55 protein-coding genes and 1 riboswitch (2 of these 56 only partly in view) are annotated in these 57,671 nt (G+C 28.3%); of the genes, 50 read left to right on the top strand and 5 right to left on the bottom strand.

Translation table 11 applies throughout. The features are described from left to right. From I2E83_RS04825 to I2E83_RS04770, 12 genes are all read left to right on the top strand, one after another. Positions 1 to 153 carry the final stretch of a M23 family metallopeptidase gene (locus tag I2E83_RS04825; RefSeq protein ID WP_195428827.1) on the top strand. 1,194 nt of this gene lie to the left of the window's left edge, so 153 of the gene's 1,347 nt are visible here — the last part of the coding sequence; its start codon lies off the left edge, out of view; its stop codon occupies positions 151 to 153. Positions 154 to 671: 518 nt separating this feature from the next. Beyond that, positions 672 to 851, top strand: a complete 180-nt coding sequence (locus tag I2E83_RS04820; RefSeq protein ID WP_195262617.1) for a hypothetical protein — start codon at positions 672 to 674, stop codon at positions 849 to 851. A 77-nt stretch (positions 852 to 928) separates the two neighbouring features. Continuing rightward, positions 929 to 1,729, top strand: a complete 801-nt coding sequence (locus I2E83_RS04815) for a hypothetical protein (protein WP_195428825.1) — start codon at positions 929 to 931, stop codon at positions 1,727 to 1,729. A gap of 107 nt (positions 1,730 to 1,836) precedes the next feature. Then, complete coding sequence (gene tig, locus I2E83_RS04810) at positions 1,837 to 3,120, top strand: trigger factor (RefSeq protein ID WP_195262615.1); 1,284 nt, start codon at positions 1,837 to 1,839, stop codon at positions 3,118 to 3,120. A gap of 156 nt (positions 3,121 to 3,276) precedes the next feature. Beyond that, positions 3,277 to 3,873 (top strand): ATP-dependent Clp endopeptidase proteolytic subunit ClpP, encoded by a 597-nt coding sequence (gene clpP / locus I2E83_RS04805; protein WP_195262614.1) that lies wholly within the window; start codon positions 3,277 to 3,279, stop codon positions 3,871 to 3,873. A 35-nt stretch (positions 3,874 to 3,908) separates the two neighbouring features. After that, on the top strand, positions 3,909 to 5,204 hold the full coding sequence (gene clpX / locus I2E83_RS04800; RefSeq protein WP_195262613.1) for an ATP-dependent Clp protease ATP-binding subunit ClpX: 1,296 nt from the start codon (positions 3,909 to 3,911) through the stop codon (positions 5,202 to 5,204). A gap of 194 nt (positions 5,205 to 5,398) precedes the next feature. After that, a complete protein-coding gene (gene lonB / locus I2E83_RS04795; protein WP_195428823.1) occupies positions 5,399 to 7,087 on the top strand; it encodes an ATP-dependent protease LonB in 1,689 nt (562 codons plus the stop codon). A gap of 326 nt (positions 7,088 to 7,413) precedes the next feature. Continuing rightward, a complete protein-coding gene (lon, locus tag I2E83_RS04790; protein WP_195262611.1) occupies positions 7,414 to 9,744 on the top strand; it encodes an endopeptidase La in 2,331 nt (776 codons plus the stop codon). Beyond that, complete coding sequence (yihA, locus tag I2E83_RS04785) at positions 9,740 to 10,345, top strand: ribosome biogenesis GTP-binding protein YihA/YsxC (protein WP_195262785.1); 606 nt, start codon at positions 9,740 to 9,742, stop codon at positions 10,343 to 10,345. The genes lon and yihA overlap by 5 nt, the downstream gene beginning before the upstream one ends. A 153-nt stretch (positions 10,346 to 10,498) precedes the next feature. After that, complete coding sequence (locus I2E83_RS04780) at positions 10,499 to 10,855, top strand: hypothetical protein (protein ID WP_195262610.1); 357 nt, start codon at positions 10,499 to 10,501, stop codon at positions 10,853 to 10,855. Positions 10,856 to 10,880: 25 nt separating this feature from the next. Next, the gene (locus I2E83_RS04775; RefSeq protein WP_195262609.1) at positions 10,881 to 11,126 is read left to right on the top strand and encodes a hypothetical protein; all 246 of its coding nucleotides are present in this window, start codon (positions 10,881 to 10,883) and stop codon (positions 11,124 to 11,126) included. Positions 11,127 to 11,233: 107 nt separating this feature from the next. Next, a complete protein-coding gene (locus tag I2E83_RS04770) occupies positions 11,234 to 11,785 on the top strand; it encodes a hypothetical protein (protein ID WP_195262608.1) in 552 nt (183 codons plus the stop codon). A 164-nt stretch (positions 11,786 to 11,949) separates the two neighbouring features. Here I2E83_RS04770 and I2E83_RS04765 read toward each other — a convergent pair whose 3' ends face one another. Continuing rightward, positions 11,950 to 12,879 (bottom strand): hypothetical protein, encoded by a 930-nt coding sequence (locus I2E83_RS04765; RefSeq protein ID WP_195428821.1) that lies wholly within the window; start codon positions 12,877 to 12,879, stop codon positions 11,950 to 11,952. A 93-nt stretch (positions 12,880 to 12,972) separates the two neighbouring features. Next, positions 12,973 to 13,380: a Fur family transcriptional regulator gene (locus tag I2E83_RS04760; protein ID WP_195262606.1), complete on the bottom strand. Its 408-nt coding sequence runs from the start codon at positions 13,378 to 13,380 to the stop codon at positions 12,973 to 12,975. Positions 13,381 to 13,687: 307 nt separating this feature from the next. Here I2E83_RS04760 and I2E83_RS04755 point away from each other — a divergent pair, with 307 nt between their 5' ends. From I2E83_RS04755 to I2E83_RS04745, 3 genes are all read left to right on the top strand, one after another. Beyond that, complete coding sequence (locus I2E83_RS04755; RefSeq protein ID WP_195262605.1) at positions 13,688 to 14,020, top strand: hypothetical protein; 333 nt, start codon at positions 13,688 to 13,690, stop codon at positions 14,018 to 14,020. Positions 14,021 to 14,183: 163 nt separating this feature from the next. After that, positions 14,184 to 15,389 carry an HDOD domain-containing protein gene (locus I2E83_RS04750; RefSeq protein WP_195262604.1) on the top strand — a complete coding sequence of 402 codons (1,206 nt, stop codon included), beginning with the start codon at positions 14,184 to 14,186 and terminating at the stop codon, positions 15,387 to 15,389. A gap of 116 nt (positions 15,390 to 15,505) precedes the next feature. Next, positions 15,506 to 15,727, top strand: coding sequence for a hypothetical protein (locus I2E83_RS04745; RefSeq protein ID WP_195262603.1), 222 nt, complete (start codon positions 15,506 to 15,508; stop codon positions 15,725 to 15,727). Between the two features lie 34 nt (positions 15,728 to 15,761). On the opposite strand, the gene I2E83_RS04740 is transcribed toward I2E83_RS04745, so the two are convergent. Next, positions 15,762 to 17,228 carry a nicotinate phosphoribosyltransferase gene (locus I2E83_RS04740; RefSeq protein WP_195262602.1) on the bottom strand — a complete coding sequence of 489 codons (1,467 nt, stop codon included), beginning with the start codon at positions 17,226 to 17,228 and terminating at the stop codon, positions 15,762 to 15,764. A gap of 356 nt (positions 17,229 to 17,584) precedes the next feature. On the opposite strand from I2E83_RS04740, the gene I2E83_RS04735 reads away from it, so the two are divergent. The 8 genes from I2E83_RS04735 (at position 17,585) to I2E83_RS04700 (ending at position 27,822) form a co-directional block, all read left to right on the top strand. Beyond that, positions 17,585 to 19,576: an ATP-dependent helicase gene (locus tag I2E83_RS04735; RefSeq protein WP_195428819.1), complete on the top strand. Its 1,992-nt coding sequence runs from the start codon at positions 17,585 to 17,587 to the stop codon at positions 19,574 to 19,576. Positions 19,577 to 19,639: 63 nt separating this feature from the next. Next, positions 19,640 to 19,816 carry a hypothetical protein gene (locus I2E83_RS04730; protein ID WP_195262600.1) on the top strand — a complete coding sequence of 59 codons (177 nt, stop codon included), beginning with the start codon at positions 19,640 to 19,642 and terminating at the stop codon, positions 19,814 to 19,816. Positions 19,817 to 19,833: 17 nt separating this feature from the next. Further along, positions 19,834 to 21,858: a rod shape-determining protein gene (locus tag I2E83_RS04725; RefSeq protein WP_195428817.1), complete on the top strand. Its 2,025-nt coding sequence runs from the start codon at positions 19,834 to 19,836 to the stop codon at positions 21,856 to 21,858. Positions 21,859 to 21,895: 37 nt separating this feature from the next. Further along, positions 21,896 to 23,086: an amidohydrolase gene (locus I2E83_RS04720; RefSeq protein ID WP_195428815.1), complete on the top strand. Its 1,191-nt coding sequence runs from the start codon at positions 21,896 to 21,898 to the stop codon at positions 23,084 to 23,086. A gap of 66 nt (positions 23,087 to 23,152) precedes the next feature. Continuing rightward, positions 23,153 to 24,124, top strand: coding sequence for an RluA family pseudouridine synthase (locus I2E83_RS04715; RefSeq protein ID WP_195262597.1), 972 nt, complete (start codon positions 23,153 to 23,155; stop codon positions 24,122 to 24,124). A 13-nt stretch (positions 24,125 to 24,137) separates the two neighbouring features. Next, positions 24,138 to 25,757, top strand: coding sequence for a polysaccharide biosynthesis protein (locus I2E83_RS04710; RefSeq protein WP_195262596.1), 1,620 nt, complete (start codon positions 24,138 to 24,140; stop codon positions 25,755 to 25,757). A 434-nt stretch (positions 25,758 to 26,191) separates the two neighbouring features. After that, on the top strand, positions 26,192 to 26,752 hold the full coding sequence (locus tag I2E83_RS04705) for a sigma-70 family RNA polymerase sigma factor (protein WP_195428813.1): 561 nt from the start codon (positions 26,192 to 26,194) through the stop codon (positions 26,750 to 26,752). Further along, a complete protein-coding gene (locus tag I2E83_RS04700; RefSeq protein WP_195428810.1) occupies positions 26,749 to 27,822 on the top strand; it encodes a DUF4179 domain-containing protein in 1,074 nt (357 codons plus the stop codon). Before I2E83_RS04705 ends, I2E83_RS04700 begins: the two co-directional genes overlap by 4 nt. Positions 27,823 to 27,954: 132 nt before the next feature. Here the strand turns inward: I2E83_RS04700 and spoVB are convergent, their stop codons facing one another. Next, positions 27,955 to 29,454, bottom strand: coding sequence for a stage V sporulation protein B (spoVB, locus tag I2E83_RS04695; RefSeq protein WP_195428808.1), 1,500 nt, complete (start codon positions 29,452 to 29,454; stop codon positions 27,955 to 27,957). Positions 29,455 to 29,627: 173 nt separating this feature from the next. On the opposite strand from spoVB, the gene I2E83_RS04690 reads away from it, so the two are divergent. The 27 genes from I2E83_RS04690 to I2E83_RS04560 all read left to right on the top strand — a co-directional run bounded on the left by I2E83_RS04690 (position 29,628) and on the right by I2E83_RS04560 (position 56,689). Beyond that, complete coding sequence (locus I2E83_RS04690) at positions 29,628 to 30,914, top strand: hypothetical protein (protein WP_195428807.1); 1,287 nt, start codon at positions 29,628 to 29,630, stop codon at positions 30,912 to 30,914. Between the two features lie 151 nt (positions 30,915 to 31,065). Next, positions 31,066 to 31,563: a hypothetical protein gene (locus I2E83_RS04685; RefSeq protein WP_195262593.1), complete on the top strand. Its 498-nt coding sequence runs from the start codon at positions 31,066 to 31,068 to the stop codon at positions 31,561 to 31,563. Positions 31,564 to 31,584: 21 nt separating this feature from the next. Then, positions 31,585 to 33,261 (top strand): B12-binding domain-containing radical SAM protein, encoded by a 1,677-nt coding sequence (locus tag I2E83_RS04680; RefSeq protein ID WP_195428805.1) that lies wholly within the window; start codon positions 31,585 to 31,587, stop codon positions 33,259 to 33,261. A gap of 199 nt (positions 33,262 to 33,460) precedes the next feature. After that, complete coding sequence (locus I2E83_RS04675) at positions 33,461 to 33,787, top strand: ATPase (protein WP_195262591.1); 327 nt, start codon at positions 33,461 to 33,463, stop codon at positions 33,785 to 33,787. Next, positions 33,774 to 35,729 carry a V-type ATP synthase subunit I gene (locus I2E83_RS04670; protein WP_195262590.1) on the top strand — a complete coding sequence of 652 codons (1,956 nt, stop codon included), beginning with the start codon at positions 33,774 to 33,776 and terminating at the stop codon, positions 35,727 to 35,729. Before I2E83_RS04675 ends, I2E83_RS04670 begins: the two co-directional genes overlap by 14 nt. A 13-nt stretch (positions 35,730 to 35,742) precedes the next feature. Next, positions 35,743 to 36,228 (top strand): V-type ATP synthase subunit K, encoded by a 486-nt coding sequence (locus I2E83_RS04665; protein ID WP_142691187.1) that lies wholly within the window; start codon positions 35,743 to 35,745, stop codon positions 36,226 to 36,228. A gap of 18 nt (positions 36,229 to 36,246) precedes the next feature. Next, positions 36,247 to 36,837: a V-type ATP synthase subunit E family protein gene (locus tag I2E83_RS04660; RefSeq protein ID WP_195262589.1), complete on the top strand. Its 591-nt coding sequence runs from the start codon at positions 36,247 to 36,249 to the stop codon at positions 36,835 to 36,837. 12 nt (positions 36,838 to 36,849) lie between these two features. Then, positions 36,850 to 37,851 carry a V-type ATP synthase subunit C gene (locus tag I2E83_RS04655; RefSeq protein ID WP_195428803.1) on the top strand — a complete coding sequence of 334 codons (1,002 nt, stop codon included), beginning with the start codon at positions 36,850 to 36,852 and terminating at the stop codon, positions 37,849 to 37,851. Beyond that, positions 37,844 to 38,155, top strand: a complete 312-nt coding sequence (locus tag I2E83_RS04650) for a V-type ATP synthase subunit F (RefSeq protein WP_195262587.1) — start codon at positions 37,844 to 37,846, stop codon at positions 38,153 to 38,155. The genes I2E83_RS04655 and I2E83_RS04650 overlap by 8 nt, the downstream gene beginning before the upstream one ends. A 17-nt stretch (positions 38,156 to 38,172) precedes the next feature. Continuing rightward, positions 38,173 to 39,954 (top strand): V-type ATP synthase subunit A, encoded by a 1,782-nt coding sequence (locus I2E83_RS04645; protein ID WP_195262586.1) that lies wholly within the window; start codon positions 38,173 to 38,175, stop codon positions 39,952 to 39,954. After that, positions 39,947 to 41,329, top strand: coding sequence for a V-type ATP synthase subunit B (locus I2E83_RS04640; protein WP_195262585.1), 1,383 nt, complete (start codon positions 39,947 to 39,949; stop codon positions 41,327 to 41,329). The genes I2E83_RS04645 and I2E83_RS04640 overlap by 8 nt, the downstream gene beginning before the upstream one ends. Positions 41,330 to 41,331: 2 nt before the next feature. Then, positions 41,332 to 41,973: a V-type ATP synthase subunit D gene (locus I2E83_RS04635; RefSeq protein ID WP_008676926.1), complete on the top strand. Its 642-nt coding sequence runs from the start codon at positions 41,332 to 41,334 to the stop codon at positions 41,971 to 41,973. 197 nt (positions 41,974 to 42,170) lie between these two features. Beyond that, positions 42,171 to 43,124 carry an MraY family glycosyltransferase gene (locus tag I2E83_RS04630; protein WP_195428801.1) on the top strand — a complete coding sequence of 318 codons (954 nt, stop codon included), beginning with the start codon at positions 42,171 to 42,173 and terminating at the stop codon, positions 43,122 to 43,124. Positions 43,125 to 43,876: 752 nt separating this feature from the next. Then, positions 43,877 to 44,161: a hypothetical protein gene (locus tag I2E83_RS04625; protein ID WP_195428800.1), complete on the top strand. Its 285-nt coding sequence runs from the start codon at positions 43,877 to 43,879 to the stop codon at positions 44,159 to 44,161. A 14-nt stretch (positions 44,162 to 44,175) separates the two neighbouring features. Then, positions 44,176 to 44,535, top strand: coding sequence for a hypothetical protein (locus tag I2E83_RS04620; RefSeq protein ID WP_195428797.1), 360 nt, complete (start codon positions 44,176 to 44,178; stop codon positions 44,533 to 44,535). Positions 44,536 to 45,100: 565 nt separating this feature from the next. Further along, positions 45,101 to 45,634: a GNAT family protein gene (locus I2E83_RS04615; protein ID WP_195428795.1), complete on the top strand. Its 534-nt coding sequence runs from the start codon at positions 45,101 to 45,103 to the stop codon at positions 45,632 to 45,634. Between the two features lie 167 nt (positions 45,635 to 45,801). Further along, positions 45,802 to 45,924, top strand: a riboswitch (SAM riboswitch). Positions 45,925 to 46,038: 114 nt separating this feature from the next. After that, positions 46,039 to 46,932: a methylenetetrahydrofolate reductase [NAD(P)H] gene (gene metF, locus I2E83_RS04610; RefSeq protein WP_195428794.1), complete on the top strand. Its 894-nt coding sequence runs from the start codon at positions 46,039 to 46,041 to the stop codon at positions 46,930 to 46,932. Between the two features lie 60 nt (positions 46,933 to 46,992). Beyond that, the gene (locus tag I2E83_RS04605; RefSeq protein WP_195262578.1) at positions 46,993 to 47,451 is read left to right on the top strand and encodes an S-ribosylhomocysteine lyase; all 459 of its coding nucleotides are present in this window, start codon (positions 46,993 to 46,995) and stop codon (positions 47,449 to 47,451) included. Between the two features lie 283 nt (positions 47,452 to 47,734). After that, complete coding sequence (locus I2E83_RS04600) at positions 47,735 to 48,211, top strand: NAD(P)H-dependent oxidoreductase subunit E (protein ID WP_195262577.1); 477 nt, start codon at positions 47,735 to 47,737, stop codon at positions 48,209 to 48,211. Between the two features lies 1 nt (position 48,212). Then, a complete protein-coding gene (locus I2E83_RS04595; RefSeq protein WP_195262576.1) occupies positions 48,213 to 50,117 on the top strand; it encodes an NADH-ubiquinone oxidoreductase-F iron-sulfur binding region domain-containing protein in 1,905 nt (634 codons plus the stop codon). After that, positions 50,118 to 51,845, top strand: coding sequence for an NADH-dependent [FeFe] hydrogenase, group A6 (locus tag I2E83_RS04590; RefSeq protein ID WP_195428792.1), 1,728 nt, complete (start codon positions 50,118 to 50,120; stop codon positions 51,843 to 51,845). A gap of 268 nt (positions 51,846 to 52,113) precedes the next feature. Next, positions 52,114 to 52,665: a DUF5317 family protein gene (locus I2E83_RS04585; RefSeq protein WP_195262574.1), complete on the top strand. Its 552-nt coding sequence runs from the start codon at positions 52,114 to 52,116 to the stop codon at positions 52,663 to 52,665. 37 nt (positions 52,666 to 52,702) lie between these two features. Continuing rightward, positions 52,703 to 53,161: a hypothetical protein gene (locus I2E83_RS04580; protein ID WP_195262573.1), complete on the top strand. Its 459-nt coding sequence runs from the start codon at positions 52,703 to 52,705 to the stop codon at positions 53,159 to 53,161. Then, the gene (locus tag I2E83_RS04575; RefSeq protein WP_195262572.1) at positions 53,158 to 53,820 is read left to right on the top strand and encodes an accessory gene regulator B family protein; all 663 of its coding nucleotides are present in this window, start codon (positions 53,158 to 53,160) and stop codon (positions 53,818 to 53,820) included. Before I2E83_RS04580 ends, I2E83_RS04575 begins: the two co-directional genes overlap by 4 nt. Further along, positions 53,817 to 53,951, top strand: a complete 135-nt coding sequence (locus tag I2E83_RS04570; protein WP_195262571.1) for a cyclic lactone autoinducer peptide — start codon at positions 53,817 to 53,819, stop codon at positions 53,949 to 53,951. Before I2E83_RS04575 ends, I2E83_RS04570 begins: the two co-directional genes overlap by 4 nt. Before the next feature lie 98 nt (positions 53,952 to 54,049). Further along, a complete protein-coding gene (locus I2E83_RS04565) occupies positions 54,050 to 55,705 on the top strand; it encodes a diguanylate cyclase (RefSeq protein WP_195262784.1) in 1,656 nt (551 codons plus the stop codon). A 78-nt stretch (positions 55,706 to 55,783) separates the two neighbouring features. Further along, positions 55,784 to 56,689 carry a Gfo/Idh/MocA family oxidoreductase gene (locus I2E83_RS04560; RefSeq protein ID WP_195262570.1) on the top strand — a complete coding sequence of 302 codons (906 nt, stop codon included), beginning with the start codon at positions 55,784 to 55,786 and terminating at the stop codon, positions 56,687 to 56,689. Positions 56,690 to 56,719: 30 nt separating this feature from the next. On the opposite strand, the gene I2E83_RS04555 is transcribed toward I2E83_RS04560, so the two are convergent. Next, positions 56,720 to 57,671, bottom strand: the 3' portion of a protein-coding gene (locus I2E83_RS04555) for an AI-2E family transporter (protein WP_195262569.1). 185 nt of this gene lie beyond the right edge of the window; 952 of the gene's 1,137 nt are visible here — the last part of the coding sequence; its start codon lies off the right edge, out of view; the stop codon is at positions 56,720 to 56,722.

Here is a 57,671-nt window from a genome sequence, read left to right as displayed (position 1 = left end):
CATAATAGTGAACTTCTAGTAAGTGTTGGACAAACAGTAGCAAGAGGGCAAACCATTGCATATGTTGGATCAACAGGAATGAGTACTGGACCTCATATCCATTGGGAAATAAGAATTAATGGACAACATATAGATCCTAGTGGATATTTGTAAAAATTGGCCGAAAGGCCTTTTTATACAATGGACAATTGATAATTGACAGTTGACAATTGATGAAAAAAATTAAGCGAAGCTTAATTTAGAAGTCTTTTAATAAAAAATTCTGAAGAATGAAGAATTTTAACCTTAATTATCAATTGTGCATTATCAATTTTTAATTATAAAAAAACCTGTACAAAATTGCACAGGTTAAAGGGTTTCTATGTTCATTTAAGAAAGGGAATAAATGAACATATGTGGGGTTTTATTAAAACTGATAATAAAAAATTATTATCAGTAGTATGGGCTAATCATGTAATGAAAAAATATGTAATTTATAAAATAATTGTAAAATTTATATATTTATTATATTATATTTTGTCAAAAAATCCAATAGTTTTTAGAAAATTTATCGAAAATAAGATTTTTTCAGAAAATATTAGCATTTTATAAAATAAAAATATATAAAAATATATAAAATATATATAGAATTCGGTGAAATACGTTATATAATATAATTTGAGGTGATTTAAATGAAAAATTTTAGAAATGAAGATATATTAAAGTCAACACCTGACTATGAAGATTATACAGAAAATGAAGCTAAGCTATCAGTACAAGAAATGAGAGATCTTGGCTTATTAAAATGTGGTGGATGTTGTAGTAGTAAGGGAAGCGGTTCAGGCTGTGGTTGCAAAAGCAAAGGTAAATAATACTATATGATGTATTTTATAATAAATAAATGTAAAAGCTTTTAATATAAAATATAAATTATGGGGAGGTATTAGGTGTGAGAAAACCTAGCATATTCAGTAGAGATTATGAGAGGAAGATGAAAAAACGTAGAAGACGAATAGCAGCTATTTCGGTTATAGGGGTTTTACTTATAGGTAGTCTATTTATTAAGATAGCTATAGGTAGTATAAATACGGATACATTAAAAAATAAACTTCAAATGTGGATTGCTGAAGATAAATCTTTTGATAATACAGATAAAGATATTGATGACTTAGAAAACAATGAAAACAAAGAAGTTATTGAAGAAGCACCTAAAGAACCTGAAAGTAAAATTATGGAATTTAAAATTGATGAAAATTCTATATTAAAAGCGGAATATGAAGATATAAATGGAACGATAAAATTTAAAGGTGTAAAAGAAGTTCCAAGTAATATGTATTATACTATAAACCAAGCGAAAAATTTAATTTTAGTTATAGATGAAAATCAAAATATGAAGATTTTTAATTCAAATAAAAAAGAAGCTAATATAACAAAAGATAAATATACAGCTCCAAATGGAGAAATATTTAATAAAGATTCAGTTCTTCAAACATATAATGGATATTTGTGGAATGTGGAAGCTAAGTTTGTAACAGATACAAAGGTTGCATACATTAGCAATGTACCTTACTTTGGATATGATTTAAATAAATATATATGGGTTGTAGATCTAAATAATAATACCCATAGTACTTTATGGAATTCTAAGGGGAGGGAAATAAAATTTGGAGATTTGAAAGAAAAAGGATTAGAAGTCGTAATTGATGGCAATGTTAAATATGTAAATCAAAATAGCTATTTAGTCGATTAAGATAAAATTAAATAAACAAATATTTGAAAGTGTTTGATATAGTATGGTATAATAACCTAGTTATATCAATTATGATAGTATCTTACTATTTTAGGAGGAAGAGTACAATGGAAGCTAAAATGGAAAAAATAGAGAAAAACGTTGTTAAGTTTGAAATAAAGGTTGAGGCTGAAAAATTTCAAGAATCTATAAAAAGAGCTTATAATAAAAACGTTAAGAATTTTAATGTACCAGGATTTAGAAAAGGAAAGGTTCCTATGGCAATAGTTAAAAAATACTATGGTATAGGAGTTTTAATTGAAGATGCAGTTAATTTTGCTATAGATGCATCATATTCAAAAGCATTAGAAGAAAATAACATAATTCCTGTTGATTATCCAAAGATAGACATAGTGACAGCAGAAGAAGGAAAAGAATTTGTATATACTGCAGAAGTTACAGTTTATCCTGAAGTTGAATTAGGAGAATACAAAGGATTAAAAGTTGAAAAGCCATCTTATGAAGTTACAGAAGATGCAATAAATGAAAAATTAAAAGAAATGCAACAAAAAAATGCTAGAATCGAAACTAAGGAAGATGGAGAAGTAGCTACTGGAGATACAGCAGTTATTGATTTCAAAGGATTTATCGATGATGTAGCATTTGAAGGTGGAGAAGGTAAAGACTATTCACTTGAAATAGGATCAGGTACTTTCATAGATAATTTTGAAGATCAATTAGTTGGAGCGAAAGTTGGAGATAAAGTAGAAGTTAACGTAACTTTCCCAGAAAACTATGGAAGAGAAGAATTAAATAATAAGCAAGCTAAATTCGAAGTTTTAGTAAAAGAAATAAAGATAAAAGAATTACCAGAAATTGATGATGAATTTGCTAAAGAAGTTTCAGAATTTGATACATTAGCAGAATTAAAAGAAGATATTGCTAAGAAAATGGAAGAAGAAAACAACAATAGAGCAGAAAGAGAATATGAAGATGCAATTATAAAAGCTGTTGTTGAAAATGCTAAAATTGATGTTCCAGAAGTTATGGTTGAAAAAGAAATTGATACAATGGTAAGCAACTTAGAACAAAGACTTCAATATCAAGGCTTAAATCTAGAACAATATTTCCAATTTACTGGTACAGACGAAGCAAAAATGAGAGAATACATGAAAGAAAATGCAGAAGTCAAAGTAAAGACGGATTTAGTTTTAGAAGCTGTAGAAAAGGCTGAAAATATTGATGCAACAGAAGAAGAATTAAAAGAAAAAGCTAAGGAAGTTGCAAAAATGTACTCAGCTCAAGAAGATGAAAAAATGGTTGATTTATTAATGAATGGCCAAAGAGCAGCACTTCTTGCAGATGTTAAAGTATCAAAGACTATAAAATTCTTAGTTGAAAATAATAAATAGTATATAAATAATAATTGCCAGAATAAAATTCTGGCAATTATTTCAAATATTCATTAACAAAATAAATAAAATTTTATATAATTTAATATAATTAGTTTTTTTAGAATATGGATATATTATAAAAGAAGGTAGATAATAGAGAAGGAGGGAATAAAAATGAGTTTAGTTCCTATGGTTGTAGAGCAAACTAGTAGAGGAGAAAGATCTTATGATATCTTCTCAAGATTATTAAAAGATAGAATAATTATGTTAAGTGGAGAAATTGATGATAACATTTCTAATTTAGTGGTATCACAATTATTATTCTTAGAAAGTGAAGATCCAGATAAGGATATCCATCTTTACATAAATAGTCCAGGAGGATCAATAACCGCAGGTATGGCTATTTATGATACAATGCAATATATTAAGCCAGATGTATCTACTATATGTATAGGGATGGCAGCTTCAATGGGATCATTTTTACTTTCATCAGGAGCAAAAGGAAAAAGGTTTGTATTACCAAATAGTGAAATTATGATTCATCAACCTCTAGGTGGCTTCCAAGGTCAAGCAACTGATTTCGATATACACGCAAAGAGAATATTAAAGATTAAAGAATCATTAAATAAAATATTAAGTGAAAATACTAATCAGCCTCTAGAAAAGATAAAAGTAGATGTTGAGAGAGATTACTTTATGACAGCGGAAGAAGCTATGAATTATGGGTTAGTAGATAAGGTAATTACGAAAAATGATAAAGGTAGCAACTAAGCAAAGTTCTATCTTAATCTAAGCGAGGTGAATTTATGGCTAAGTACGATGAGAAGAAACAACTTAAGTGTTCTTTCTGTGGAAAGAATCAAGAGCAAGTTAAAAGATTAATAGCTGGACCTGGTGTATATATTTGTGATGAATGCATAGATTTATGTTCAGAAATAATAGCAGATGAATTTGAAGACAGCATTGAATTAGATACAACAAGTGTTCCAAAACCAAATGAAATAAAAAATTATTTAGATCAATATGTAATTGGTCAAGAAAAAGCTAAAAAATCATTATCTGTTGCCGTTTATAATCACTATAAGAGAATAAACTCTAACTTAATAGATGATGATATTGAATTACAAAAGAGTAATATACTTTTATTAGGACCTACAGGATCAGGTAAAACGCTTCTAGCTCAAACATTAGCAAAGTTTTTAAATGTTCCATTTGCAATTGCTGATGCAACAACATTAACAGAAGCAGGATACGTAGGAGAAGACGTTGAAAATATTCTATTAAAATTAATCCAAAATGCTGATTACGATATAGAAAGAGCAGAAAAAGGAATAATTTATATAGATGAAATAGATAAAATTGCAAGAAAATCTGAAAATCCATCTATTACTAGGGATGTTTCAGGAGAAGGAGTTCAACAAGCGTTATTAAAAATACTTGAAGGAACAACAGCTTCAGTTCCACCACAAGGTGGTAGAAAACATCCACATCAAGAATTCTTACAAATAAATACATCAAATATCTTATTTATTTGTGGAGGAGCATTTGATGGTGTAGATAAAATAATAGAAAAAAGGACTGAAAAGAGTTCTATAGGATTTGGCGCAAATATAACATCTAGACATACTAAAGATGTTGGTAAATTACTTAAAGATATAATGCCAAGTGATTTATTAAAGTTTGGACTTATACCTGAATTCGTTGGTAGATTACCAGTTGTAGTAACTCTAGAATCATTAGATAATGATGCATTAGTGAATATATTAACTCAGCCTAAAAATGCTTTAGTTAAGCAATATAGAAAGCTTTTTGAGATTGATAATGTTGAGTTAGAATTTACTGATGATGCATTAAAAGCAATAGCAAATGAAGCTATTGAAAGAAAAACTGGTGCTAGAGGTTTAAGATCTATAGTTGAGGAAATGATGACAGAAGTTATGTTTGATATTCCTTCTGACGAAACAATTTCTAAAGTTATTATAAATGAAGATTGCATAAAAGAAAAAAATAATCCAGAAATTATTAAATTAGCAGAAGGTGAGGTAAGACCTCAATTAAAGGCTAAGAAAACTAAAAAAAGAAAAGGTATAGAAACTGCATAATAAAAAGACATCTTATTGTTATATTTAACTATAAGATGTCTTTTATTTTTAAATATAACAATAAGATAGCTTCAAGAAAAATAATGGTAATTCCCCCTTTTTTTATAGAATATTAACCTCTGATTAAGTTAATAATATTGATATGACTAAAAGAAGGGAGGGAGCATTAACTTTTAAAAAGTAATGCAAAATTTATGACTGAAGTATTAGTGGTATTGCAAATAACGACTATGATAGTATTTATTTATTATATGGTAAATAATAATAAAGCCCATAGTAATAATAAAGTTGTTATTGAAAGAGAAAATGTTAAGGAAATGGATAAGTTAAACAGAATGAGGAGCATTCAATTAACCCAACCATTAACTGAAAAAAGTAGACCAACTAAATTTGAAGAAATAATAGGGCAAGAAGATGGAATAAAAGCCTTAAAAGCTGCTTTATGTGGACCTAACCCACAGCACGTTATTATATACGGGCCTCCAGGAGTAGGAAAAACCGCCGCTGCGAGGCTAGTATTAGAAGAAGCTAAGAAGAGGGAAAAATCTCCTTTTAAGAAAGATGCGAAATTTATAGAAATTGATGCAACAACAATAAGATTTGACGAGAGAGGAATAGCAGATCCTTTAATAGGTTCAGTACATGATCCGATTTATCAAGGGGCTGGCTCTCTAGGAGTTGCAGGAATACCACAACCTAAACCGGGTGCTGTCACAAAGGCACACGGAGGGATGTTATTTATGGATGAAATAGGTGAATTGCATCCTATAGAACTAAATAAGTTACTTAAAGTACTAGAAGATAGAAAAGTATTTTTGGATAGTTCATATTATAGTAGTGAAAATCCTAATATGCCAGATTATATAAAAGAAATCTTTGATAATGGATTACCAGCAGATTTTAGATTAATAGGAGCTACTACAAGAAGTCCAGAAGAAATAGTTCCAGCTATAAGATCAAGGTGTGTAGAAATATTTTTTAGATCATTACATCCTGAAGAAATTAAAACAATAGGTAAAAATGCAGCTAATAAGGTTGGGCTAGAAATAGATGATAAATGTTTAGATTTAATTTCAAAGTATTGTACTAATGGAAGAGATGTTGTAAATTTAATACAGCTTTCTTCAGGAGTAGCAATAAATGAAAATAGAAGCGATATAAATATAGATGATATACAGTGGGTCATAGAAAATGGAAATTATACTCAAATTCCTGATAAAAAAATTAAAGATAAAGCAGAAATAGGAGTAGTTAATGGATTAGCAGTGCATGGAGCTAATATAGGTATATTAATGGAAATAGAAGCAACTGCAAAGAAAGTGGCGCATAGAATAGGAAACTTAAAGGTTACAGGTATTGTTGAAGAAGAAGAAATAAGTAGTAACAATAGAAAAATTAAAAGAAAAAGTACAGCATATTCATCAATCCAAAATGTGCTTACAGTTTTAAATAATATTTTTAATTTGGAATGTGAAAATTATGATATACATATAAACATTCCAGGGGGAATGCCAGTTGATGGACCATCAGCAGGAATAACAATTGCAACTGCTATATATAGTGCTATAAATAAAGTTAAAGTAAATAATAAAGTTGCTATGACCGGAGAAATAAGTCTTTTAGGAGAAGTTAAGCCTATTGGAGGGGTAAATGCAAAAATAAATGCAGCACAAAAGGCTGGTGCAACAAAAGTCATTATACCAATTGAAAATTGGAAGGACAGTTTTAATGATATAGAAGGAATTGAAGTTGTAGCTGTTAAAAGTTTAAATGAAGTGATAAATGAAGCACTATTAAAAGATGTAATTGTTGAAGATATGGTTGTAGAAGATGTAGTTGTTAATAACAACTTAGATATATTATCAGCCAAAGGAGAGGAGTAAAAATATATATTTAATGATTCAGAAAAAATTATATTAATAAATTTATATTCATATTTTTAATGGGCTGTCGTAAGACGGCTCTTTTAATTATAAAGTGAACCAGTATAAGTAGATTTAATAGTATTACTCATTACTAATATTGTCCATTGCTAAATTTCAAGTTTATATTATAATTATAATAATAAGTATAAAATAATAATTAATATTACTTATTTTATATAGAAATTTAAGTATTATGTATTGTATAGATTAAAATAGATTGAAAAATAATAATTTTATGTGTATACTATAAAAGTTACATAATAATGTAAGGAGGATGGGAATAAATGAGTGAAAAATTAATGGCTCTACCTTTGATTCCTCTAAGGGGAATTAGTATTTTTCCTAATATGATAATACATTTTGATGTAGGAAGAGAAAAGTCTAAGGCAGCTATAGAAGCAGCGATGGAAAATCAAACAGATATATTCTTAGCAACTCAAAAGGATTATGAAATAGAGGAACCGGAAATTGGTGATATTTATAATATAGGAACTATATGTAAGGTTAAACAAATAATAAAGCTACCAAATGATGTAATAAGAGTGTTAGTTGAAGGATTAGATAGAGGAGAAATTAAAGAATTAGATTCAAGTGAAGGATATTTAAAAGTATCAGTAGAAAGAATCGAAGAGCCTTCAAATGAAGAATATGAAAATATTGAGGCTTATATAAATTCTTTAAAAAAGAGTTTTAGTAGATATATTAAAGCTTCAGGAAATATGAAAAATAATATTATATCTATATTTGATACAATAGAAAACTATAGTGAGCTTGTAGATGTAGTTGCTTCATATGTAATTGTAGATGAAGATAAAAAGCAAGAAATACTACAAGAGGTTAATTGCATTAACAGGATAGAAAAACTACTTGTTATATTAGAAAATGAAATAGATATAATAAATGTTGAAAAGAAAATAGGTAAGAAACTTAAAGAGAGTGTTGATAAATCTCAGCGTGAATATTATATAAGAGAACAAATAAGAGTACTCCAAGAGGAAATTGGAGAAGATGATGAAGATAAAAAAGAAATATCTAAATACGAGGAAAGAATTAAAAAGGCTAAATTACCTAAACATGTTAGAGAAAAAGCTGAAAGTGAACTTTCAAGATTGAAATCAGCATCTGGTCAGGGATCTGAAAGTAATGTAATAAGAAGTTATTTAGATTGGATACTTGATATACCTTGGAGTAAATCAACAAAGGATACTTTTGATGTAAATGAAGCTGAAAAAATACTTAATAATGAACATTATGGACTAGAAGAAGTAAAGGAAAGAATAGTAGAATACTTAGCTGTAAAGCAATATACAAATAGCTTGAAAGGGCCAATATTATGTTTAGTTGGACCTCCAGGAGTAGGTAAAACATCAATAGCTAAATCAATAGCAAATGCAACTAATAGAAAGTACACAAGAATGTCTCTAGGAGGCGTTAGAGATGAAGCTGAAATCAGAGGACATAGGAAAACTTATGTTGGAGCTATTCCAGGTAGATTAGCATATGCTTTAAAAGAAGCTAAAGTTAATAATCCTCTTATTTTATTAGATGAAATAGATAAATTAGGATCTGATAACAGAGGGAATGTGGCAGATGCTCTTTTAGAAGTATTAGATAGTGAACAAAACAATACATTTAGAGATCATTACTTAGAATTAGATATGGATTTATCTAAAGTATTATTTATAACCACAGCTAATTCACTAGATACAATACCAGCACCATTATTAGATAGAATGGAGATTATAGAGGTATCTGGTTATACTTATGAAGAAAAATATTATATAGCTAGAGATTATCTAATACCAAAATTATTAAAAGATCATAAGTTAACAAATGATCAATTTAAGATATCTGAAAGTGCTATAAAGGAAATAATAAACTCTTATACTAGGGAAGCTGGAGTAAGAAGTTTAGAAAGAGTTTTAGGAAAGCTAATAAGAAAAGCTCTTACAGAGATGATAAAGAATGATAAGACATCAATATCAATATCTTCTAATAGAATTGAGAAGTATTTAGGAAACAAGATATATAGTTTTGATATAAAAGAAAAGGAAGATAGAGTAGGAGTAGTAAAAGGAATGGCATGGACTGCTGCTGGTGGAGATACATTGCCAGTAGAATCTGTTACTATGAAGGGAACAGGTAAATTAGTTCTTACAGGACAATTAGGTGATGTTATGCAAGAATCAGCTAAGATTGCATTTGGATTTGTAAGAGCTAATGCAGTAAGATATGGTATAAATGAAGAATTCTATAAGAATACTGATATTCACATACATTTCCCTGAAGGTTCTATAAAGAAAGATGGTCCTTCTGCAGGTGTTACTATAATAACTTCTATTATTTCAGCTTTAACTCAAAAAAAGGTAAGAAGTAATGTTGCAATGACTGGAGAAGTTACTTTAACTGGTAGAGTGCTTGCAATAGGAGGATTAAAAGAAAAATCAATTGCTGCTTATAGAGCTGGGATTGATACTATTATAATACCAAAGGAAAATGAGAAAGATATAATTAAGATACCAAGTACAGTAAAAAATAAGCTTAATATCATTACAGTTGATCATGTTAATGAAGTATTAAATAAAGCTATAATTGGAGTTGATACTATTGATTAAAATTAAAAATTCAGATTTTGTTATATCTGCAGTTAAAAAAGAGCAGTACCCTGTGACAGGATTACCAGAAATAGCATTTGTGGGACGTTCTAATGTTGGGAAAAGTTCTATAATAAACGCTTTAACTAATAGGAAAAAACTTGCAAAGGTTAGTCAAACACCAGGAAAAACAAGATTAATAAATTTCTTCATTATAAATGGTGATGAGTTTTATCTAGTTGACTTACCTGGATATGGATATGCTAAAGTATCTAAAACTGAAAAAGCAAGTTGGGGAAAAACTATAGAAACGTACTTAAATGGAAGAGAAGAATTAAAAAGAGTAGTACTTTTAGTAGATTCTAGACATAAGCCTACAGCAGATGATATACAAATGCACGAATGGATTAAGTTTTATGGGTATGATGAGGTAGTTATAGCAACTAAAAGCGATAAACTGTCTAATAATGAGTTAAGGAAAAGTGAAAAAGTAATAAGAGAGACATTAAATTTATCAAAGGAAGATAAATTATATTTCTTTTCTTCAGTTCATAAAAAGGGGAAGGATGAGCTGATAGATAACCTTTTTGGGCCTATAATTGATAATATTGAAGTAGAATAATATATTAAAGAACTTGTAGTGAATACTATAAGTTCTTTTTTTTATTTATAAAAATTTAAAATATTACAATAAAAAACAGTGGCAATTATTATTCGAGAGAATAGTATATACTATAAAACAAAAAAAACTAAAAATCCTAAGGAGGAGTAAGTTATGGAAATGAATGAAATTCTAAATGGTTTAAATTCATGCGGTTGTAGTGATAATATTGCACCCCAATGTTCAAACCAAGGCCCATTTAATAATATAGGATGTGGCTGTGGATTTGGAAGTTGGATATGGATACTATTAATACTATTCTATAGTGGAGGATTCGGCGGAGGATACAATAATAGCTGTTGCTGTAGAAAAGAACGTAAACACGATTGTTGCTGTGATGGCGGATATGGTGGATATGGAGCTGGAAACTGCTCATCTTATCTATTCTTATTAGTAATTCTATTCCTTTGCAACGGTTGCTCAGGATTTGGTAACTGTGGAAACGGAAATATATTTGGCGGATGCTGCTAATTTAAATTAGAAAGGAGAGATAGTTATGTCAAGGAAACATTCCCATAAAAAAGATTATGATGATTGCTGCTGCTGCTGTGAACCAATGCCATGTTGTGGAACTGGAAATATATTTGGTGGAATGAATAGTTGTATTACACCTATAATATTCTTATTAATTGCATGTGGATCAGGGCTTTTAAATAATAACTGTTCAGTTTTAATAATTTTATTATTCTTACTATGCGGAGGCTGTTTAGGAAGCTTATTTGGCGGAGACGCTTGCTGTTAGTATAGAGGATGGAGGGCTTAGCCCTCCAAAAAAATGCCTAAAAGTATAAACATATTTAATTTTTTTACATATAATAAAGCAACAGGAATATAATAGGAGGAACCTAAATGTCAAAAAAGAAACATAGACATAAAGGGGAGAGAGAAATTAATAATAACTCCGGTAATAGGGTGAATAATAATGCGCCATTTGGCATAAACCCTGCTCAACTTATGAGTATGTTTGGCGGAAATATGGATATGGGTCAAATCGGAAATGTGCTTTCATCTATGAAGATGGATGGATTAGATTTAAATAACTTTAATTTAGGGCAGTTTGGAAATAATCAACAGGGGAGAAGCGGGATAAATAATAGAAGTGGATTTGACTTAGGAGCTTTACAAGGTATGATGAATAATTTAGGGATGGGAAACTTTAATTTAGGAAATAATAATACTAATTTAGACAGCAATTCAAATTTTGCTTCTTCTAATGATAATAATTTTGACATAACTGATATAAAGAGTGACACTTCTGATAATAGCTTACTAGATGATGATTTACTAGATGATGAGAACATACAAATGTTAATAGCTATAAAAAGTATAGTTGATTCAAAAAAAGCTAATTTTATAGATAAAGTTATAGAAGCTTACAATAATGGATATTTTAAGGAATAATGAAATTTAGAAATTTATTAAGGAAATGTATAAAAAGGTAAGTCTATGTAAATAATATTATTGTACCGGAGAAGTATTCTCCTATAGCAAGCGATGAGAAATCTTCGTTTAAGCTAAAACCCCCCCATCCCCCTTTTAAGGCCGCTTATAGCGGCCTTTTAATTTTATATTTTCTTTATTGAAGATATTTTAAGAGAACCATATCCATCATCTTCTACTGATAAATACAATAATAGCTCTTTATCAGGAGAAGAATCATTTGTATTTTTTACAGATTCAAATGATAATGTCCAATTTACCCCTAATATATTCCCATTTGAATCCCATTTAAAATCTGAAAAATAACCATTTTGGAAGGAATATCTTGTATTATCCTTATCTAATCCCCATAATATTGCAAGTTCAGTACTATCTATATTAGGAGTGAAAATGTTAGGTGCCTCAGATAATTCGTAAGGAGCTTCAATTACATCTATAAATCCTTGAATTGCAGATAATCCAGGAACTTTTATTTTTGAAAATGTTATATCTTTTATGTTATCTCCTAGGAAAAGAATACTTTTGGTAGAACCATCACCTTTGCTCGAAGAAAGAGAGAGCAGTTTAGGCGTCTTGTTATTGTTGGAATCAAGTATCCCTATTATATTATCACTTGAAAAAAATGTATTTACAAATTTAGATCCATTCCATGAAAATACATAATTTACAGGAGATTTATCTTTGGATAACTGTACAATTATTTCTGGAAGGTTATTTCTGGATAAATCTATAATATTCACTTTGATAGGCCATTTAATAAGTGAATCTCCAAGCAAATTTGATCCGTCATTATTAACAAGAGGATAAGTTTTATCTTTGCTTTTTATATTTAATATGTAGTTATTATTTTCCTTGGATATTTCAATCTTATCATTTTCACCATCTCCATCTAAGTCAAAATCATTATAATTTTTTGAAGTAATTGGTGTGAGTGTTTCTATAGAATTATTATTAGTAAGAAAAAAATAAGTAGATAATATAAACACAAAAAATATAAGGAAAGTTATTATATAAGAGAGTACAACATTCTTTTTTATAATTATAAATCTTGACATATAATCACCTCAATTTATTATATGAGGCTTATTAGCGATTAATACAAAATAAATAAAAAGCTAGAAATTAATTAAAATTTCTAGCTTAATCATTTATTGACAATCTTTACATAATCCGTAAAAAAATATTTTGTTTGATAGAACTTTATATTCTGAGCACTCCTCAGCAGTACGATTAAGAGTCGTAAATGATATATTTTCTAAGTCAGTTACCTTACTACAGTTGATACATTGAATATGAGCATGTTCATGTGAATTAGCATCATATCTAAAATTGCCTTCTCCAACATTAATTTCTTGAACTAATTTAACTTCTACTAAAGTCTTTAATGCTTTATAAACTGTAGCTAAACTCATAGTAGGATACTCAGGTTGAAGTGCTTTATATATAATTTCTGCAGAAGGATGTTCATCTGTACTCATTAAATATTTATAAACTGCTAATCTTTGAGGAGTAAGTTTTAGTTTCTTTTCTCTGAAGATAGAAGTTATATTCTCCATAATACACCATCCTTTTTTATTATTAATTAAATTATATATTATAAAGAATTAAGTGTCAACAAATGTTTTTTAGTAATTAATGCTATTGAATAATTAATATTAATTGTTGAAATATTTTAATTATATAGTAAAATTTTCTTGTTACTATTGTATTCGTTAATATTATATGATAATATAATATTAAAGTTGTTAATAAATTAACAAACTTATATAGTTTAAATTATTTAATCTTATAAAATAATAATATCATAAAAAGTAGCAATAATATATAATAAAGATGAATTTATATTTATGAGGAGGAAATAAAATGGCAAAATATAAAGTTGGAGACGAATTAATTGTAATAACTGACCCTTCAGAGGAAAAAGTAAAATTAAGAGAATTAACACAACTTACCACAGATGGTGATTATGCGCAGATATCATGGGGATTAAAGATAATTAAAGTGGAATATGAAAAGCCATATGTAACTTTAACATATAGAAATGTAGATGGAGAAATAAATAAGGTATTTGCTGAATGTAGGGATATAGAAAATTTTGATCAAGAAAAAGTTTTGGAAAAAGCACTACTTAAAGCATTTACTAATGAAATAATTAATATATCAGTAGTTAAAAATAGTAGTCATTGCAAAAGATAAGATAATTAATGGTTTAGATATAATATTATAGATATGGAATAGAGTGCAGAATATAGACACTAATTTCATATCTTTTTACTTTTCTGTTAAATTTACTTAATTTCTTTTAAATTACATGTTATTAGTATATAATAATTATAAATTAATAATAGAGGATGAGAAAATGGATATTTTTATAGCTAGGCAAGGGATATATAATAAAGAAGAAAAAGTAGTAGCTTATGAATTGCTTTATAGAAATTCTTTAAAAAATAATTTTGAAGGCTATATTGAAGATGAAGAGGCTACATATAAAGTAATAGATAATATATCGTCTTTTGGGTTAGATATATTAACTGATAATAAACTAGCTTTTGTTAATTTTTCAGAAAAGTTAATAAAGAAGAATATTGCAACATTACTACCAAAAGAAAGAGTAGTAATAGAAATACTTGAAAGTGTTAATCCATCGGAAGATGTAATTAATCAATTATCTTATTTAAAAGAATTAGGATACTGCATAGCATTAGATGATGTGGTAGATATAAATGATATTATAAATTTTATTGGGGTTATAGACATAGCAAAAGTTGATTTTCTTCTTTCATCTAAAGAATCAAGAGAAAAAATTGCTCAAATTTGTAAAAGGTTTAGTATTAAAATGCTAGCTGAAAAAATAGAGACATTAGAAGATTTGGAAGAAGCAAAAAGCCTTGAATATGATTATTTTCAAGGATTTTATTATAGTAAGCCAGCTATATTTTTAGGAAAAGATATGGCAATAAAGAACACTAGTATTTTTACACTTTTGATAGAATTAATAAGAGAAGATTATGATATAGATAAAGTTGAGTACACAATGAAAACAGATATTGCTTTAACATATAAATTCTTAAGATTTATAAATTCATCTTATTTTAGCTTTCTTCAAGAAGTTAAATCTATAAAGCAGGCTATAATGTTAATTGGAAGAGAAGAACTTAGAAAGTGGTTATCAATATTGTCGGTTGTGGAAATTTCGTCTGGTAAAAGTGATGAGTATGCTAAGAATATAGTAATAAGGGCTAAATTCTGTGAGGGAATATCTAAGATAATACACTATAATGATTTATCATCAGCCTTTATGGTTGGGTTGTTTTCAAACTTACATTTAATGATGGAGAAAGATATCAATTATGTTGTTGAAAACTTACCTGTTAATATAGAAATAAAGAAGGCTTTAATCGGAGAAAAAAATATTCTAAGAGATATTTTAGAGTTAGCCTTAGCATACGAAGTACTAGATAATAAAAAAATAGAAGAGCAATGTACTAATTTAAAAATTGATGATGGAGTTTTAGTTGATATATATTGTAGCTCTATTGAGTGGTGTAAAAATATAGGGAATTAAGTCGATATTTATTTTTCAAAAAGGGATATAAAATACTTTATTTTAGCAAAAAGATATAATATAATATAAGAAAATTGTGATTTCGTTTTCACACTTTAGGTATTGGGGGGAGAGGTATGAGTAAGTGTCCGTTTTGGTCAACCAATAAAGAAAAGGTAAGTTGTTATAATACATGTCCTATGTATTCTAAAAGCGATGAAGCTGATACGTGTCCATTTAAGGAGTTTTTGTCTTCAAATAATAAAGTGGAGTTTGTTGGTAGCGTGGATGAAGACTTATTTTATTCACAAGATAGATATTTAAACTATAATATTGATGATAAAGTTATTAATTATTAAAATAAATAAAAAAGAGTGATTAAATCACTCTTTTTTATTTTATGCACTTATGAAGTAAATCTTGCTTTAGTGTCCATAGATCTTGGGATAAATCTACATAATAATTATGAGGATTTTCAAATCTTAATATTTCTGGCCACATTTTTAAGCTTTCATTCTTTGAAAATTCTTTTATTTCTAAAACTGATGGGCTTTCATATACTTGCTCGCCTTTATCAAATATTTGCACCATTAAATCTTTAACATAGAAATTAGTAACAGTTTTTCTTTTCCATGTTTCAATAGGATGGAATATTTCAAGTGGTTTTGATTCATCAATAACTTCATGATTTAAAGCTATTACGTCAGCTATTGCATTATGAGTTTCATTATCATAAATTCTGTATATCTTTTTAAATCCAGGGTTAGTAATTTTCTCAGTGTTTTCGCTTATCTTTATTTTAGGGATAATCTGATTATTATTTTCTACAGCCACAAGTTTGTATACGCCACCAAAAACAGGCTCTGACTTAGCAGTAATTAATCTTTCTCCAACACCAAATGAATCTATGCAAGCCCCTTGATCTAATACATCTCTTATTATGTGTTCATCTAAGGAATTAGATACTATTATATTACAATCGGAGTATCCAGCAGCATCTAAAGCCTTTCTGCATTTTTTAGTTAAATAAGTTATATCACCTGAGTCTATTCTGATTCCCTTAGGTCTTTTACCCATAGGTTTTAATATTTCATCGAATACTTTTATTGCATTTGGTAAACCAGATTTTAATACGTTATAAGTATCAATTAGAAGTGAGCAATTATCTGGATATACTTCAGCCCAAGCTTTAAAAGCTTCATACTCTGTATCAAATAATTGAACCCAACTATGAGCCATTGTTCCAACAGCTGGAACATCAAAGTATTTATCAGCTATAGTACAAGCTGTTGAGTCACAACCTCCAATTATTGATGCTCTAGCACCATAAATTGCTCCATCATAGCCTTGTGCTCTACGAGAACCAAATTCCATAACTGTTCTTCCAGCAGCAGCTCTACAAATTCTATTAGCTTTAGTAGCTATAAGTGTTTGATGGTTTATAGTAAGTAATATCATTGTTTCTATAAATTGAGCTTGAACAACAGGTCCTCTAACTATTACTAATGGTTGATTTGGAAAAACAAAGTTTCCCTCTGGAATAGCCCAGACATCACATTCAAATTTAAAATTTTTCAAGTAATTTAAAAATTCTTCAGAAAAAATATTTTTGCTTCTTAGATATTCTATATCAGATTGAGTAAATTTTAAGTTGTTTAGATATTGTATAAGTTGATCTACACCAGCCATTATACAGTATCCACCACCATCTGGAACTCTTCTAAAATACATATCAAAATATGCAATTTTATTTTCAATTTCTTTATTGAAATATCCATTTGCCATTGTTAGTTCATAAAAGTCTACTAACATAGTAAGGTTACGTTCATTAGTAACATCAAATCTAATTAAATTTTCCATGTTTTTCTCCTCTTATAAATTATATATGTTTCAATTATAATATACATAATCAAAGTTAGTATTATATTAAATATTGGATATGATTAGTTTTAGAAAAAAGCGAAATTAAAAGCATATATTATCTATTTTTTTATAAGTTACTGAAATACTAACTTTATTTATTATCAAATACTTAGATATTTTAGTTGGATATTAAGTATTAATTGTAACTTATATACGTTTAAATATAGTAAATGAATTTATCTATAGGATAAATTACAATATATAAATATATTGTACATCTATACATAAATTATTACAATATAGTTATTTATAGCATAAAAAAGTCAATAATATAATATAAAAAAGGAGCAAATATGAAAATTTATTTAGATGAATATCAAAAAGAAGCTGTTTATATAAAAGAAAAAAATGTACTAGTTGTTGCAGCACCTGGATCAGGAAAAACTACAGTTATTATAAATAGAGTTAATTATTTAGTAAATGAGTTAAAAGTGAGATTAGGTAATATTATAATAATAACTTTTACTAGAGCTGCAGCTGATAATATGAGAAGTAGATATAAAAATGTATTTAATAAAGAAATTGCCCCTTTTTTTGGTACATTTCATGGATTGTTTTATAAAATTCTTTTAAAAGAGGGATTTAACATATCAATAATAGATGGGGGAATTTCTCATAGGTTAATAAAGTCTGTTTTATCAAAGTATTCAGATGAAGTAAGCGAAGATAAAATAAAGGAGGCATTAAATAATATCTCATTTTTTAAAACTTCCTTAAAAGCTATAGAAGAATTTAAACCTACTATGGCAAAAGATATTTTTATTGAATGTTTACAGAAATATGAGGAGTATAAAACTAAAAATGGACTTTGGGATTTTGATGATCTATCAATTAAAGTAATAAATTTATTAAGAGATAATCCTAATACCTTAAATAAATATAGAGAAATGTTTAAATATATTTTAGTTGATGAGTTTCAAGATTGTGATGAATTACAAATTCAATTCTTAAAGTTGATAAATCATGAAAATTCACTTTTTGCAGTTGGAGATGAGGATCAATGTATCTATAGCTTTAGGGGATCAAAACCAGAATACATGGTAAGATTTGATGAAATATTTCCAAAGGCTAAAAAGATATACCTTTCTATAAATTATAGAAGTAATGAAAATATAGTAGAAGCATCAAAGGAAGTAATAAAAAATAATAAGAGTAGAAATGATAAAGTTATAAATTCTTATAAGGACTCTGTTGGCATAATAAAATTTACAACTCCTTATGATGAGAGGATTCAAGGTGAAGAAATAGCAGGCATAATTGAAAAATCTATTGATAATCTAAGTGATAATGCAGTTTTATATAGAACAAACATGGAAGCAAGGAGTATGATAGATACATTTACTCGTAGGAGAATACCATTTGTGTTATTAGATAAAGGATATAATTTTTTTGAGCATTTTATATGTAAGGATATACTTTCATATTTAAAGCTTTCAATAAACATAAAAGATAAAGAAAGCTTTCTATCAATAATAAATAAGCCTTTTAGATATGTGAGTAAATCAAATTTAGAATATATAAGAAATTCATTTGAGGATAAATCTCCGTTTGACATATTAATAGATAAGAAAGATACACCGCCATATCAAGCAAAAAAGTTAGATGAATTGCGAAGGGATATATTATATTTAAATAAACTTTCTTTATCAGGTGCAATACAATATATAGTTTCAGGACTAAATTATATAGATTACCTAAAAGAGTATGGAGAAAGGTACAATCAAAGTATAGATGAACTTGAGGATATAATAGAAGAATTTAAGAGTGCAGCAGATGGGTTAAAAACTATAATAGAGTTACTAGGTCATGTTGAAAGAGTTAAAGAAAAAATAGAAGAGAGTAAAGCTGTACAAGAAGGCGTAATTTTAAGCACCATTCATGGTGTTAAGGGAATGGAGTTTAAAAATGTTTTTATAATAAATGCTACAGAAGAAACGATTCCGCATAAATCATCAATGGATGAAAATATAGAAGAAGAAAGAAGATTGTTTTACGTTGGAATAACTAGAGCAATAAATAATTTATATATCTTTTCTCCTAAAACACAAAGAGGAAGGTTTAAAGATGTATCTAGATTTGCACAAGAAGGTGGATTTAAAGATATAAATTTAAATGAGGATTACGGAATAAAAGTTAATGATATGATTCATCACAGAGCTTATGGGGATGGAAAAGTAGTATCAATAGATAAAGATGTAATTAAAATTGATTTTGGTGATAACCTTAGTAAAAGCTTCTCTCTCAAGGTACTAATTGAAAATAATCTTGTTATAATAGTGAACTAATTGTTCACTATTACTTTTTTAGGATGTATAATCTTATTATGGTAATATAAGGGGGATTTGTAATTGGTTTATATTTTAGTAGGAATATTAATATTTGCTGTACTATATTTTATTATAACATTTGCAGTAGAAAGTGGAGTTTATTATGCCTTAATAAAGTTTGAGAAGATTAGAAAGAATGAAGAGATAAAAGACAAAGATAAAGATAAAGATAATGAAGAAAATGAGTTAATATATTAAATATGGGGTGTTAGCAAATGAATGATGTAAATTTAAAGAATATTAAATTTGCACTAGATGTAGGAACAAGATCTATTATTGGAAGTATAGGAATAGTAGAAAATGATAAGGTAAAAATAATATGTGAAAAATATCTAGAACATGAAGAAAGAGCTATGATAGATGGTCAAATTCATGATATAGAATTAGTAGCAAGATCAGTAAAGAAGATAGTAGATGATATAGAGTCAGAGCTTGGAATAAAGTTAGATAATGTATCTATTGCTGCAGCTGGTAGATTTTTAAAGACTATAAATTCAGAAGGGAAAATGGAGCTTAATTCCGAAGAAGAGATAACAAAGGAAGAGATAAGAAACTTGGAGATGATTGCTCTAAAGGAAGCTGAAAGTGAAATAAATAAAACTACAGATGGAAAATTATATTGTGTAGGTTATTCAGTAAAAAACTATTATTTAAATGGATTTGTTATATCTAATTTAGTAGGGCATAAAGGTGAAGGAGCATCAGTAGAAGTAATAGCTACATTTTTACCACGTTCTGTAGTTGACTCATTATATACAGTTATGAAAAAGGTTGGGCTAAGAGTAAGTAACTTAACTTTAGAACCTATTGCTGCTATAGAAGCTGTGGTACCTAAAAACTTAAGACTTTTAAATATAGCTCTAGTTGATATTGGAGCAGGAACGTCTGATATAGCTATAAGCTCCAAGGAAAGCATATCTTCATATGGAATGGTTCCACAGGCTGGTGATGAGGTAACAGAAGCCATAGTGCAGGAGTGCTTGGTTGATTTTAATACAGCTGAATACATAAAAAGAAATTTAGAGTTAAAAGAAGAGATAACATATACAGATATAATTGGATTTGAAAATACAATTAAGTCCGAAAGTATAAAAAAGTCAATTAGACCAGTAGTAAGAAAAATTTCTGAGGGAATTGCTTCAAAGATAATTGAACTTAATGGAAATAAATCGCCAAGTGCATTGTTTTTAGTGGGGGGTGGAGCTCATACCCCTTGGATGATAGAAGAACTTAGTGAAAAATTAAATATTCCAGTTCAAAGAATAGCGATAAAAGATAGAAAAGCTGTAGTTGAATGTATAAGTGATAATAACTTAGGATCAGCTGGAGTAACAGTACTTGGAATTGCTCTTGTGGCATTAAAGAATGGAGAAAAGGATTTTATAGATGTTATATTAAATGGAACTCCTGTAAGTATGTTTAATTCTCATAATCATACTATTATGGATGTTATTATACAAGCAGGCATAAATCCAAGTATGCTTATTGGGAAAAATGGCAAGAATTTAAGATATAAATTGAATGGTATAAAGCGAATAGCTTTTGGAGAAAAAGGAAAAAATCCTATAATTAAACTTAATGATAAACTAGAAAGCATAGATAAGCATGTTAATGATGGAGATATAATAGAAATATCATATGCAGTTCCAGGAAAAGATGCAAGACCTAAAATAATTGAACAAATAAAAGAGTTTAATAGTATAGGTATATATATAAATAATAAGTTAATTAATTTAGAACCAATCATTATTGTTAATAATGAAATTAGAAGCATAGATTATTATATACAAGAAAATGATGATATTAATATAATATTTCCTAAATCAATTAAAGATATAAAGGAATATATAATAAAAGAAGATGTTTCATTAGAAAAAAGCGGAGTAGAATTATTAGCAGATTATATAGTTAGTGAAGGCGATAACCTGATATATTATAGTAATTCAAATTTTTTAGACAAGCAAAAAGATGAAACAAATACAATTGAATATGAAGATAAAATTAAAGTAAAGGATTTAAAAGAAAACTTAGATATCAATAACGACATTCAAGTAACATTTAATGATGAGTTAATAACGCTTAGTGGACAAAAAGATTATATCTTTGTTGATATCTTTAATTATGTAGAGTTTAATCTAAAAGAAGCAAAGGGAATAATTACTTTGTTACTTAATGGAAATAAAGTGGGATATACAGAAAAGTTGAAAAGTGGGGATAATATTCAAGTTTTTTGGAGTTAATAAAGTTAAATTTCACATTGAAATAGGGGGCAAGAATATGAATTTTAAAGAGGAAGCAATAAGCATAAAGGATGAATTAATAAATATAAGAAGAACATTACATGAACACCCTGAAATAGGGATGGAAGAATATGAAACTTCAAAGTTTATAAAAAGTTTTTTAAAAAATGAAGGAATAGAATTTAAAGAAGTTTCTAAAACAGGAGTATGTGGAATAATAAGAGGAACTAAAAAAAATACCGAAGGTAGTGAAAAGACTATAGCCTTAAGAGGAGATATAGATGGGCTTCCAATTATAGATAAAAAAGTTTGCGATTATGCATCAAAGATTAAGGGAAGAATGCATGCATGTGGACATGATGCTCATACAACTATATTGCTTGGATCAGCTAAATTGTTAAATCAAAACAAACATTTATTTACTGGAAATGTAAAACTATTATTTGAGCCAGCCGAGGAAACTATAGGTGGAGCTAGATTTATGATAGAAGAGGGAGTTTTAGAAAATCCAAGAGTTGATTGTATATGTGGTCTTCATGTTGAAGAAACTTTAGAATGCGGAACTATAATGTTAAAGCCTGGCGTAGTTAATGCAGCATCTAACCCATTTACTATTACGATAAAAGGTTCTGGCGGACATGGAGCTTATCCACATACAACTGTAGATCCAGTTGTTATAGCAAGTCATGTTGTATTAGCCTTGCAAACTATAGTAAGCAGAGAAATAAATACATCAAATCCAGCAATTATAACGGTAGGAAGTATTCATGGTGGAACAGCTCAAAATATAATACCAGATGAAGTAAAGATAAGTGGTATTATCAGAACTATGAGTAAGGAAGACAGATTATTTGCTAAAGAACGATTAATTGAAATTGTTGATGGAATATGCAAATCTTCAAGAGCAACAGCAGAAATAGATATAGAAGAATCTTATCCTAATTTATATAATGATGATTTTATGGTTGATTTATTTAAGATAGGTGCTGAAAAAGTTATAGGAAAAGAAAATATATTACTTCAAAAAAATGCCAAGATGGGTGTTGAAAGCTTTGCATATTTTGCAAATGAAAGACCTGCTGTTTTTTACTTTTTAGGTTCAGGAAATAAAAGTAAAAATATAATTTATCCTGCTCATAGTAGTTTGTTTGATATAGATGAAGATTGTCTGCCATTAGGCGTAGCAATGCAGTGTCAAATGGTGTTAGAGTATTTGACAAGAAGCTAATTTAATATTAATCTATAACAATGGGGAAAATATAGTTAGAATACTAAAAAACTAGGAGTGATTAGTTTGAGAATAGAAATAGGCACAAATGAAGCAGGTCAAAGATTAGACAAATTTTTAAGAAAATTATTAAAAGATGTTCCTTTAAGCAAAATATTTAAGGCTTTAAGAAAAGGTGATGTAAGAGTTAATGGAAAGAAACAAAAGGAAAATTACTCTTTACAAATAGATGATGTAGTAGAAATAAAATATATACAAAGTAATAAAGAAAAGCCAGAAGAAAAGTTTATTAAAGTTAATGCTAGAGGAATGAAGATCACTTATGAAGATTCTAATATACTAATAGTTGAAAAATGGCCTAATATTTTAGTGCACCCTGATGAAAAGGGAAAAGAGGCAAGTTTAACTGATTACGTATTATCATATTTAAATGAAAAAGGTGATTACTTACCTGAAAATGAATTAACATTTACTCCTGCACCATGTAATAGATTAGATAGAAATACTTCAGGAATAGTTATATTCGGGAAAAACTTTGAATCATTAAGAACAATGAATGAAATGATTAGAGAAGGTAAAGTTGAAAAGTATTATAATACATTAGTAAAAGGAAAAATTAAAGATGGATTATATAAAGGATATATCCATAAAAATGAAGAAGCTAATATATCAAGAATATATGATGAAAAAATAAATGATTCAAAAGAAATAGCAATGGAAGTTAAAACTTTGAAAACAAATGGAGCGTATTCATTTTTAGAAATAGATTTAATAACAGGAAGAAGTCACCAAATTAGAGCACACCTATCACATTTAGGAACTCCTATAATTGGTGATAACAAATACGGAGATAGAAAATTAAATTCATTTTTTGCAAATAAGTTTGGACTTGATTGTCAGTTCTTATATGCATATAAATTAATTTTTAGAGATGCACCAGATAAATTAAGCTATTTAAACAATAAAACTATAATAGAAAGCTTACCACCAGTATTTAAGAAGATTAAAAATGATGTGTTTAAATTCACAATAAAATAAAAGGTGATTGGGTATGGAACAAAAATCAGCCGGACGTGGCTTTTTAATATTATCAATTGCAGGTATTGCTGGTAAATTATTATCAGCAATATATGTTCCTTTATTAACTGCTGTTCTAGGTGAAACGGGTTACGGAATATATACTGCTGGATATGATATATTCGTTTTTTTAATTGCAGTAACTAGCTTAGGTGCACAACCTGCAGTTACAAAGGTTGTTACAGAGCTTAGAGCAATGGGAAACCATAAAGATGCACTACGAGCTATGAAACTATCTATAAAGTATTTAGCTATTATAAGTATAGCAATTGCTGGGATTTTTATGGCTTTAGCATTTCCTCTTTCAAAAATAATTCATGCAGAACAGTCAGCTTTAACTTTTGTATTTTTGGCACCTGCAATAATTTTTGCTGCTATTTTAGCAGCTTATAGAGGATATATGCAAGCAGTTGAAGAGATGGAGGCTCTAGCTATATCTCAAATTATAGAGCAGTTAATAAATGTTATACTTAGTTTAGTTTTTGCAGGTATGCTAATTGCTATAACAAGTAGTAATGAATGGGGAAGCGCAGGGGGAACTGTTGGAACTTCCTTAGGTGCTATAATTGCAATAATATATATAATATATATATATGAAAAAAGAAATTATAAAGAAGAAGCTGAAAAAAACCATGATTCAAGTAGAAGAAGAGTATCAGATAAAAGGATAGTTAAAAAGTTATTTATGTATGCTCTTCCTATAACATTAGTTGCAGGTGTTCAAAATTTTGCAGGTGTTATAGATACTATGACTCTAGGAAGAGGCTTAAGTTCGGCAGGATTTAATCAAGAACAAATTAATGATTTAAGAGCAGTTTTATCATACTATAAAACTCTTGTGTATGTTCCTTTAGCTATAGTAACTGCACTTGGAACTTCAATATTTCCTAAGGTAATACAGGCTTTTGTACATAAGAATAAAAAAGACTTAAAGCAACAAACAAGCTATGCATTTAGGATAACATATATAATAATTATGCCAGCTACATTTGGATTAGCTATATTAAGTAAGGAAATATATAAATTCCTATTTAATAATACATCTACAGGATATACATTGCTTATGTATGGATCATCTTTACTTATATTTATGTCAATAACAACCATACAAAATGTTATTCTTCAAGGAATAAATAAATTATACTTAATAATAGTATCTGCAAGCGCAGGATTAATAGCAAAAATAGCTATAAATCTAATATTAATTCCAGTCCCAAGCATAAACATAATGGGAGCAGTAGTAGCAACATTTGTATCATTTATTATTCCAGCTGTAATAAATCATAGAAAAATAGAAAGATTTTTTAAGGTTAAAATACCTATAATAAGGCAAGCAATAGTACCAACAATATGTTCTATATTGATGACCATTGTAATATTCCTAGTAAAATTTCCGGTTATTAAAGTAGCAGATATGCTTGGAGGCGGAAGAGTTATTATTGCTGTAGCAACACTAGTTTTAATAGGTATAGGTGGAATAGTATATTTATATACAATGGTTTACTTTGGAGGAATAAGAAAGAAGGATTTAGATTTAATTTCGCCAAGGGTATTTAGATTCTTACCTAGAAGTCTTAGAAAAGAACTTATATAAAGAATTGATAATGGACAATTGAAAATGGATAATTGAGGTTAAATTCAGATGGTGCTGAATTTCTTGAATTGATTAGGCTAGATAAAAGAATGGGTTTTTGAAAGTATTATTTTAAGAGTTAAATCAAGAATTAAAGTGCTAGAATATAATTTATATTTAGTTGTAGATAAAAGAAAAGTCCTTCGTAGTTATGGAAACTACGAAGGACTTTTTTGGAGTGGATTGAGATTAATCGATAAAGAATAATTTAGATTTAAATTTAGATAGGGATGAACTTCAGAAATTTATTTTAAGTAATAATGTTTCTATAATAAAGATTTGTTAAAAAGTTTGAGAAAAGTTTATTTGTTGATAGATATACATATTTTGTTTACGAAATATTAAGTGTAAGAGAAATTTAAAAGGCAGGCCTGTATGGAAAGAAGGGGTAAATAATGAGGATTACAGAAGAGAACTTCATTATTCAGATGAAAATGAGAAATGAAAAATCTATAGATTACGTTTTGGATAACTATGGATGGATAATTAAGGCTATTGTAAAGAAACATTTATATAATTTAGAAAACTTTCAGGATGAATGTATAAATGATGTATTATTAGCTGTTTGGTATAACATTGAAAGTTTTGATGAGGATAGAGGTAAATTTAAAAATTGGCTTGCTGGTATAACGAAGTTTAAATGTCTAGATTATAAGAGAAAATACTTGAAGGAATTGTTATATGAGAATATTGATGATTTAAATATAAGTGTTGAAGATACAGCTAATAAAGAGATAATGAAAAATGAGTTAAATGATGAGGTAGAAGATCTGCTAAACAATCTTAAAGATGATGACAAAAGTTTATTTATGAAACTTTATGTTGAGGAAAAGAATATTGATGATATAAGTAGTGAGATGGGGTTAAAAAGAGAAGTAATTTATAATCGGATATCTAGAGGAAAGAATAAAATTAGAAGCTTATTTAGATTGAATGAAAGTAGGTGTAAATTATGAATAAAAATATCTATGATATGTTAAACGATTATAATATTAATTTTGATGAGCTTAAAGAAGAAGGATTTAATGATATAGAGAAAAAGAAAATAAAATATAATTTAAAAAAATCCATTAATAAAGAAAATAAGAAAAGCAATAAGAGAAAAAAGACTATAATAGCAGCAACATTGACAGGAGTACTTTTTATTGGATTGATAGGAACTGATGTTGGAGCTACAGTAGTTGATAGTATAAAGGTGGCAAGTTATGAAATAGCAACATTTTTAGGAATAAAAAAAGATCTATCGTCTTACAAAACAGTTGTAAATAAAACTTTAAGTAATTATGAATTGGAAATTAAATTAAATGAGATTATTTTAGATAATGATGAGTTAATAATATCTTCAACATTTAAGCCTAAAGATGAAAAATTAGAGGGAAAATCAATTTTTCTTATACCAGAGGTATCTGTAAATGGGAATTCTTTGGGAGTAGCTGAGGTAGGTGGACTAGGAGGAATAATAATAGATGATTCTGGCTATTCCACAGCAATGGAATGTTCTTTTAAGGAAGAGGAATATAATGGGGACTTAGATATAAAAATTACTTATAGAGATATGTTTATAAATCAAGAATTTAAACGTACTGAGCCTATTACTTTTGAGTTTACAACAAGTAGCGAAGAACTTGCAAATAATACTAGGAAAATAGAATTAAATAACACCTTCACATTAGCAAGTGGTGAGGAGATAAAGTTAAATAAATATACTTCAAATGCAATTAGCGAGAAGATTTATTATTCTATAGATCGTAAGGGGAAAGATGTAATACCTTATTATTTAAAATTAAAGGGCCTAGATAATGAAGGGAACAAAATAGCCTTTATACTTAGTAAAGGAACTAGCAATGGAGGAGTATTAAAATTAGATAGTAAAGAATCTAAATTTAGTGAAACAGCTAAATTTATTACTCTCACACCTTATGCAATGCAATTTCCTATAGAAATTAATAAAAATAATAATATAGAAAAAATAAATGATAATGATTTGATACAAATAGGTGAAGAATTTTCAATTCAAATTAATTAACAATAAAAAAACAAGGGGAGTCGCGTTTCGCGACATCCCTTGTTTTTTTATTCAATAACTCTTTCACTTTACACTGCTATTATAAATTAGCGTAGCCTATATATCTACAATTTATAATTCTTCTTCTTATAATTATTCTTCTTCAATGCCAAAGAAGCTAAGTACAGTAAATATAAGAAATGTTAGTGAAATTACTATTAAGTTTTTAGTTATAAATAAATCATTTAAGAAGTTAGTTGTAAATAATCTAAGTATCATAAATATTAGTACTGACAACAGTAGAAATATGCTTATATTACTTGTTGATAAGTCTAAATATATATGCTTTTGAACTTCTCTAAGGTTTATAAATAAACTTACACTAGATGTTATAAATATGGTTATACCATAACCCATTATATTAACACCAGGAAGTCCAATAAATATAAATAAGCAAACAAGTTCTAGTACTGATACTATTAACGAATTTCTAAGTATTACTCCTTGTTTATTTAATCCATTTAGTATTCCAAACATAGTATTTGCAGTAAAGAAAATTGGCGCACTTAATGATGCAATCTTTATATACTGACCTAAGTCATCTCTACTGTAAAACATTTGGCCGAGTGAATCAGGAATTATATTACAAATTATGGCTGTAGCTAGTCCAAGTAAAAATGCTATCTTCATAACTTTTTTTATTCTTACAGTAGCATTGTAATAGTCACCCCTACTTAAGGTTTCTGATAGATCAGGAACTATAAGAGAGTTAATAGAAGAAATAACTATCATTGGAAAAGTAACTATTGTTAATGCCATTCCAGTAAATTTTCCTATCATTCCTAATGCCACGGTAGTATCAAAGCCAGCAGCTGCTAATCTTCTAGGAACTAGTAAGGTAGATGCTGTACCAAATAAATTTCCAAGAAATCCATTAAGGCATAATGGGAATGCAATTATAAAAACATTAAATAACAATTGTGAAGCTCTTTCAGGTTTATCAACAGATGGAGGAACTTTCTTTGCAAGGTTTTTATAATATACAAATAATAAAAGTAAACTTTGAAGTTCTCCAATTGCTAAGGAAACATAAGCTAAAGTTACCATAGATGTAATTGTTGTAGCTTTAAACATATAAATTAATAAAGCAATAGTGATAATACGCATAGCTTTTTCTAGAATATCAATAAAAGAAGGAACTACTATCTTAGAGACTCCATAAAAATAACCTTTTAATATATTAGATAAAGCTATAAATACCATTGCTGGACAAGTTACTCTGATAGCATTAACAGTTCTCAAATCATGTATACCGTATTTACTTATGTAGGGAGCTAAAAAGAATACCATAATTCCTATGGCAATTGCCCATATTACATTAAAGCTTGCAACTGTTCTTATAGTCTTACTTATGTTATTATATTGGCCTTTAGATTTATATATTGCAGATACTTGGGATATAGCTGCTATAATTCCAGCGGTCATTAAACAGATAAAAAGGTTATATATAGGCATTACTAAGCCATATAATCCTATCCCAACAGGGCCTATAAGTTTTGATAAGTAAATTGAAAAAATAAATCCTAAAATTCCTGTGGTTATATTAGATGCTGTAAGAAGAAAAGAATTTCTTACAAAACTATCTTTTCCCAAAGTTTATCACCCCCAATTAGTACACTTATATCTATTCCTAAATAAAAGAAAATATGCCTTTACTAAATATTAAGAAAATAAATAAATAAAGGGAAAATTAAATTATCATAAAGGTAATAATTTATGTATTTCAAAATATAAATTAAACATAAATAGAAAATAAGGGGGAGGACATGAAGAGGTTTATTAAATTTTTGCTTGTTTCAATTATAGTAGTGACTATCGCCTTTGGAATTTTTAAGGTTACAAATAAATATGATTTAGATATTTTAAATAAAAATATAGATTGGTCAATAAGCCTTAAAGGGTGTGAAGGAGCTAAAAGTTTTGCCTTTGATGAGGAAGGTAATTTATATCTAGCATTTGAAGATACAATCAGAGTACTTAATAAAGATGGAAATGATGAACTAATAATAAGAGAAAGTAAATTTAATATTTTAGATATCCTATATTATAATAAAAAGTTATACATAGCTACAGACAATAGGGTATTAGAATATAACTTAGACACAAAATCCTATAAGGAACTTATAACTGAAATACCTAATGATGGCATAAATAAGAAGGTAAATTTGCTTTTAAATAATGATAAACTTTATTTTTCTGTTGGAAGTAATACTAATGCTGGAGTTGTTAATTCAAAAGGGGAAGCATTCGATATTGCAACTAGTCCATGGATTTTAACAGGAAACAATTATGGAGATGGAAAAACTGGGGCTTTTTCTCCTTATTCAGTAAGTAACGAGGTAGGAGAAAAGGTAGAATCTAAAAAAATAGGTAATGCTGCTATATTATCTTATGATATTAATACTGAGGAAGTAAAATTATATGCTCATGGAATACGAAATATAAATGGATGGGATATAGATAGTGAGGGAAAAATTAAAGCAATAGTTGGAGGCATGGAAGATTTACCTCCTAGAAATATAAAAGATGATAAGGATTATATTTATAATCTTGAAGAGGAAAATTGGTATGGATGGCCAGATTATAGTGGCGGAGACCCTATAACATCACCAAGATTTACAGAGTCAGTAAGACAAGAATTTTTAATAAAGAATCATCCAGATAAAAATCCAAGTGCTCCTATGTATCAAGATAACGATGTTTCATCATTACAAGGACTAGCAATAGATAAAGAAGGAATATGCTTTGAAAAGAACACTATTATCTTTGGAAATAATAAAAAAGGATTTATTTATGCGCTAAGCAAAGAGGGAGTAGCAAGAGATTTAGTAGACTTAGGAGATAAAAGTAAGATAGAGAAAATATTATTTTATAAAGATAGTTTTTATATTTTAGATAGTAAACTTGGATGTTTATATAATCTTGAATACAACAAATCTGGTAAATTATTTAGGCTGCCAAAGGTATTTTGGATTTTTTCTATAGTATTTATTATAGTGATAATTACATGTATACTAATAAAAAATAAAAATGTAAAAGATAATATTAAGTGATAAAAGGAAGAGAAATTCTTTGGAAATATATAAGTATAATCTATTTGTGTATTTTAAAGAAACCTCTTCTTTTTTATAAAAATTATTAATAAATTACAGAAGTAATAAATATAAATATAATATAACTTATGTAATTAGGAGGTAAGGTGAGATGGGAAAAACTATAGTACTTAATTTATCTGATGTAAAGCTAAATGGAGATATACTAGATGTTGGGGAGAGTTTCGGGGTTATTTACAATATATCAAAAGATGTAATGGATGAAATTTCAGTGGATTATGTTGGTGGAGATAATTCAAGTATAGTTCTTAATGAAGAAGAATATGACACTTGCACAATGTTTTTTCATTTAAGCAAGCTATGGAACAATTCTAGTAGATTAAAGCTGATTGAAGAAATAACAAAGTACATTAAAGTTGGTGGAGAAATATTTATATGGGATATAAATAAAGAAGTGAAAGAGATGATTAATAATAAAATAATGGCTGTACTACCTTCTGGTAAAGTAAGAGAATTTGAATTCAAAAATTTAAATCCAATAATAAAGTCAAATATAGAGGATAATAAAAAATTACTTGAAAAATACTATAAAATAGAAGAAACTAAATTATGGGAGGATATACATTTTATAAAGGGGATAAAACTTTAATTTGAAAGGAAGAAGATACGTATGAAAATTTTACTTACAGCTATAAATTCTAAATTTGTACACAGTAATTTAGCAGTTAGATACCTAAGAGCCTTTACTAAAGATATGGATTATGATTGTAAGATTAGAGAGTTTTCTATTAATGATAGGGATGAAAAGATATTAGAAGAAATAATAAAGGAAAGGCCGAATGTAGTGGCCTTTTCGACTTATATCTGGAATATAGAAATGATAAAAAGACTTTCTAATCTTATAAAATTAGTAGATGAAGATATAGAGATATTGTATGGAGGTCCAGAAGTATCTTACGATAGTCAAAACATATTAAAAGAATTAAATGGGGAATATATCATTGAAGGAGAAGGCGAAAAAACATATAGAGAATTTGTAGAGTATAAATTAGGAATAAGAGAAATAAATTCAGTAAGAAGTTTATATTACAAAATTGATGGAGAAGTAATATCAAATGGTAAAAGACCTCTTATGAATATGAATGAATTAATATTCCCATATGAAGAAGATGAAAATTTAGATAATAAAATAGTATATTACGAAGCTTCTAGGGGATGTCCATTTAATTGCAAATATTGTTTATCATCAACTACTCACGGGGTTAGATTCTTAGATATAGACAGAGTAAAACAAGAATTGAAATATTTTATAGATAAGGAAGTTAGGCTTGTAAAGTTTGTAGACAGAACTTTTAACTGTAATCATAAATTTACTATGGCAATTTGGGAGTTTCTTATTAATCAAGATACTAAAACACAATTCCATTTTGAAATATCAGCAGATATATTAAAACAATCTGAACTTGAATTATTAAGAAAAGCACCAAAGGATAGATTCCAATTTGAAGTTGGAGTACAAACAACAAATGATGATGTATTAAATAGAATAAATAGATTTGTAAATTTTAGTGACATAAAAGAAAAAGTAGAAGAACTTCTGCAAATCAGAAACATAAAACAACATCTTGATTTAATAGCAGGACTTCCAGGAGAAGATTATAATTCATTCAAAAAATCATTTAACGATGTTTATAGTATAAAGCCAGAAGAAATTCAATTAGGATTTTTAAAGCTTTTAAGAGGGTCATCAATGCGAGAAGAAGCAGAAGAGTATGGAATGAAATACTCTCCATATCCACCATATGAAATTCTGAAAACTAAAGATATAAGCTATGATGAATTAATAAAGCTTAAGAAAGTAGAGGAAATGGTCGATAAATATTATAACTCTCAAAAATTTAATAACATAATAAAATACTTGGTAAAGAGATTTGATACACCGTTTGATTTTTACTATACTTTAGGTAATTATTTTGACTCTAAAGGCTATTTTGATAGAAACATAGGAAATAGTGAGTATTATAAAGTATTTTTAGATTTTAATATGGAAATATTAAAAGAAGATAATTTTATATTAAAAGAAATATTAAAGTTTGATTATCTTAGATTTAATAAAAAAAGAGGTATTCCGGAATTTATACAAAGAAACCTTGATAAAGAAGAAGAGATAAAAATAAAAGACCAATTTAAGGGTATATATTCCTTTAAAGATTATCATCTAGAAGTTTTTGATATAAACATTAGTAAGTTTATAAAGGATTCTACTGTAGTTAAAGAAAAGGATTATTATTTATTTGGTCATGGAGGTGATATAGTACATATAACAGATAAAATAACAGAAATTTAAGAAAATATAAAATCTATAATAAACAAACAAGGAAAACATTTACAATAATTGAAAGATTACGTTTGTTTGTCCAGACGAAGAATAAAGATGTTGAAAAAAACGTCAAATAGTGTATAATGGAAAATAGAAAAGAGTAATTAATACTATATAAAGTATTAATTTCTATATTATTATTTAAAACGATAAAGGTGGTGAGATTTTGGCATTAGAAGCAATAAATGAAATTAAGAAGGCGGAGGAAAAAGCTGAAAAGCTTATTCAAGAAGCTATAATAACTTCAAAGGAAATAGTAAAAAATGCAAGCATTCAAGCAGAAGAAGAGTATAGCAAAATTCTAAATGAAGCAAATTCAAAAAAAGTGCAAATTATATCTAAGGCGGAAGAAGAAGGAAATTCAGAAGCAACACCTATATTAGAAAAAGGTGAAAATGAAGTAGCAAGCATTAAAAATATTTCTGGAGAGAAAAAGAATAATGCTATTAATTTAATCGTTGAGAGGATAGTGAAGATTCATGGCAATAGTTAAGATGAACAAATTCACTTTGCTTACCTTTGAATCTAAAAAGCAAAAGCTTTTAAGAGAAATACAAGGATTATCTAATGTAGAATTTATTAATTTACAAGATGAGGAATTCCTTGATAAATATGAAGAGTTAAAAAGCTTAACTAAAGATGATATAGATTTAGAGTATTCAAAGTATGAAGAAAATTTATCAAAAGCTAAATTTGCCCTAGAATTTCTTAAAAAATATGTCCCTAAAAAATCAGGACTAAAAGCATTACAAGAAGAAAAGCTAACATTAACATTAGATGAATTAGATGAAAAAATTAAAGCCTCTAATTGGGAAGCAAGCTATAATAAAGCAAAAGAAAAAGAAGCAGAGCTGGCTAGTTTAGATTCAAATATAACAAAGTTACAGGCTGAAATAGACATTCTAATTCCTTGGCAGGATTTAGATGTAGCTTTTAGTGAAATAAAAGATCTAAAAAATACATCATATTTCTTAGGGACCATAACAAAATCTTATGAAGATACTTTATTAGAAGAGTTATCAAATGCATATGTTGAAATAATATCAAGAAACAGCAATGATATTAATCTTTTAATTTTATCTAACAAAGAAGATAGTGAAAATATATCAGAAGTTCTAAGGGGAGTTGGATTTAGCGCCTTTAAAGCTGAACACGAGGATGTTCCAATGAAGCTTATTTTAGAATTTAAGCATCAAATAGAGGAACTTCAATCAAAGAAATTCTTCATTCAAGAAGAAATTGCAAGCTTTGAAGAAGATTTAAAGAAGTTAGAAATAGCTTATGATTATTTTGTAAGTAAGGTTGAACGTGTTAAAGTTTCAACAAATTTCTTAAAAACTAAAAATGTATGTGCAATTCAAGGATGGATAGCACAAGAAGATAGTGAAGCATTAAAATCAATATGTAGTAGAATTCTTAAAGACGATTACTATATAGAATTTGAAGACGTCAAAGAAGATGAGATAGATGATGTTCCAATTAAACTTAAAAATGGTGAACTTATTTCTGCTTTTGAAAGTGTAACTGGAATGTATAGTTATCCTAAATATAATCAAATAGATCCAACGCCTTTACTTGCACCGTTCTACTTAATATTCTTTGGAATGATGGTAGCAGATGTAGGTTATGGACTATTAGTTTTAATAGGAGCAGCATTAGCTCTTAAATTTTTAAAACTAGATGAGGGTAAAAAGGATTTTGCAAAATTCTTCTTTTACTTAAGTTTTCCAACAATATTCTTCGGAGCAATTTATGGGTCATTCTTTGGAGATATTATAACATTACCAACTCAAATAATAGATACTAATAAAGATGTTATGACTATAGTAATTTTATCTTTAGCATTAGGAGTTATTCAAATATTCTTTGGACTATTTATAAAAGTTTATAGTTTAGTTAGGATTGGAAAAGCCAAAGATGCACTATTAGATGCAGGTTCATGGATAATAACATTATTATCTATAGGAGGAATTGCAGCAGTTAAGTTTTTAGGATTACCAAATATATTAGGAAATATATTTATTGGTACAGCTATTATTGGAGCTATACTAATAGTTATAGGTGGAGGAAGAGAAGAAAAATCTGCAGGAGCTAAGATAGGTCAAGGTTTATATTCTTTATATGGTATAACCGGATATGTAGGAGATTTAGTATCCTATACAAGACTTATGGCTTTAGGATTAGCTGGTGGTTCAATTGCAGGTGCTTTAAACCTATTAATTCATACTTTACCAGGTGTAGCAGCAATAGTAATAGGACCTATATTATTTGTTTTATTCCATATATTCAATTTAGGATTATCATTACTTGGAGCTTATGTTCACACAGCAAGACTTCAATATGTTGAATATTTTGGAAAATTCTATGAAGGTGGCGGAAGACCTTTTAAAGCATTTAAGCTTTCAGAAAAGTATATAAAGATCAAAAGAAATTAGGAGGAATTATAAAATGGAAATGTCATGGATTCAATTTTTTATGGAAAATAACGGTGGATTAATATTTGCAGCTATGGGAGTAGCTTTAGCAGTTGGTTTATCAGGTATAGGATCAGCTAAAGGGGTTGGTATAGTTGGTGAAGCAGCAACAGGATTAGTTACAGAAGAACCAGAAAAGTTTGGTAAAGCATTAGTTCTTCAATTATTACCAGGTACACAAGGTTTATATGGTTTCGTTATAGGATTCTTAGTATTTACTAAAATGGCTTCAGGAATGCCATTAGATCAAGGTTTATATCTATTAGGTGCTTGCTTACCAATAGCATTTGCAGGTCTTTGGTCTGGAATAGCTCAAGGTAAAGTTGCAGCAGCTGGTATTCAAATATTAGCTAAAAACCCAGAACATAATACAAAAGGTATAATATTAGCAGCAATGGTTGAAACATACGCATTATTAGGATTCGTTATTTCATTCATGTTAGTAAATAAAGGATTCTAGGATTGGAGAGAAAAGGCTATGGCAAGTGTAAATAATCTAACTTCTAAAATCCTTAGGGATGCTGAAGAGAGAAAGGAAAGTATTTTAGCTTCTGCTGAAGAAGAGAAAAATAAGATTCTTTCGAAGAAAATAGCTAAAGCCAAAGAACTTGAAAAAGAAATTATACAAAAGGCTGAGCTTGAAGCTAAAACTAAGAAAGAAAGAATTCTATCTTCTGCTTCTCTTAAGGTTAGAAACAATAAGTTATCTGCAAAGCAAGAAGTTATAAAAGAAGTATTTGAAAATAGTATAGATATGTTAGCAACTATATCTGGAGATGATTTTTTAAGATTTATAAAAAATTCAATACTTTCTCTAGGTGAAATAGGAGAGCAAACATTAATTTTAAATAAAGAAGGAATGGAAGTAGTAGATCTTACTTTTATTTATGATTTAAATCAATCATTAGGAGATAAAGGAAATATTAAACTAAGTCCTAATACTGGAAACTTTAAAGGTGGATTTATTCTTGAAAGTAATGGTATAGAAATCAATAACACATATGAAGCTTTAGTAAGTTCATTAAAAGATGAATTGGAGTTTGAAGTAGCAAGAGTGTTGTTTAATTAAGGAGGGTAAGAGATGGATGTAATGAAATTTACCCAAGCTGTATCAAGAATATGGGTTTTAGAAACTAGACTTCTTGATAAGCCTAAAATTGATAGAATGATAGAAGCTCCATCGGCAAATGAAGTACTAAGAATATTAAATGAAACAGAGTATTCAAATGTTTCAGCAAATATAAAGAGACCAGAGGATTATGAAGAAATATTAACGGCAGAATTGAAAAGGGTATATGAACTAGTATATGAAATAAGTCCTATAAAAGATGTTGTGAAGTTAATGAGTTTAAAATATGACTATCATAATATAAAGGTACTTCTAAAAGGAAAAGTATTAGGCAAAGATTTATCTTCAATGCTTATACAACTAGGAAATCTAGATTTACAAGAAATTAAACGTAAAATAGATGGAGATAATTTTAAAAGCTTAAATGGAAACCTTGGAAAAGGAGTTCAGGAAGCAATGAAATCTTTTGAAGAAACTAAGGATCCTCAAAAGATAGACATAATAATAGATAGATATATGTATAAAGAGTTAGTAGATATAAATAAGTCATTAAATTATAAGTTTATAGATAATTTAGTAAAAGCTATGATAGATTCTACTAACATAAGAACTTTACTTAGAATAAAGAAACAAAATAAAGGAAGAGATTTTGCTGGGGAAGTTATAGTTGATGGTGGAGCAATAGATAGTAGTAAGCTTATAGCTCTATTAAATGAATCACCTGAGAATATAATGGCTAAATTACAAAGCACTATTTATTCAGATTTAATAAAAGAAGGCTTTGAAGGTTATATAGCTACAGAATCTGCAAGTCTTTTAGAAAAGTTAAGTGATAATTATATCATGGAATTAATGAAAGATTCTAAGTTAGTTACGTTTGGACCAGAAAAGATATTATCTTATATTTATGCAAAAGAAACAGAAATAAAAGTAATAAGGATTATAATGGTTGGCAAGCTTAATAATATTGCTGAGGAAGTAATAAGAGAAAGGTTGCGTGATATATATGCATAAGAAAATAGGTGTTGTTGGCGATAAGGATTCGGTTTTAGCCTTCAAAGCTTTAGGAATAGATGTATTCCCAGTAGTTGAAGCTGATGAAGCAAGAAGAGCAGTTGATAACTGTGCAAGAAATGACTACGCAGTAATTTTTGTAACAGAGCAAATAGCACAACATATTGAAGAAACAATAGCACGTTACAATGAACAAGTACTTCCAGCTGTAATATTAATTCCAAGTAATCAAGGTTCATTAAATATTGGATTAAAGAGAATTAGTGATAGTGTGGAAAAAGCTGTTGGCGTTAATATTTTATAGGAAGGTAGGTTAGTGATTTGAAGACCGGAAAGATAATTAAGGTTGCAGGTCCTTTAGTTGTTGCTGAAGGAATGGAAGAAGCAAATATATTCGACATGGTTAAGGTTGGGGATAAAGGTCTTATCGGAGAAATCATAGAAATGAGAAGCGATAGGGCATCTATCCAAGTTTACGAAGAAACTACAGGAATAGGACCAGGGGACCCAGTTGTTACAACAGGAGAACCATTAAGTATAGAATTAGGACCAGGACTAATAGAATCAATGTTTGATGGTATACAAAGACCACTTGATGCATTTGCTAAAGCTGCAAATTCACCGTTTTTAACAAAGGGTGTAGCAGTTAAGTCATTAAATAGAGAAAGAATTTGGAAGTTTGAACCTACAGCTAAAGTAGGAGATGTAGTTGAAGCTGGAGATATAATAGGAACAGTTCAAGAAACTACAGTAGTGCTACATAAGATAATGGTTCCTTATGGAGTAAGGGGTACAATAAAAGAAATTAAGGCAGGAGAATTCACAATAGTTGATACTGTTTGTATAGTAGAAACTGAAAAAGGTGATAAGGAATTAACATTAATGCAAAAATGGCCAGCAAGAAAAGGTAGACCATATGCAAGAAAGTTAAAACCAGAAGCACCAATGACTACAGGTCAAAGAGTTATAGATACATTTTTCCCAGTTGCAAAGGGCGGAGCAGCAGCAGTTCCAGGTCCATTCGGTGCTGGTAAGACAGTTGTACAACACCAAGTAGCTAAATGGGGAGATACTGAAATAGTTGTATATGTTGGTTGTGGTGAACGTGGAAATGAAATGACAGACGTTCTTAATGAATTCCCAGAACTTAAAGATCCTAAGACTGGTGAAAGCTTAATGAAGAGAACAGTCCTTATTGCTAATACATCTAACATGCCAGTTGCAGCTAGAGAAGCTTGTATATATACAGGAATAACAATTGCAGAATACTTCAGAGATATGGGATATTCTGTTTCAATAATGGCAGATTCAACTTCAAGATGGGCGGAAGCTTTAAGAGAAATGTCTGGTAGACTTGAAGAAATGCCAGGGGATGAAGGTTATCCAGCATACCTTGGATCAAGACTTGCTGATTACTATGAAAGAGCTGGTAAGGTTATTTGCTTAGGTAAAGATGGTAGAGAAGGAGCTGTAACAGCAATAGGAGCAGTTTCACCTCCAGGAGGAGACCTTTCAGAGCCAGTTACACAATCTACTCTAAGAATAGTTAAAGTTTTCTGGGGATTAGATGCTCAGCTTGCATATAAGAGACATTTCCCATCAATTAACTGGTTAAATTCATATTCATTATATGCAGATACTATAGATGAGTGGATGAATAATGAAGTTGCATCAGATTGGTCTACCTTAAGACAAGAAGCAATGACTTTACTTCAAGAAGAGTCAGGACTTCAAGAAATAGTAAGTCTTGTTGGTATAGATGCTTTATCAGAGATAGATAGATTAAAACTTGAAGTTTCAAAATCAATAAGAGAAGATTACCTTCAACAAAATGCATTCCATGAAGTTGATACATATGCTTCATTAGATAAGCAATATAAAATGTTAAAGCTAATACTTCTATTTAGAAAAGAAGCAGAAAGAGCATTAAAAGCAGGAATTTACTTAAATGAAATTTTAGGCTTAAGTGAAATAAGAGATAAAATTGCAAGAAGTAAATATATTCATGAAGATAATATAAATAAGATAGATGAAATTGAAGTAGAATTAAAATCTGCTATAGATGCATTAATCAACGAAAAGGGAGGGGTTCTAAATGCTTAAGGAATATAAAACAGTTACAGAAGTTGTAGGACCTTTGATGGTAGTTGAAGGCGTTGAAGGCGTTAAATACGATGAATTAGTTGAAGTAGAACTTCAAACTGGTGAAAAAAGAAGAGGTAGAGTTCTTGAGATAAATGGAACAAGAGCAATGGTTCAGCTTTTTGAAGGTTCATCAGGAATAAACTTAAAAGAAACAAAAGCTAGATTCTTAGGAAGACCACTTGAACTTGGTGTTTCTGAGGATATGCTAGGAAGAATTTTTGATGGTATGGGACACCCAATTGATAATGGCCCTAATATAATTCCAGAAAAAAGATCAGATATAAATGGTGAGGCTATTAATCCAGTATCAAGAGATTATCCATCAGAATTTATTCAAACTGGTATTTCAGCTATTGATGGACTTAATACATTAGTAAGAGGACAAAAGTTACCTGTTTTCTCAGCATCAGGACTTCCTCATGCACAATTAGCTGCACAAATAGCAAGACAAGCGAAAGTTTTAAACTCAGATGCTAACTTTGCTGTTGTATTTGCTGCAATAGGTATTACATTCGAGGAATCACAATTCTTCGTTGATGAATTTAATAAAACAGGTGCTATAGATAATTCAGTATTATTTATGAATCTTGCATCTGATCCAGCTATCGAAAGAATAGCAACACCAAGAATGGCTCTTACTACAGCAGAATTCTTAGCTTATGAAAAAGGAATGCATGTACTTGTTATAATGACTGATATAACAAACTATGCAGAAGCACTAAGAGAAGTTTCAGCTGCTAGAAAAGAAGTTCCAGGTAGAAGAGGATATCCAGGATATCTATATACTGACCTTTCAACTTTATATGAAAGAGCAGGTAGACTTAGAGGAAGAGAAGGTTCTATAACTCAAATTCCTATTTTAACAATGCCTGAAGAGGATAAGACACATCCAATTCCAGACTTAACTGGATATATAACAGAAGGACAAATAATCCTTTCAAGAGAGTTATATAAGAAAGGTATTATTCCTCCAATAGATGTATTACCATCACTTTCAAGACTTAAAGATAAGGGGATTGGTAAAAATAAGACTAGAGAAGATCATGCTGATACAATGAATCAATTATTCTCAGCTTATGCACAAGGTAAGCAAGCAAAAGAATTATCAGCGATTTTAGGAGAATCAGCTTTATCAGATACAGATAAGCAATATGCTAAGTTTGCAGAAGCATTTGAAGAACAATATGTATCTCAAGGCTTTACAGCAAACAGAAGTATTGAAGAAACTTTACAATTAGGATGGAAGCTTTTAAAGATACTTCCAAGAACAGAACTTAAGAGAATAAGAGATGAGTATCTTGAAAAGTATATGCCAAAGGGAGATGAAGAATAGCCATGGCAAGATTAAATGTCAATCCTACTAGAATGGAGATGTCTAAGCTAAAAAAGAGATTAGCTACAGCTACAAGAGGACATAAACTTTTAAAGGATAAGCAAGATGAGCTTATGAGACAATTCGTTAATCTTGTCAAATACAACAATGAATTAAGAAAATCTGTAGAAGCAGAGCTTCAAGGGTCACTTAAGGACTTTGTTATGGCTAGAGCTGTTATGAGCTCAGAATTTCTAGAGGAAGCAGTAGCTTATCCAAAAGAAAGTATATCTGTTGAAGTAGGAACTAAAAATATAATGAGTGTTAATGTTCCAGAGATGAATTTCCATAGACAGCTTGAAGGCGATGAAGGGAGCATATTCCCTTATGGTTTTGCAAGTACATCATCTGAATTAGATGATTCAATTGCTAAGCTTTATGGAATTTTACCTAAGCTATTAGAACTTGCAGAAGTTGAAAAGTCAACTCAACTTATGGCAGATGAAATAGAAAAGACTAGAAGAAGAGTTAATGCTCTTGAATATATGACAATTCCTTCTCTGCAAGAAACCATTAAGTATATAAGAATGAAGCTTGATGAAAATGAAAGAGGAGCTTTAACTAGATTAATGAAAGTTAAAGATATGATACAAGCAAGAAATTAGAAAAAAGTCCCTATTTGGTTTTGTGTTACATAAAACCAAATAGGGACTTTATATATTTCTACTTTAGCAATATAAGATAAAAATCGTCATTGTTTTGTCATTGATAATAATATTTATAAATAGTATAATAAGGTAATGACTTTAAGCGACATAATAAATAAAAAGAATATCAACAGTTAAGAGGTTAAGGAGAAATTATGCGATATATATTATCTTTTATATTAGCATTTTTAATAGTATATTTAATAACGCCAATTTTGATTAAATTATCTTTTAAATATAGCTTTACAGATAAACCGACAAAAAGAAAAAAACATAAAGGTGAAACTCCACTCTGTGGTGGATTAGCTATGTTTATAGGATTTTTTATAGTATATTTTACAGTTAACAATTATACATCAGTTAAAGAAAAATCATGGATATTATTAGGTTCTGGATTAATATTATTAATAGGATTAATAGATGATAGTTTTAAAACTAGAGGCAAGGAATTTCCTATATATCCAAGATTAATAGTTCAATTAGTGGCAGCATTTATTATATTTAAATCAGGGATAGTTTTTAGGGGATTTACAAATCCATTTACAGGAGTTTATATACAGTTATCAGGAATAATACAATTCTTACTTACAATTACATGGATCTTTGGAGTAACAACAGTTATAAATTGGTCGGATGGTATGGATGGACTTGCTGGTGGATTATCATTAATTTCATCAATAACATTTGCAGCAGCGGCAATTATTCTAGGACAAAATGAATCTATAAGTATGTCATTAATAGTATCAGGAGTTACTTTAGGTTTTTTAATGTATAATAGATATCCTGCAAAGATTTTTATGGGGGATTCTGGAGCAAATTTTTTAGGATTTATATTAAGTATAATAGCCTTAGATGGTGCTTTTAAACAAGCAACTTTAATGAGTTTATTTATTCCAATATTGGCTTTAGCAATTCCTATATTTGATAATCTTTTTGTTATAATAAAAAGATTTATGGATGGAAAACCAGTATATCAAGCAGATAGAAGCCAAATACATTATAGACTAGAAGCTAAGGGGTTTACTCCAAAGCAAGTTGTAACATACATAAATATGGTTAGTTTAGCTTTTAGTATAATCTCGATAATTTTACTTTTAATTAAGAGCTGATAGTATATAATTAAGATAAGGTTCTGTCGCATAATTAAAAATTTAAAATTTAGAATGTAAAATTAAGGCGAAAACTACTGAGAGTAGTTTTTAAATAATGTTGATAATATATTATAAGTATGTAATACAATTAATTTAAAAGTCCAGTGATTTGAAGTTACTGGACTTTAGTTTGTAATAGTTTAACAGAACTGAATCGCTAAAAGCGACGGCTTGAGCCAGTGATTAAACTTAATTATATATGGAAAAAATAAGAAGTGAAGTTTCTTTCTCAAGGAAGCTTCACTTCTCACATTCTAATATGCTCAGGACAAATATCAAATTAATTATATCAAAGACTTTGCAAAACTAACTTCTGTTTAAGTAAAAAAACGGAAGTTGGTTTTTTAATTTACATAAAATGAATAATTTACAAAAATTAATTCCAATAATTGTAAATGCATAAAAGAGTATATAATATAAACAAAAGGAGATGATATTATGTTACAAAAAAATTAATTTCGATTTTAACTTGTTCAGTATTAACACTTACTTTAGTTTCAGCACCAGTAAAAAACACTTTTGCAGCAACTACTATTCCTAATGAAAAAATAGTCTCTGAAGAATTTGCTAAAAAACAATCAGAAATACAACCTAAGTATGGAGAAAATGAAAAGATTACTGTTGTATCTACTGAATATCAAACTGTTACTTTGACACCGAGTGGACAACCTGCTGGAGGGAATAATTTCAAAAGTGGTGGTTCTCTTTTCTTGAATTATGATTCAGGTGGTAGCCAAAGTATTAGTGTTGGTCTTGGATGGGAGCCATTTAGTTTTAGTGTAAGTACAGGACAAATGAGTACAAATGCATATACATCAGGTTCAACGGTAAATTTCCCAGCTGGTAATAACTATTATATTGTAAAACTTAATAGAAGGATGAAATTTGAAAGACATAAAGTAGATGTATATCAATATAATACTTACCAATATACCTACTATACAACAGTTAGTTCTATATACTCTAACTCCCATTACTTACAACAAGTTTATTAAGAGTATAAGTATAAATGATTATTAATAAAAAATATTTTTATTCTTTAATAGTAGTAATAATAATTATTGGCTGTTCTATAGCACTATCTTTATATTTTAATAGTAATGGGTATAAGCTTAAATCTATAGATAAAGAGTTAGAAGATATTTATGAACTACCAAGTTCTTATACGATTTTAGAAGCAGAAAATAATAATATTGTAAATGTTTCAAATACCTTAGAAAAGGAAAGTAAATTAATTAATAAGTTTTTATTAGATATAGATAATAAAAAAATGTCCATTTTAAAAACGATTAAATCTTATGATAATAATTTAATTATAACTCTTTATGTTTATGACGATATGATTGATGAAATAAGAGTATGGAATTAAAATGTAAATAGTAGAAGTATTGAATCAGGGGATTCACGATTTGAATCATATTATATAAAAAACAATGATGGAATATCAACAGTTTTCTTAAAGGGTATTAAGAATAGTCAACTCCAAATGGATACGGAACAAATAATAAGTGATCAGAACTTTACATGTTTAAAGATATTTTTAAATTTCCTTGTCTATTAAGAGCAGTTGCTACACATATTTCTTCTTTTAAGAGCCTTCTTTTCTTAACTTGTTTTCCTATTATATTAATATTATACGTTGATTAAAAAATTTTAATTAATAATAAACACTTAATTAAAATATAGGCTTAAACAAAATAAAAGTTTGAAAATTCAGAAACTATAAATTATAATATAATTTAATTTAATTTAATCAATAGGCATACTCAAGCTATTACATAATTCATTAATCATTCATAATCAATTATCAAATATAAATTATCTATTATCTATTGCTCACTATCAAATATCAATTATAACTGCCCATTCTCCATTGCAATCGTCTATTGTAAACTATCAATTATCAATTATCCATTAAAAAAGGGGGTTTTATCATGTACACTGGTAAATTAGTAAGGTTAAGAGCGTATAAGGAAGAGGATATAGAAAGAGCAGTAGAGTTTATAAATGATGAAGAAGTAAAAAAGTTTTTAGACTCTAACATTCCATTTCCAATGACTAAATGGCAAGAAGAGGAATGGGTAAGAAGTAGAAAAGCAAATGTTGATTTTACTTATGATTTTGCAATTGAAGATTTAGAGACAGGAAAATATATAGGTGGATGTAGCATTAATGAATGTGATGTAAAAAATAGAACTTGTGTAATAGGTATAATGATTGGGGACAAGGAATATTGGAGCAAAGGATATGGCAGTGATTCGTTAAAAGTATTAACAAAATTTATATTTGAAGAAGTAAATATGAATAAGATAAAGCTTAAAGTTTTTTCCTTTAATACCAGAGCAATAGCATGTTATAAGAAGGTTGGATTTAAAGAGGAAGGCATACTAAAGAAAGAGGTATATAGAAATGGAAAATATCACGATGAAATACTAATGGCAATTTTTAAAGATGAATTTGCAAGTTAAAATAAGCAAATATGAAAATTCATAAATAATATTTTTTATGAATTTAATTCTACAATTCAGTAAGCAATAAAATTCACATATATAAATTTTACATTTTAAATATGTGAATTTTGATGTATATTTAAAAATATTTTTAAATATACTGTAATATAGAAAAATAAGATTGAAACTTATCAAGAGTGGTGGAGGGACTGGCCCTAAGAAACCCAGCAACCTACGTAGGTTAATTAAAATGAACAAAATTCATTTTAACACCTTATTGTGTGGTGCTAATTCCTGTTAGATAAGGGTAATTTATAGGCTGTTATATCAATACCTAAAGGTTATCCTTTGGGTATTTTTTATGTATAAAAAATATATAATTTGAATATATTTTCAATTATCCATTGAAAAGGGGGGCTATAATGAATATTAAAAATTTGTTTGATAAAAAAGAGGTGGTTTTTTCATTTGAGATATTTCCGCCAAAGCAAGAATCAAGAATTGATACTATTTATAATACTTTAGAAGAATTAAAAGGTTTAAAACCAGATTTTATAAGTGTAACCTATGGGGCTGGGGGAAGCTTATCTAAGAATATGACATGTGAGATCTCATCTATAGTAAAGAATAAATATAAAATAGAACCATTAGCTCATTTAACATGTATAAACTCAAATAAGAATCAAGTAAATACTATATTAGATAATCTAAAGCAATCAGGAATAGAAAATATATTAGCTTTAAGAGGTGATATACCTTCAGATTATAATGGAAATAATGAATTTGAACATGCAAGTGATCTTATAAAGCATATAAAACAAAGAGATAATTTTAATATAGTTGCTGCATGTTATCCAGAAAGGCATTTAGATAGTATAAGTATAGAAGATGATTTGATTAATCTAAAGAAAAAGCAAGAGGCAGGTGCTACACATTTAATTTCTCAATTATTTTTTGACAATGAGTACTTTTATAGATTTTTAGAAGAAAAAGATAAATATAATATAGATGTTCCAATACAAGCTGGAATAATGCCTGTTATAAATACTAAGCAAATAAATAGAATAGTTTCATTATGTGGAGCTAAGTTGCCAAAGAAATTTATTAAAATAATGAATAAATATGAATTTAAGCCTGAAGCATTAAGAGATGCTGGAATTGCATATGCCACAGAGCAAATAATAGATTTGATATCAAGTGGAGTAGATGGAATTCATTTATATACCATGAATAATTCATATGTTGCTAAAAGAATAAGTACAAGTATATTTTCTATATTAGATACTATAAATAATTGTGAAGGAGTAATAAATTAGTTAATATATTAATTAGGATAATATTAAATATAAATAATATGGTTATATGGAGGAAAGAAAATGGAAAAAGTGGAGAGTTTTGAATTAGATCACAGAATAGTTAAAGCACCTTATATAAGAAAGTGTTGTTTATTAACAGGTGAAAAAGGAGATAATGTAACAAAGTTTGATATCAGGTTTTTACAGCCAAACAAAGAGGCTTTTGGAACTGCAGCTATGCATGGATTAGAGCATATTTTAGCACATGAGTTAAGAGGTAGATTGGAAGGAATAATAGATTTATCTCCAATGGGATGTAGAACAGGCTTTTATTTAAGTATATGGGGAGATAGAGAAGCTTCTGAAATAAAAGAAGCATTAGAATTATCATTAAGAGAAGTTTTAAATGCAACAGAAATACCAGCAGCTAATGAAATTCAATGTGGAAATTACAGAGATTTATCATTATTTGGAGCAAAGGAATATGCAAAAGAAGCTTTAGAAAAAGGTTTTTCATTGAATATATATGGAGAAAGATAAAGGTTATATGTGTCTTATAAGTGGAATTTAAATATAAGACATATAGTGATTTATTTATGAATAAAAATATACTATAAGATATAAGAGTTGTATTCTAATATAAAAAATTAGAATACAACTTTTTTAATTAGAAAGAAAGTATAAGAATTTTAAGTTCTAATAATTAATAAAATAAATTATGATAAGTAATCTTATATATGTTTAAAAATAAATATAAGTATGCTAACATTTAATTATTGGAAAATTTTGAAAATTGAAATTATTACAAAATGGGGGAGATAATTTGAGAGACAAATGTGGTAAATTTAAAGAATTGGAATCATTCATCAGTGAAGGAAACGATGATGAAAGTTCCTTAATTGCAGTATTGCATCATGCACAAGGATTATATGGATATTTAGGAAGAGAGGTACAGGAGTATATAGCTGATAGACTAAATATGCCAGTATCTAAGGTGTATGGTGTAATAACTTTTTATTCATATTTTTCTACAGAGCCAAAAGGTAAATATGTTATAAGTGTATGTACTGGGACAGCTTGCTTTGTTAGAGGAGCCTGCGATATACTAGAGGATTTTAAAAAGATTCTAGGAATAAAAGAAGGTGAAACAACGGAGGATGGACTATTTACTCTAGATACATTGAGATGCGTTGGTTCATGTGCTATAGCACCAGTTGTGCTTGTGAATGATAAAGTTTATGGATATTTTACTAAGCCTCAAGTAAATGAATTAATAAATAATTTAAGGGAGCAAGGTTAATATGAATAGAATAAATACTTATAATGATTTATTAAAGATGCATGAAGAATGTAAAAAGAAAATAGAGGTTAGAGAAAATCCAGAAAAATTTAATAAAGATGAAATAAAAGAAAGGCATATATTGATTTGTGGAGGACCTGGATGTAAAGCTTCAAACTCTGATAATATATTTAAAGCATTTAAAGAAGAAATAGAAAGATTAAATTTGCAAGAAGATGTAAAGGTAATAATGACAGGATGCTTTGGCTTTTGTGCAAAAGGACCAGTAATAGAAATTATGCCTGATAAGGTGTTTTATATACAGGTAACTGAAGAAGATGTTAAGGATATAGTAGAAAGTCATATTGTTGAAGGCACAGTTGTTGAAAGATTGCTTTATGAAAATGAAGAAACTAAAGAAAGGATAAAGGTAAAAGAAGAGATACCTTTTTATAGAAAACAAGTAAAAATAGCATTAAAAAATTGTGGAGTTATAGATCCGGAAAATATGGAAGATGCTCTAGGAAGAGGGGCTTATACAGCACTTGGGAAAGCTCTATCAACTATGACTCAAGAGGATGTTATAAAAGAAATAAGTGAATCTGGCCTTAGAGGAAGAGGGGGCGGAGGCTTTCCAACAGGGAGAAAGTGGGAAGCTGCTAGAAGAGCAAAAGGTGATATAAAATATGTAATTTGTAACGCTGATGAAGGTGATCCAGGAGCATTTATGGATAGAGCAATATTAGAGGGGGATCCAAATTCAGTATTAGAAGCAATGGCTATTTGTGGTTATGCTATTGGAGCTAGCAAAGGTTATATTTATATAAGAGCAGAATATCCTTTAGCTGTTCATAGATTAAAAATAGCATTAAAGCAAGCAAGAGAAATAGGAATTCTAGGAAACAATATCTTAAATACAGGATTTAATTTTGACATTGAAATAAAGTATGGAGCAGGAGCATTTGTTTGTGGTGAAGCTACAGCATTAATTCATTCAATTGAAGGATTAAGAGGAGAACCTACAATGAAGCCACCAAGAACTTCAGAAAAAGGACTATGGCAAAGACCAACTTGTGTTAATAATGTGGAAACTTTTGCAAATATTAGTCAAATAATTAACAATGGTGCTAAATGGTATAGCTCAATAGGAGCAGAAAAGTCTACTGGAACTAAGGTTTTTGCGTTAGCAGGGAATATTAATAATGTAGGATTAGTAGAAATTCCAATGGGAATGCCTTTAAAAGACATAATTTATGAAATAGGAGGTGGAATTGTCAATAATAAATCGTTAAAGGCTATACAAACTGGAGGACCTTCAGGTGGATGCATACCAGTAGAGTATTTAGATTTACCTATAGAATATGATACTTTAACATCAATAGGTTCCATGATGGGATCAGGTGGAATGATAGTAATGGATGAAGATAACTGCATGGTTGATATAGCTAAGTTTTATCTAGAATTTAGTGTTGATGAATCTTGTGGTAAATGTACTCCTTGTAGAATAGGAAATAAAAGAATATTAGAATTGCTAAAGAAAATTACTGATGGAACTGCAAAAGAAGAAGATTTAGAAAAAATGAAGGAACTATGTGAAGTTGTAAAGGATGCTTCTCTTTGTGGACTTGGAGAATCAGCACCAAATCCAGTATTAAGTACCTTAAAGTTCTTTAATAATGAATATAAAGATCATGTAATAAATAAAAAATGTACTGCAGGAGTGTGTAAGGGATTAGTTAAATATGAGGTTACAGATAGTTGTATTGGATGTACTAAGTGTTTAAGATCATGTCCTGTATTAGCTATTAAGGGTAAGATTAGAGAAAAGCATAGTATTGATATTGATAAGTGCATAAGGTGTGGTTTATGCTACGAAGCATGTCCAACTAAAGCTATAATAAAAACTAGCTTAGGAGGGGAAGTTTAAATGGTTAATGCTAAGATAAATGGAGTTAATATAGAAGTAGAAAAAGGAACTAGTATCTTAGATGCTGCAAAAAAACTTAATATAAATTTACCAACATTATGTCATATGTATATGGTAGATGGGAAAACAAGAAACTGTAAGGGAACTTGTAGAGTATGTGTTGTTGAAGTTGAAGGTTGGGATGGATTAGTACCAGCATGTGCAACTGAAGTAAGAGAAGGAATGTCTATAAAAACTAATTCATTAAAAGCAATTAGAGCAAGAAAAACTATAGTAGAGTTATTATTATCAAATCATCCTAAAGATTGTTTAAATTGTGATAAGAATATGAATTGTGAGTTGCAAAAATTAGCTTCTGATTTAGGAATAGATGAAAATAAGTATGAAGGCGAAAAGGTAAAATTTGACCTAGATATTTCTGATGGATTTATTAGAGATAGAGAAAAGTGTATCTTATGCAGAAGATGTGTAACTGCTTGTAATGATATACAAAAGGTACATGCAATAACAATAGCTAATAGAGGATTTGAAACCAATGTATCAACATTTTCAAATGATTCGATAAAGGATACAAACTGTACTTATTGTGGACAATGTGTAGCAGTTTGTCCTACAGGAGCATTAAGAGAAAAAAGTGATTATAAAAAAATATGGGAAGTTTTAGATGATAATAATAAATATGTTATAGCTCAAATTGCACCAGCAGTTAGATATGCACTTGCAGAAGAATTTGGGCTAGAGCCTGGTAAATTATCAACAGGAAAAATTGTAACTGCACTGAAATTATTATCTTTTGATTCTGTTTTTGATACTAATTTTGCCGCTGATTTAACTATAATGGAGGAAGCTAATGAATTTATTGAAAGAATTACTTTGGGAGAAAACTTACCACTTATAACTAGTTGCTGTCCAGCTTGGGTAAATTATGCTGAAACTAATTATTATGAAAATATTAATCTGGTATCTAGCTGTAAATCGCCTCAACAAATGTTTGGAGCTATAGCTAAAAATTATCTTCCTCAAGAGTTGTCTGTAAAAAGAGAAAATTTAACTGTAGTATCTATAATGCCATGTATAGCTAAAAAACATGAGGCAAACAGAGCAGAAATGAAAGGCATTGATGGTATAAAAGATGTAGATTTAGTAATAACTACAAGAGAACTTGCTAAAATTATAAAAGAGGCTGGAATAGATATAGTTAATTTAAAGGATTCAGAATTTGATAATCCTTTAGGAATGTCAAGTGGAGCAGGTACTATTTTTGGAACTAGTGGAGGGGTAATGGAAGCTGCACTTAGAACTGCTTATGAATGGATAACTGGTCAGGAATTAAAACAAATTGACTTTGAAAATGTTAGAGGGTTAGAAGGAATTAAAGAGGCTAAGATAGACCTAAATGGAAAAGAAATTAATATAGCAGTTATTAGCTCATTAGGAAATGCAAAAAAAATAATGGATGAAATTAAAGATGGAAATTCAAAATATCATTTTATAGAGGTAATGGCGTGTCCTGGAGGATGTATTGATGGAGGAGGACAACCTTTTATAAAGTCCAATAGAGATATATTGAAAAAGAGAATGAATGCAATATATAACGAAGATAAAAATAAAATTATCAGAAAATCTCATGAAAACCCTATGATACAAAAGTTATATAAGGATTATTTACAAAAACCAAATAGTTATATTGCTCATCATATTTTACACATTAATTATAAAAAGAACTAATTAAATGATAGATATAATATAGTTAACTATATTATAAAATGTATTAAGAATTAATTATACAATATAAAGGGAAACGGTAAGTTTCCCTTTTATTCTAATAAAATTAATCAGAAAAAACAAAATATTGGGAAAAATATCAAAAAAAACGTTTTAATTAGAAAAAAACTATGGAAAAGAATAACAGGTGATAGTATAATTATTATGTAATCATACTAAAGATATATTTTTTTAATAGACTACTAAATAATAATAATCGAAAGGGCATTTTATGATTGAAACAATATTAATTTCTTTAATATTTTGTAAAATAAAAAAATTAAAAATAAAGCCTTTATTTAAAAGTTGGACAATATATCCGGTACTATTTATGGAATTTGTATATTTGATTATACAAGTTAATATTTTTATGGACAATTACGTAGTAATAAATAATGTAGGAATATTAAAAGCCTTATATTTATGTTCATATTTACCAATGATATTTAAATATAGGCAATACATATCAGCTATAATAGGTTCTATATTTGTTATTATTGGAGGATTATTAAATGATATAGCCATATCTGCTAATAATGGATTTATGCCAGTTTTTCCAACACTATCTTTTTTTACTGGATATGCAAAAATAGAAGCCTTTGATAAAGTAAATGATATACATATATTAGGTGATTCAAGTACTAAGCTAAAGCCTTTAACGGATATATTTGATCTTGGTTATAGCGTTCTTAGCATAGGTGATATTTTTATTAGAGTTTATGTATTTATTATAATTTATAATGTAGTAAAACAATTAAATATATCAAAAGAGAAAATAAGTTAATTATTTAATTAAAGAGCTTATAAGAAGGAGAGAAGTCATGTTAAAATTACAACCAATAGAATTTTTCTTAAGGGTACTACCAGAAGGATTTCTTTTTGTGTTTTCTATTTATATTTTTTCACAATTGAAAATAGATAAAAAAAAGTTGATAATATCTAGTTTGATATTCTCAGTTGCAGTATTTATAATAAGAAGTCTTCCAATAAATTATGGAGTACATATGATACTATCAGTATTAGTCTTGCTATTCATATCGATATCATATAATAAGGTGGAGGCTATTCATTCGGTAAAAAGTATTATAATTCTTTATTTAATTCAATTGATATCAGAAGGGATAAATATTTCAATACTTAATTTAATGAAACTTAATTTAGATCAGTTATTTAAAGACCCAGTAAAAAAATCTATTCTAGGATTACCATCATTACTAATCACATTCATAATAATTATCATGTTTTATATAATTAATAAAAAAAGGAAGCTGAAAAAATGAGTTTAGAATTATTTTGTAAGAAGATATCTTATAATTTAAAAAAGGAATTAAATTTAGATGATGACAAAAGAAGTATTATAGAATATGGATTATATGCTGTTGTACATATGGTTATATCAATACTATCAGTGGGGTTATTTGGAATACTGTTTGATGTAATGATTGAATCATTAATAATATCTTTTGTCCAAGCTATTTTAAGAAAATATTCAGGTGGAGTTCATGCAAGTACTCCATTTAATTGTATATTAATAGGAATTGTCGTAGCAGTATTACCTGCATATTTTATTGAAAATATTAAGCTTAATATTACTTATATGATTTTTATAGGAATTATTATATATATTAGTTCATTAAGTATTATTTATAAATTAGCTCCAGTGGATAGTCCCAATAAACCAATAAAAAAAGAAGAAAAAATAAAGAGATTAAAAAAGAGTTCTATAATAATATTAACTATTTATATGGTTATAGTAAGCTATAATATAATAATGTATTATATTAATAAAAATAATACTTTTTTAGTTTATTCTGCCTGTATATATTTTGGAGTATTATGGCAGGTTCTAACTTTAACAAAACATGGTCATACTATAGTTAATGCAATAGACTCTTTATTAATAAAAATTTTAAAGATGATAGGAGTTGAAAAAAAATGAAAAGATTAAACAACAAAATTTTAATGGCTGTTGCTGCTTTTGCTACAGTAATTGCATCTGTAGTATCTACTTCAGCTTGTTTTTGGGCTGTATATCAACCAGAAGAGCCAAAAGCTTTAAGAGATGAATAATTAAATAGGATCGGATTATTCCGATCCCTATTTTAAGTAGTGATGAGGTGAACAGTTTGAAAACAATAAATGAAGACAGAAGAAAACAAATAAATGATATGGTTTCAATAGTAAAATTGGCATCATTAATGTTCACGGCTATAATATTCTTTCAATATATTTTTAAGGAAAATGAAATTTTAGATAATTTGATAAGTCAGAGAATTATAATTGTAGGTGTTGGATTTGTGATATTGTTGTTATTAGCAATATATATGATATGGTCACTTTCTTTAAATAGTGGAATAAATAAAAGAAAGTATAGGTTTATAATCTTTATAGAAAACTTAGTTTTTATTGCTGTATTTTTTATAACCGTCATATTGTCAGGAGCAAATGAAAGTGAATATAAATATCTATTTTTATTTATAATAACTAGTTCAACTATACAGTTAGGTTTAAAAAATGGAATAATAGTTGCTTTAATATCTTCAACTTTAATATTAGGAATGGATATTATTTGTATGCCTAATGCAAGTGTTAATAAGTATTTTCAAAATGACTTGATATTATCAGGGATTTTTCTTCTTACAGCTTGGCCACTAGGATTTTATGTTAAAATTGAAGGGGAGCATATTAATAGGTTAGAAGAATTAGTAAATAAGGATGGACTAACAGGAGTATTTAATCATAGATATTTCCATGATGCATTGAAAGAGAAAATAACATTATCAGAGAAGTATAAAGAACCTACTTCTATGATATTTGTTGATATAGATTATTTTAAGCATTATAACGACTTATATGGACATCAAAAGGGAGACGAAGTTTTAAGAACTATTGGTAGTTTATTAAAAAATAATATAAGGGAAGATGATATTGCAGCGAGATACGGGGGAGAAGAATTTGCTGTGATATTACCAAATACTACAGAAGAAGAGGCTACGTTATTAGCAGATAAATTAAGATTAACTATAGAGGAAACTAAGTTTTATGGTGAAGAGAATCAGCCAAGGGGAGTTTTAACAGCTTCTATGGGGGTTTCTGTTTATCCAGATAAAGCTAAAAGTGATGTAGAACTTATAAAGAGTGCTGATGACGCATTGTATAGAGCAAAGTTCTTTAATAAGAATAGAGTTGAGACATATACTTCAATATTAGATGAGCTTAAGAATGATATAGAAGAAAAAGATGTAGAATTAGTTACATCCATTAAGACTTTAATAAGTGTAATTAATGCTAAGGATAGATATACATATGGGCATTCAGAGAGAGTAGTGCTATATAGTAGATTGTTAGCAAAGAAATTAAAGTTAAATAAAATTGATACTGATACATTAATATATTCAGCATATATGCATGACATAGGTAAGATAAATATAGCACAAGATGTATTAATGAAGAAGATGCCATTAACAGCAGAAGAATGGGAGTTATTAAAGCAACATCCAGAAAGTGGAGTTGAAATAATAAGACCTGTCAAGTCATTAGAAAATATGGTGCCAATTATATTGCATCATCACGAGAAATATAATGGAACTGGTTATCCAGACGGATTAAAAGGCGAAGAAATCCCTTACTTATCGAGAGTGCTTACTGTTGTTGATAGCTTTGATGCAATGACTTCAAATAGACCTTATAATCAAAGAAAAACATATGATGAAGCTATAGTAGAATTAAGAAAGTTTAGTGGAATTCAATTTGATCCAGTTATTGCAGAAAAGTTTATAGAAGTAATAAAAGAAAATAAAGATAAATTAGATAATCTTATTTAAGTGAGGGGATATTGGTATCTTCTCGCTTTTATTTTATGATAAAATGTAATTAAAATATAGTTTAAAGAGGTGAGTTTGATGAGAATAGGAATAATTGGTTTAGGTAATATATGTGAAAAGGCTTATTTACCTGTTATTACAGCTATAGATGGAATAGAAATAGTATTTTGTACTCGTAATAAGGAAAGATTAAATAGCTTATCAAAAAAATATAGGGTAAGGGAATCTGCATCTACTGTCGATGAGTTAATTAATATGAATATCGATGCAGCCTTTGTTCATACCGCAACTGAAAGTCATATAGAAATAATAGAAAAGCTTTTAAATAATAATATTCATGTTTATGTAGATAAGCCTATAAGTTATAGCTATGAAGAAAGTATTAGAGTTTCTAATTTAGCTAAAAAGCTTAATAAAATTTTAATGGTTGGATTTAATAGAAGATTTGCACCAATGTATTCAGAGTTAAAAAAATATGGAATTCCTTCTGTTATTAAATTAGAGAAAAATAGATTGAGTAGTCCAAAGGAGCCAATTGTGTTTGTTTTAGATGATTTTATTCATGTTATAGACACTTTAAGATTTTTAACAGATGATGAGATAGAAAACATAAACGTAAATGGACTAAAGAAAGATGGATTAATTTATAATCTTGTTGTTACAATGACTAGCAAGAACACAACATGTATAGCTATGATGAATAGAGATAGTGGAGCTAATGAAGAAGAACTAGAATATACTTCATCAGGGAAAAAAGTAATAGTTAGAAATTTAATGGATTCGAGAGTGCTAATAAACAATGTAGAAGAAAATAAATACTTTAAAGATTGGGATACTATTTTATATAGAAGAGGATTTGAAAGTATAATAAATGAGTTTATTAATTCTGTAAAGCTAGGAATTCAAGCAAATCCAACAATAGAAGATGCTTTAAATACTCATAAAATATGTGATGAAATTTTAAAAAAAATAGATGAAATGTAATAAGGAAGTGAGATTACTCTCACTTCCTTATTACATTTTTATGTTTTTATTTGTTAATCTTTTATTAGTATATTCTTTAATAAGTTGATAAGCTACGCTAAATGTTGGTATTCCAATTAGCATACCTATTAATCCAAGGGTACTACCGCCAACTAACATAGCAAGCATAACCCATATTGCAGATAGCCCAACTGAGTTTCCAACAACTTTAGGGTAAATAATATTACCTTCAAATTGTTGTAAGCATAAAATAAATACAATAAACCATAGAGCTTGTATAGGGTTTATTATAAGTATTAAGAATACAGCTGGAATAGTACCAATAAAAGCTCCGAATACTGGAATCAATGCAGTTACTCCAATAAGAACACTAATAAGCAATGAATAAGGCATTGAGAATATATTCATCCCTACAAAGCAAAGAACTCCCAATATAACTGCTTCTATGCATTGACCAGTTATAAATTTTGCAAAAGTAACATTAGCAAGTCTACCTATTTCTATTATTTTATATGCTATATTTTCTTTTGAAAAAGCATACAATGTCTTTTCTAAATGATAGATTAAAGTTTCCTTACTAGCTAGCATATAAATTGTAAGTACTATAGAAAGAACAAAATTAACAACGCCACTAGTTATGTTCATTGTAGTGTTTAATATACTACTAAGAGATGTAGTTAATAATCCTCCAAAGAATTGAAGTAATTCCTTCCATGTGCTCATTAAAGTATCATATAAATTTTGTAGAATCTCAGTTGATGAAATAAATTGATTTATCAAAGTTTCAAAAGACCTTATATATTCAGGGACAGTGTCTAGCAAGGTTGAAACACTTGATATTAACTGAGGAATAACAAATAAAGCTAAGGCTATTATAAGCCCAATAATAGTAATAAATGTTGTTAAAATAGATAATGGTCTTTTTAAATTTCTTACAAAACTTGATTTTTGTTTATCTAAAAAATAAAATACATTTTTTTCA

Origin of the sequence: Clostridium sp. D46t1_190503_E9, assembly GCF_015555225.1 — a bacterium.
Taxonomy (GTDB): Bacteria; Bacillota; Clostridia; order Clostridiales; family Clostridiaceae; genus Clostridium.
This window is presented reverse-complemented; position numbering and strand designations above follow the sequence as displayed.

Coding starts and splice junctions, on each gene's coding strand:
- I2E83_RS04740 (WP_195262602.1), bottom strand. CDS start 17,228: ATGGAAAATTTAATTAGATTTGATGTTACTAATGAACGTAACCTTACT.
- tig (WP_195262615.1), top strand. CDS start 1,837: ATGGAAGCTAAAATGGAAAAAATAGAGAAAAACGTTGTTAAGTTTGAA.
- I2E83_RS04630 (WP_195428801.1), top strand. CDS start 42,171: ATGCGATATATATTATCTTTTATATTAGCATTTTTAATAGTATATTTA.
- I2E83_RS04820 (WP_195262617.1), top strand. CDS start 672: ATGAAAAATTTTAGAAATGAAGATATATTAAAGTCAACACCTGACTAT.
- I2E83_RS04680 (WP_195428805.1), top strand. CDS start 31,585: ATGAAAATTTTACTTACAGCTATAAATTCTAAATTTGTACACAGTAAT.
- I2E83_RS04620 (WP_195428797.1), top strand. CDS start 44,176: ATGATTATTAATAAAAAATATTTTTATTCTTTAATAGTAGTAATAATA.
- I2E83_RS04605 (WP_195262578.1), top strand. CDS start 46,993: ATGGAAAAAGTGGAGAGTTTTGAATTAGATCACAGAATAGTTAAAGCA.
- I2E83_RS04570 (WP_195262571.1), top strand. CDS start 53,817: ATGAAAAGATTAAACAACAAAATTTTAATGGCTGTTGCTGCTTTTGCT.
- I2E83_RS04760 (WP_195262606.1), bottom strand. CDS start 13,380: ATGGAGAATATAACTTCTATCTTCAGAGAAAAGAAACTAAAACTTACT.
- I2E83_RS04705 (WP_195428813.1), top strand. CDS start 26,192: ATGAGGATTACAGAAGAGAACTTCATTATTCAGATGAAAATGAGAAAT.
- I2E83_RS04580 (WP_195262573.1), top strand. CDS start 52,703: ATGTTAAAATTACAACCAATAGAATTTTTCTTAAGGGTACTACCAGAA.
- I2E83_RS04585 (WP_195262574.1), top strand. CDS start 52,114: ATGATTGAAACAATATTAATTTCTTTAATATTTTGTAAAATAAAAAAA.
- I2E83_RS04735 (WP_195428819.1), top strand. CDS start 17,585: ATGAAAATTTATTTAGATGAATATCAAAAAGAAGCTGTTTATATAAAA.
- I2E83_RS04590 (WP_195428792.1), top strand. CDS start 50,118: ATGGTTAATGCTAAGATAAATGGAGTTAATATAGAAGTAGAAAAAGGA.
- I2E83_RS04685 (WP_195262593.1), top strand. CDS start 31,066: ATGGGAAAAACTATAGTACTTAATTTATCTGATGTAAAGCTAAATGGA.
- I2E83_RS04665 (WP_142691187.1), top strand. CDS start 35,743: ATGGAAATGTCATGGATTCAATTTTTTATGGAAAATAACGGTGGATTA.
- lonB (WP_195428823.1), top strand. CDS start 5,399: ATGACTGAAGTATTAGTGGTATTGCAAATAACGACTATGATAGTATTT.
- I2E83_RS04575 (WP_195262572.1), top strand. CDS start 53,158: ATGAGTTTAGAATTATTTTGTAAGAAGATATCTTATAATTTAAAAAAG.
- I2E83_RS04700 (WP_195428810.1), top strand. CDS start 26,749: ATGAATAAAAATATCTATGATATGTTAAACGATTATAATATTAATTTT.
- I2E83_RS04560 (WP_195262570.1), top strand. CDS start 55,784: ATGAGAATAGGAATAATTGGTTTAGGTAATATATGTGAAAAGGCTTAT.
- I2E83_RS04750 (WP_195262604.1), top strand. CDS start 14,184: ATGGATATTTTTATAGCTAGGCAAGGGATATATAATAAAGAAGAAAAA.
- I2E83_RS04660 (WP_195262589.1), top strand. CDS start 36,247: ATGGCAAGTGTAAATAATCTAACTTCTAAAATCCTTAGGGATGCTGAA.
- I2E83_RS04770 (WP_195262608.1), top strand. CDS start 11,234: ATGTCAAAAAAGAAACATAGACATAAAGGGGAGAGAGAAATTAATAAT.
- lon (WP_195262611.1), top strand. CDS start 7,414: ATGAGTGAAAAATTAATGGCTCTACCTTTGATTCCTCTAAGGGGAATT.
- I2E83_RS04670 (WP_195262590.1), top strand. CDS start 33,774: ATGGCAATAGTTAAGATGAACAAATTCACTTTGCTTACCTTTGAATCT.
- I2E83_RS04720 (WP_195428815.1), top strand. CDS start 21,896: ATGAATTTTAAAGAGGAAGCAATAAGCATAAAGGATGAATTAATAAAT.
- I2E83_RS04780 (WP_195262610.1), top strand. CDS start 10,499: ATGGAAATGAATGAAATTCTAAATGGTTTAAATTCATGCGGTTGTAGT.
- I2E83_RS04615 (WP_195428795.1), top strand. CDS start 45,101: ATGTACACTGGTAAATTAGTAAGGTTAAGAGCGTATAAGGAAGAGGAT.
- I2E83_RS04565 (WP_195262784.1), top strand. CDS start 54,050: ATGGTTTCAATAGTAAAATTGGCATCATTAATGTTCACGGCTATAATA.
- clpX (WP_195262613.1), top strand. CDS start 3,909: ATGGCTAAGTACGATGAGAAGAAACAACTTAAGTGTTCTTTCTGTGGA.
- I2E83_RS04595 (WP_195262576.1), top strand. CDS start 48,213: ATGAATAGAATAAATACTTATAATGATTTATTAAAGATGCATGAAGAA.
- I2E83_RS04635 (WP_008676926.1), top strand. CDS start 41,332: ATGGCAAGATTAAATGTCAATCCTACTAGAATGGAGATGTCTAAGCTA.
- I2E83_RS04725 (WP_195428817.1), top strand. CDS start 19,834: ATGAATGATGTAAATTTAAAGAATATTAAATTTGCACTAGATGTAGGA.
- I2E83_RS04690 (WP_195428807.1), top strand. CDS start 29,628: ATGAAGAGGTTTATTAAATTTTTGCTTGTTTCAATTATAGTAGTGACT.
- I2E83_RS04775 (WP_195262609.1), top strand. CDS start 10,881: ATGTCAAGGAAACATTCCCATAAAAAAGATTATGATGATTGCTGCTGC.
- I2E83_RS04745 (WP_195262603.1), top strand. CDS start 15,506: ATGAGTAAGTGTCCGTTTTGGTCAACCAATAAAGAAAAGGTAAGTTGT.
- clpP (WP_195262614.1), top strand. CDS start 3,277: ATGAGTTTAGTTCCTATGGTTGTAGAGCAAACTAGTAGAGGAGAAAGA.
- I2E83_RS04765 (WP_195428821.1), bottom strand. CDS start 12,879: ATGTCAAGATTTATAATTATAAAAAAGAATGTTGTACTCTCTTATATA.
- metF (WP_195428794.1), top strand. CDS start 46,039: ATGAATATTAAAAATTTGTTTGATAAAAAAGAGGTGGTTTTTTCATTT.
- I2E83_RS04655 (WP_195428803.1), top strand. CDS start 36,850: ATGGATGTAATGAAATTTACCCAAGCTGTATCAAGAATATGGGTTTTA.
- I2E83_RS04710 (WP_195262596.1), top strand. CDS start 24,138: ATGGAACAAAAATCAGCCGGACGTGGCTTTTTAATATTATCAATTGCA.
- I2E83_RS04640 (WP_195262585.1), top strand. CDS start 39,947: ATGCTTAAGGAATATAAAACAGTTACAGAAGTTGTAGGACCTTTGATG.
- I2E83_RS04650 (WP_195262587.1), top strand. CDS start 37,844: ATGCATAAGAAAATAGGTGTTGTTGGCGATAAGGATTCGGTTTTAGCC.
- I2E83_RS04755 (WP_195262605.1), top strand. CDS start 13,688: ATGGCAAAATATAAAGTTGGAGACGAATTAATTGTAATAACTGACCCT.